The organism is Ruminiclostridium cellobioparum subsp. termitidis CT1112, from assembly GCF_000350485.1.
In the GTDB taxonomy this organism is placed as follows: domain Bacteria; phylum Bacillota; class Clostridia; order Acetivibrionales; family DSM-1351; genus Ruminiclostridium; species Ruminiclostridium termitidis.
Genome location: NZ_AORV01000031.1, coordinates 1 through 57,671 on the forward strand (window position 1 = coordinate 1; position 57,671 = coordinate 57,671).

At 42.0% G+C, this 57,671-nt stretch carries 48 protein-coding genes (1 of these 48 running past the window's edge); 2 read left to right on the plus strand and 46 right to left on the minus strand.

The genetic code is table 11. The features are described 5' to 3' along the window. The 3 genes from CTER_RS10615 to CTER_RS10630 form a co-directional block, all read right to left on the minus strand. A partial coding sequence (locus tag CTER_RS10615) for an ABC transporter permease (RefSeq protein WP_004625503.1) occupies positions 1-457 on the minus strand: 457 nt, incomplete at its 3' end. A gap of 3 nt (positions 458-460) precedes the next feature. Then, positions 461-1,408 (minus strand): ABC transporter ATP-binding protein, encoded by a 948-nt coding sequence (locus tag CTER_RS10620; protein WP_004625520.1) that lies wholly within the window; start codon positions 1,406-1,408, stop codon positions 461-463. Between the two features lie 1,163 nt (positions 1,409-2,571). Further along, the gene (locus CTER_RS10630) at positions 2,572-3,360 is read right to left on the minus strand and encodes an IS5 family transposase (RefSeq protein ID WP_004625494.1); all 789 of its coding nucleotides are present in this window, start codon (positions 3,358-3,360) and stop codon (positions 2,572-2,574) included. 374 nt (positions 3,361-3,734) lie between these two features. On the opposite strand from CTER_RS10630, the gene CTER_RS10635 reads away from it, so the two are divergent. After that, positions 3,735-4,277 (plus strand): hypothetical protein, encoded by a 543-nt coding sequence (locus CTER_RS10635; RefSeq protein WP_004625628.1) that lies wholly within the window; start codon positions 3,735-3,737, stop codon positions 4,275-4,277. A gap of 325 nt (positions 4,278-4,602) precedes the next feature. Here the strand turns inward: CTER_RS10635 and CTER_RS26955 are convergent, their stop codons facing one another. The 38 genes from CTER_RS26955 to CTER_RS26965 form a co-directional block, all read right to left on the minus strand. Further along, positions 4,603-6,060: a M56 family metallopeptidase gene (locus CTER_RS26955; protein WP_004625592.1), complete on the minus strand. Its 1,458-nt coding sequence runs from the start codon at positions 6,058-6,060 to the stop codon at positions 4,603-4,605. A 10-nt stretch (positions 6,061-6,070) separates the two neighbouring features. Further along, positions 6,071-6,430, minus strand: coding sequence for a BlaI/MecI/CopY family transcriptional regulator (locus CTER_RS10645; protein WP_004625512.1), 360 nt, complete (start codon positions 6,428-6,430; stop codon positions 6,071-6,073). A gap of 1,360 nt (positions 6,431-7,790) precedes the next feature. Further along, positions 7,791-8,645, minus strand: a complete 855-nt coding sequence (locus tag CTER_RS10660) for a carbohydrate ABC transporter permease (protein ID WP_004625629.1) — start codon at positions 8,643-8,645, stop codon at positions 7,791-7,793. 36 nt (positions 8,646-8,681) lie between these two features. After that, positions 8,682-9,563: a carbohydrate ABC transporter permease gene (locus tag CTER_RS10665; protein WP_004625485.1), complete on the minus strand. Its 882-nt coding sequence runs from the start codon at positions 9,561-9,563 to the stop codon at positions 8,682-8,684. Positions 9,564-9,685: 122 nt separating this feature from the next. Then, positions 9,686-11,038 carry an extracellular solute-binding protein gene (locus tag CTER_RS10670; protein WP_004625624.1) on the minus strand — a complete coding sequence of 451 codons (1,353 nt, stop codon included), beginning with the start codon at positions 11,036-11,038 and terminating at the stop codon, positions 9,686-9,688. A gap of 428 nt (positions 11,039-11,466) precedes the next feature. After that, on the minus strand, positions 11,467-13,068 hold the full coding sequence (locus CTER_RS10675; RefSeq protein ID WP_040760860.1) for a response regulator: 1,602 nt from the start codon (positions 13,066-13,068) through the stop codon (positions 11,467-11,469). A gap of 143 nt (positions 13,069-13,211) precedes the next feature. Further along, positions 13,212-15,047 carry a sensor histidine kinase gene (locus tag CTER_RS10680; RefSeq protein ID WP_004625667.1) on the minus strand — a complete coding sequence of 612 codons (1,836 nt, stop codon included), beginning with the start codon at positions 15,045-15,047 and terminating at the stop codon, positions 13,212-13,214. 206 nt (positions 15,048-15,253) lie between these two features. Then, entirely contained in the window at positions 15,254-17,977 is a 2,724-nt protein-coding gene (locus CTER_RS10685) for a calcium-translocating P-type ATPase, SERCA-type (protein ID WP_004625507.1), read from the minus strand. 973 nt (positions 17,978-18,950) lie between these two features. Further along, on the minus strand, positions 18,951-19,643 hold the full coding sequence (locus CTER_RS10690) for an MgtC/SapB family protein (RefSeq protein ID WP_004625621.1): 693 nt from the start codon (positions 19,641-19,643) through the stop codon (positions 18,951-18,953). 168 nt (positions 19,644-19,811) lie between these two features. After that, positions 19,812-20,531 (minus strand): stage II sporulation protein R, encoded by a 720-nt coding sequence (gene spoIIR, locus CTER_RS10695; protein ID WP_004625521.1) that lies wholly within the window; start codon positions 20,529-20,531, stop codon positions 19,812-19,814. A gap of 319 nt (positions 20,532-20,850) precedes the next feature. Then, positions 20,851-22,455 carry a CTP synthase gene (locus tag CTER_RS10700; RefSeq protein WP_004625653.1) on the minus strand — a complete coding sequence of 535 codons (1,605 nt, stop codon included), beginning with the start codon at positions 22,453-22,455 and terminating at the stop codon, positions 20,851-20,853. 372 nt (positions 22,456-22,827) lie between these two features. Continuing rightward, entirely contained in the window at positions 22,828-23,304 is a 477-nt protein-coding gene (locus CTER_RS10705) for a VanZ family protein (protein WP_040760863.1), read from the minus strand. 106 nt (positions 23,305-23,410) lie between these two features. Further along, entirely contained in the window at positions 23,411-23,893 is a 483-nt protein-coding gene (locus CTER_RS10710) for a hypothetical protein (protein ID WP_004625602.1), read from the minus strand. Positions 23,894-24,027: 134 nt separating this feature from the next. Further along, on the minus strand, positions 24,028-24,696 hold the full coding sequence (locus tag CTER_RS10715) for a sugar transferase (protein WP_004625551.1): 669 nt from the start codon (positions 24,694-24,696) through the stop codon (positions 24,028-24,030). A gap of 41 nt (positions 24,697-24,737) precedes the next feature. Beyond that, positions 24,738-25,532, minus strand: coding sequence for a tyrosine-protein phosphatase (locus CTER_RS10720; protein ID WP_131469414.1), 795 nt, complete (start codon positions 25,530-25,532; stop codon positions 24,738-24,740). A 75-nt stretch (positions 25,533-25,607) separates the two neighbouring features. After that, complete coding sequence (locus CTER_RS10725) at positions 25,608-27,299, minus strand: ABC transporter ATP-binding protein (protein ID WP_004625639.1); 1,692 nt, start codon at positions 27,297-27,299, stop codon at positions 25,608-25,610. A gap of 40 nt (positions 27,300-27,339) precedes the next feature. After that, a complete protein-coding gene (locus tag CTER_RS10730; protein WP_004625559.1) occupies positions 27,340-27,816 on the minus strand; it encodes a S24/S26 family peptidase in 477 nt (158 codons plus the stop codon). After that, a complete protein-coding gene (locus CTER_RS10735) occupies positions 27,801-28,694 on the minus strand; it encodes a hypothetical protein (protein ID WP_004625515.1) in 894 nt (297 codons plus the stop codon). The genes CTER_RS10730 and CTER_RS10735 overlap by 16 nt, the downstream gene beginning before the upstream one ends. 83 nt (positions 28,695-28,777) lie before the next feature. Then, positions 28,778-28,909 carry a hypothetical protein gene (locus CTER_RS29060; RefSeq protein WP_004625618.1) on the minus strand — a complete coding sequence of 44 codons (132 nt, stop codon included), beginning with the start codon at positions 28,907-28,909 and terminating at the stop codon, positions 28,778-28,780. A gap of 42 nt (positions 28,910-28,951) precedes the next feature. Then, positions 28,952-29,122: a hypothetical protein gene (locus tag CTER_RS28300; RefSeq protein WP_004625587.1), complete on the minus strand. Its 171-nt coding sequence runs from the start codon at positions 29,120-29,122 to the stop codon at positions 28,952-28,954. Between the two features lie 84 nt (positions 29,123-29,206). Then, positions 29,207-30,325 carry a radical SAM protein gene (locus CTER_RS10740; protein WP_040760865.1) on the minus strand — a complete coding sequence of 373 codons (1,119 nt, stop codon included), beginning with the start codon at positions 30,323-30,325 and terminating at the stop codon, positions 29,207-29,209. 17 nt (positions 30,326-30,342) lie between these two features. Further along, positions 30,343-30,606 carry a PqqD family protein gene (locus CTER_RS10745; protein ID WP_004625498.1) on the minus strand — a complete coding sequence of 88 codons (264 nt, stop codon included), beginning with the start codon at positions 30,604-30,606 and terminating at the stop codon, positions 30,343-30,345. A 28-nt stretch (positions 30,607-30,634) separates the two neighbouring features. Next, the gene (locus CTER_RS10750; RefSeq protein WP_004625586.1) at positions 30,635-30,838 is read right to left on the minus strand and encodes a hypothetical protein; all 204 of its coding nucleotides are present in this window, start codon (positions 30,836-30,838) and stop codon (positions 30,635-30,637) included. Between the two features lie 33 nt (positions 30,839-30,871). After that, entirely contained in the window at positions 30,872-32,128 is a 1,257-nt protein-coding gene (locus CTER_RS10755) for a nucleotidyltransferase domain-containing protein (protein ID WP_004625487.1), read from the minus strand. Beyond that, positions 32,100-33,266 carry a glycosyltransferase family 4 protein gene (locus CTER_RS10760; RefSeq protein WP_004625477.1) on the minus strand — a complete coding sequence of 389 codons (1,167 nt, stop codon included), beginning with the start codon at positions 33,264-33,266 and terminating at the stop codon, positions 32,100-32,102. Before CTER_RS10760 ends, CTER_RS10755 begins: the two co-directional genes overlap by 29 nt. A gap of 58 nt (positions 33,267-33,324) precedes the next feature. Then, the gene (locus CTER_RS10765; RefSeq protein ID WP_131469416.1) at positions 33,325-34,821 is read right to left on the minus strand and encodes a lipopolysaccharide biosynthesis protein; all 1,497 of its coding nucleotides are present in this window, start codon (positions 34,819-34,821) and stop codon (positions 33,325-33,327) included. Between the two features lie 83 nt (positions 34,822-34,904). Continuing rightward, a complete protein-coding gene (locus tag CTER_RS10770; RefSeq protein WP_165585961.1) occupies positions 34,905-35,954 on the minus strand; it encodes a polysaccharide pyruvyl transferase family protein in 1,050 nt (349 codons plus the stop codon). Positions 35,955-36,056: 102 nt separating this feature from the next. Then, the gene (locus CTER_RS10775) at positions 36,057-37,289 is read right to left on the minus strand and encodes a glycosyltransferase family 4 protein (RefSeq protein WP_004625481.1); all 1,233 of its coding nucleotides are present in this window, start codon (positions 37,287-37,289) and stop codon (positions 36,057-36,059) included. 96 nt (positions 37,290-37,385) lie between these two features. Beyond that, on the minus strand, positions 37,386-38,435 hold the full coding sequence (locus CTER_RS10780; protein WP_004625605.1) for a radical SAM protein: 1,050 nt from the start codon (positions 38,433-38,435) through the stop codon (positions 37,386-37,388). A 40-nt stretch (positions 38,436-38,475) separates the two neighbouring features. Beyond that, positions 38,476-39,528, minus strand: a complete 1,053-nt coding sequence (locus CTER_RS26960) for a glycosyltransferase family 2 protein (RefSeq protein ID WP_004625585.1) — start codon at positions 39,526-39,528, stop codon at positions 38,476-38,478. Continuing rightward, the gene (locus CTER_RS10790) at positions 39,516-40,799 is read right to left on the minus strand and encodes a hypothetical protein (RefSeq protein ID WP_004625474.1); all 1,284 of its coding nucleotides are present in this window, start codon (positions 40,797-40,799) and stop codon (positions 39,516-39,518) included. Before CTER_RS10790 ends, CTER_RS26960 begins: the two co-directional genes overlap by 13 nt. Further along, the gene (locus CTER_RS10795; RefSeq protein ID WP_004625543.1) at positions 40,792-42,096 is read right to left on the minus strand and encodes a right-handed parallel beta-helix repeat-containing protein; all 1,305 of its coding nucleotides are present in this window, start codon (positions 42,094-42,096) and stop codon (positions 40,792-40,794) included. The genes CTER_RS10790 and CTER_RS10795 overlap by 8 nt, the downstream gene beginning before the upstream one ends. A gap of 30 nt (positions 42,097-42,126) precedes the next feature. Beyond that, positions 42,127-42,834: a CpsD/CapB family tyrosine-protein kinase gene (locus CTER_RS10800; RefSeq protein WP_004625589.1), complete on the minus strand. Its 708-nt coding sequence runs from the start codon at positions 42,832-42,834 to the stop codon at positions 42,127-42,129. A 35-nt stretch (positions 42,835-42,869) separates the two neighbouring features. After that, positions 42,870-43,553, minus strand: a complete 684-nt coding sequence (locus CTER_RS10805; protein ID WP_165585962.1) for a YveK family protein — start codon at positions 43,551-43,553, stop codon at positions 42,870-42,872. 137 nt (positions 43,554-43,690) lie between these two features. Then, positions 43,691-44,212 carry an antiterminator LoaP gene (gene loaP / locus CTER_RS10810; RefSeq protein ID WP_004625637.1) on the minus strand — a complete coding sequence of 174 codons (522 nt, stop codon included), beginning with the start codon at positions 44,210-44,212 and terminating at the stop codon, positions 43,691-43,693. A 319-nt stretch (positions 44,213-44,531) separates the two neighbouring features. After that, positions 44,532-46,019 (minus strand): S41 family peptidase, encoded by a 1,488-nt coding sequence (locus CTER_RS10815; RefSeq protein ID WP_004625509.1) that lies wholly within the window; start codon positions 46,017-46,019, stop codon positions 44,532-44,534. Positions 46,020-46,077: 58 nt separating this feature from the next. After that, complete coding sequence (locus CTER_RS10820) at positions 46,078-47,691, minus strand: S-layer homology domain-containing protein (RefSeq protein WP_004625572.1); 1,614 nt, start codon at positions 47,689-47,691, stop codon at positions 46,078-46,080. A gap of 27 nt (positions 47,692-47,718) precedes the next feature. Then, positions 47,719-50,745, minus strand: coding sequence for an S-layer homology domain-containing protein (locus CTER_RS26965; RefSeq protein ID WP_004625652.1), 3,027 nt, complete (start codon positions 50,743-50,745; stop codon positions 47,719-47,721). Between the two features lie 245 nt (positions 50,746-50,990). On the opposite strand from CTER_RS26965, the gene CTER_RS10835 reads away from it, so the two are divergent. Continuing rightward, positions 50,991-52,685, plus strand: a complete 1,695-nt coding sequence (locus CTER_RS10835) for a methyl-accepting chemotaxis protein (protein WP_004625552.1) — start codon at positions 50,991-50,993, stop codon at positions 52,683-52,685. On the opposite strand, the gene CTER_RS10840 is transcribed toward CTER_RS10835, so the two are convergent. The 5 genes from CTER_RS10840 to CTER_RS10860 form a co-directional block, all read right to left on the minus strand. Further along, entirely contained in the window at positions 52,682-52,927 is a 246-nt protein-coding gene (locus CTER_RS10840; RefSeq protein ID WP_027628996.1) for a type 1 glutamine amidotransferase family protein, read from the minus strand. The genes CTER_RS10835 and CTER_RS10840 overlap by 4 nt on opposite strands. Positions 52,928-53,031: 104 nt before the next feature. Further along, complete coding sequence (locus tag CTER_RS10845) at positions 53,032-54,402, minus strand: peptidylprolyl isomerase (protein WP_004625604.1); 1,371 nt, start codon at positions 54,400-54,402, stop codon at positions 53,032-53,034. 225 nt (positions 54,403-54,627) lie between these two features. Next, positions 54,628-56,322 carry an arginine--tRNA ligase gene (gene argS / locus CTER_RS10850; RefSeq protein WP_004625646.1) on the minus strand — a complete coding sequence of 565 codons (1,695 nt, stop codon included), beginning with the start codon at positions 56,320-56,322 and terminating at the stop codon, positions 54,628-54,630. Beyond that, the gene (locus tag CTER_RS10855) at positions 56,285-56,752 is read right to left on the minus strand and encodes a YwiB family protein (RefSeq protein WP_004625596.1); all 468 of its coding nucleotides are present in this window, start codon (positions 56,750-56,752) and stop codon (positions 56,285-56,287) included. The genes argS and CTER_RS10855 overlap by 38 nt, the downstream gene beginning before the upstream one ends. A 121-nt stretch (positions 56,753-56,873) precedes the next feature. Beyond that, positions 56,874-57,671, minus strand: the 3' portion of a protein-coding gene (locus CTER_RS10860) for a D-alanine--D-alanine ligase family protein (RefSeq protein ID WP_004625522.1). 366 nt of this gene lie beyond the right edge of the window; 798 of the gene's 1,164 nt are visible here — the last part of the coding sequence; its start codon lies beyond the right edge, outside the window; it ends in the stop codon at positions 56,874-56,876.

A 57,671-nucleotide genomic window follows, 5' to 3' on the forward strand; every position in this document is an offset into this window, starting at 1 on the left:
TTTCAGTCAGAGAGGAAGCAAAAACTCCGAAGGCTATAAATGAAGCTCCCAAAAGAATAAAGCCTATATACCCGCCAATTATTTCCGAAACAGCAGGTTCACCAAGCACTGCAAGTATTATAGGATAAATCAGGGTTATGCCTGTCATAACAAGAAATACTGAAAAAGCGGCCAGGTATTTGCCCACGACAATACTTGTAAGTGATGCAGGCGAGGTTATAAGCAATACCTCTGTTCCGCTCTTTCTTTCATCGGCAAGTACCTTCATTGTCAATATGGGAACGATCAGCACCAGTATAAGCGCCATATAATTCAGATTGAAATTGTATTCGGCTGTTGCCGATGCAAGGTTCATATAAAAAAGCATTGATGAAATAAATATGAACAATCCGATCATTACATAAGCTGTAGGTGAATTAAAATAGGATTTGAACTCTTTTTTAAAAATTGAATACATGACTTATATAACCTCCTTTTCCTGCGTGGTCAACTGTAAGAATATATCTTCGAGTGTAAGGTCAAGGGACTTCAATTCTATGATTGGATATCCAGCCTTGGCCATTGCAAAGAATAGAGGTCGTCTGATATCAATTTCCTTATCTGATTCAATAATAAATTCCGTTAAATCCTTTTCTTTTTCAATGTGGGGTTCTACATATTTTATTCCGTATATCTCCTCAATTGCATTACTGATCGAGCCCTTGGGTCCGGCGATGGTAGCCGACAGCTTGCTGACAGTATTCATGCCCTTTGACAGATTGTCGGGCGTGTCGATTGCTGCAATTTTACCTTTGTTAATAATGACTACTCTCTCGCAGACAGCACTTACCTCAGGCAGGATATGGGAACTCAATATGATAGTATGCTGTTTTCCAAGTGCCTTGATAAGTTTGCGGATTTCAATTATTTGCTTGGGGTCAAGGCCAACTGTAGGTTCATCAAGTATAAGAACCTCGGGGTTGCCCAAAAGTGATTGAGCCAAGCCAACTCTTTGCTTGTAGCCTTTCGAAAGATTCTTCACCAATCTGCCTCTGACATCGGTTAATTTTACAAGCTCCATGATGTCTGCCATCTGACTCTTTTTCTGCTTCTTGCTCACATCTTTCAGGTCAGCAACGAAACTGAGATACTCTGATACTGTCATGTCCATATATAATGGCGGCAGTTCAGGCAGATAGCCTATTCTTTTTTTAACCTCTGCGGGATTTTCCATGATGTCATATCCGCAAACCTTAACCGAACCCTCGGTAGAAGGAATGAAACCGGTTATAATATTCATGGTTGTTGATTTTCCGGCACCATTAGGCCCAAGGAAACCAAGCACTTCACCTTTTTCAACTGTAAAGCTGATATTGTCTACAGCCTTTATCTGACCATAGCTTTTGGTCAAACTTTGAATCTCAATCATTCTTTTCCCCCCTATTTATTTCGTGCATTCAGGAACATACCGGTCAATTGTATAAATATAACTGTATGTTCAGGAGTATTACCGGAATTAGCTTTGTTGATACACCCAAAAGAATGGCTCGTCCATCCCGGAAGAGAATAGTCGTGCTGTTTCCAGAGACTTGAACATGCCATTCCAAAGAATGGCTGGCCATCCTTTATTAATTATCCATAATTATTTTTAATAAACTATGAACGAAATGTAACATTTGTACAAAGCAATAACTGGGATTTCACAATAATCCAATAAAAAAATGGAATATATTGTTTAGTCATTTTAAGATTATATAGTTTTTTCGACACGTTTTCAAGTGGAAATGATCTCATGTCATTAATATACATGGCTCTTCTTCTAGTATATAATACTATTATGTAATTTTATTACGTATTAGCAAACTCAGCAGCTAACCAATTGCACGTACCCGAGTGAGTGTAAGTGTTAATAAGAATTACTCCGACATCACCAATTCCATAATAAGCAACTACTACTGCCGACCAACTCATAAGTATCTTTGTTTTATCAGTAGATACATTTGTAGTGATTTTGGGATTATCTTTAAAGGCCACGACCATAGCCTCCGAACCCACTGTAACGCTTCCTCCACTGCAGCTTTTCCAACCGGAACGCCTAATTCAAAAATTCCTGTGCATGACTGCGTTATAGTATTCTCCCTTATATGTGTTTTTTTGTAATATCAACACTATTGTTACAATTAGTCAATGTTTTTAATTCTGTACATAAATGTTATAAATAATTATAGTTGGTCGGATATAGCTTATTGTGGAAGCATCAGCAAACTAGGAAGAAATATTGATGAAATGGAAAGAGAAATTATTCAATCAAATGAAATATAAAAGAGTATGAAAAATAAGCGATGGAAAGCAGTATATGAAAACAACCGACTGAAGAACGAAATCTAAGGAAACGCTGATTAATAACTCTTTTAATGTATCCCCTCAGAATTCAAGTTGCTTTTTTAGTAAATAACCCTTTTTGGGGTTCAAATTTGCTATATTTGTGCCACTTTGGGTACATTACCCCAAAAAAGGCGCAGTTATCCCAGACAAAAGTCCTTACTCCAACCGGCTCTGACTACGCGTTGATGATTTACGGTGTTCTATCTGCTAGTTGATTCCCTTATATTTCTCTGTAACTTTTATACTTGATGGGCGCACATTTACTCGCATTTCAATTGATGATAAGTGCTCATCTTCCTTGAATTCGTTGCGTTTTTGGGCTCCACTGTATCCTGAGTCGCCATATACTACCTCGTCATCTTCACGTATGAGTTTAGAGGTTTCAACAATATCATGGACATTTGCTGATGTTCCTGTAATAGTATGAACATATCCGCTTCCTGCATCAACTCCTGAATGAACTTTCATTCCAAAATACCACTCATTCCCTTTTTTGGTTTGATGCATTTCCGGATCACGTTTACCATCAATATTTTTAGTAGATATAGGTGCCGCAATCAGTGTTGCATCAACAACCGTTCCGCCATGCATTATTAACCCTGATTTATCCAACCGTTCCCTGACATCGTCAAATATTTTTTTACCAATTTTATTGGTTTCCATCAGATGTCTAAAATGCAATAAAGTTGTGGCATCTGGAACCTGCTCAGTCAAAAAATCTATATGCATAAAAGTCCTCATTGCAAAACTGTCATAGATTGTATCTTCAACACCCACATCTGACAGGTTGAACCAGTTTTGCATAAGATACATACGAAGCATCATTTCAATATCCTTCGGCGGACAGCCTCGCTTTCCGGATGGATAATAAGGGCGAATAATATCTGTCCAATATGACCATGGAATAATATTGTCCATTGCTTCAAGGAATTCTTCGCGTTTTGTTTTTCTTTTACGGTTGGAATATTCTACATCTGTAAAGGTTTGCTGTTTCATGAAATCGACACCTTTCAGTTAATACCTTTATTATACTATACCCATAAGTGTCTGGCTTAATTAAATCAGCGTTTCCCTAGAAGTACTTCCCCTAACCCTTTTATCAATAGTAAAAACTGCAAAATGGAAATACCTGTTATATATTGAAACAATAATATTTATGCATAGTTGATTCTACATCTTTAGCTAAATCATTTTTACCCAAAACTAGTTACTATTTGTAATGATTATTATTTTATTAATTTGACTTATGCATATATATTTGACATACAAATATGTTTATGATATTCTATTTATTATTACAATATTTGCAAATATATGTAAAATTTGTTAAATTTTAGTATTTAAATCATCATAATAGGAGGTTCATGAAAATGACCAAAAAATCAGTTTTAAAAGGTATTTCAAAAATATGTGCAATACTAATGGCAATCTCGATTTTTCCTTTAAATTCGTTTGCAGCAAACGAAAAAGATGTTACTCCATTTTCTCAAACAACCCAGATGACATCTGTAAAGTCTGCTACTTCTTCAAATGAAGTTGTAATTCCTATGTCGACTAGTAAGCCAACTAGCGGAACAGACTTACCTTACTCTGGTTCTTTCAGTGGAGTCAACGGCGAAATATATTCAAATTACTATTTTTTCACAAATGGTGCGTCAAAGTTTTATGTTGATTGGAATGTAACATGTGCTGCTAAGCAGACGAAGTATTTCCACATTAATTTATATCAAGCTGGCACGAATAAACTTGTTTTAAGCACTGAAAAATTTGCCACCACTTCCTATACTGGCTCGTATACAACAACTTTTTCAAACTTAAGCACCGCATATAATTATTACATATCTTTTGTAAATGATGGCCCAATAGACGTTATTGGTACGATATCCGGCGACTTCACCGTAAGGCTGAACTAAATCTTTTATCAGCAGTGAGACAATTGGTCCACATATGACAAAGTAGTAATCCGTGTAGTTTAGTATTTTTTAGAATGCAATAATTGAGATCCTGTTATAACTCAACAAATAAACAGACCGTTCATTTGAGTGGTCTGTTTATTTGTGTGCTTGTCATAAGTGACAAACTTGGTGATCAATCTATACTGCATCCGGATGCGGACATGCTGTCCCTTTCTAAACGCTGATATGTTCGGAGTCTGCGTTCGTTGGTAACTCATTCTTATTTAGTTCTCGGACCTAATATCAGGAATACGTCGACCTGAAATTAAAATAGAGAATGTGATTACGGCAATTTATTACTAGTATCAAGTGCCTCTTTGAAGAGCTGAGCGGACATGTATACGGTATCTTTCTGCAATATAATATTGGTTGCTTTATCATGTGTATTTAAGAAGATTCCATCAATCATATATGTTACCACCTTACCATTAGAAATATCAATGCTGGCAATACCAAGAGATTTTCCGTCTTTCACTAACTCATAGTTATATTCAACAGTGTTTGGATACTCAGCAGAGTCTATATTTTTAGTGTCCACATTTACCGTATATCCTAAGTTTTTTGCCGTATCAACAAGTGGCAAATAAGGCACTCCGTCAACGTTCAATGCCCCCATTTTCCAATATTCCTGTAGAGCTTTCTCATCAATCGGTTTGGCGGAAGGAGTATCAGCTTCAATCTTTGCTAACCTGTCAGGAGATATGGTTGAATTGGACGAAGATGGAACTGCTACTGTTGAAGTTGAGCTTTCAGTTGTGGATACTCTATCACTATTTCTTGTATCATTTTTAGCTATAGTAGCGAATACCGTGGATAAACCTGCGACTATTAAAACAGTCGCTAAAAAAGTTATAATTGTGATTTTCTTCATTTTCATAATTGAAACGATCCTTTCTTCGATAGCATTTTTGCTAAAATTGCTTATAAGCGGAATCATGCTGCTTCTCTTTTCCTCAAGCTTAATAAGAGTAAGGGCATAAGCGGATTTCATTGTTCCCCCAACTGCCCTCAGAACGGCTTCATCACAGGATAATTCAATATCCCGGTTTGCTAGTATGTACATTATCCATACTAATGGATTGAACCAATGTACACATACAGCAGCAATAAGTAAAAGTTTCATTATTATGTCAAACCGTCGAATATGCACATATTCATGCATGAGAATGTATTCCAAATGCTTTTCATTTGCCCATTCTGTCCCTTTTGGAAGGAGAATCACTGGCCGAAATATTCCATAAGCTAACGGACTGGTTATTTTATCCGATTGCCTAATTTCTACCTTTCGCCTTATCAAATGGATCTGCTGCCAGGCCCTAATAAATTCGTTGTCAATAGGCAGAGCTGTCTTATATTCGCTGCGCCATCGAAAATGTGTAATGAGGAAAAACAAGGCGCATGCCAAAAAGCCAATAAACCATACAGCAATAAGGGGAGAGATGTTTTCGGAGGCCGTTTTTGGCAATGAAATGTTTATCGTGTCTACCGCTGCTCCAACATTTATTGAAGCCATACCTATGATAGTCGCATCTGTTGTTGAAAAGTGTGTTCTCAGCATATTAATTAGAGTATAAAGGCTGAAGGGTGAGTGAACAGAAAAAGGAATAATCAAGCGACACAGTGCCACAATCCAAAGCGCGAAAAACGTCATTTTCGGAAGTGAGTACAGTGCAAGTGCCCGGATTATTATAATTGCTAGAATGAAAACAGAAGCCGAAAGGCTCATTGTTAATATATTCATAAACATCCCCTCATTCCAGTTTATTGACGATTTCTTTTAGTCTTTTGATTTCCTCCAGCGATAAATTCTTCCGGCCCAAAATGGAAGCGACGAGCTGATCGGCTGCTCCATCATACATTTTATTGATAAACTCTGTGATTTCTAATTCTCGTGTCTGTTCCCTTGTTACAAGGGGATGACAAACAAAATTGGGGTCATATCGCCTTATGGCCCCCTTTTCAATGCACTTTTTAATAACCGTATAAGTAGTAGTTTTACTCCATCCTACCTGCCGTGTTAAGATTTCTGCAATTCTCTTAGCTGTTGTATCACCCTCTTTCCAGAGAATGTCCATTACTTTTAGTTCTGAATCAAAAAATTTGATTTCCATAAGCACCTTTCACCATCCGTTCTACTGCAATAGAAAGTCTACATTTTCATTCTATTACGATAGAATGAAAATGTCAAGAGTTTTACATTGTTAAATTGGTATATAATTACATTAAAGAATTAAAGATTATCGTATCCAGTTCCAATAGCGTCCATATAAAAACTTTAACTTAAATAAATATTAATTTATTTTACTCCTGAATGCTGTCATTACGCCATATAATTAATAATTTATTGCCATTACTAGCATAAAGGCCAAAGATGGGCAATTTCCGGTTACAGCAAAAAAGAAAAACCTTCAGAGTTTTTACTCTCAAGGTTTTTTTATGTTTTAGGAAAGCTTTTAACTATTTGCAGTTTATTGTTGACTGCGAGTCCTTTCATATTGCCTTATCAGCGACAGCCATAGCTTGTGATCATTGCAATTGCAGTCATTTTATTAATATTTTGAGGCTAATAGGCGAAGTACTATATTGGTAATAATGTCATTGTTTACGATCACTAGTAGGCTGTAACATCTAACTTATATTGTCCGGCGAGGAAAATTTTTTCGGAACAAGGCGGAGGATGGCGGAATAATCACTTTATTCCTAAACTCGCTATTGCACACGAAAAGAATATTGACATGCTTAATAAAGTTCTAAGAGATATAAAAAAGCCTAATATTGCTCTATTTTTTGTGAAATTTAACAATCTAAAATATTATTTCCTTTTTACTAAAAAATATCTGATTGCTCCAGTAAGTAATAGTATTATTACAACAGACATAATAATACTAAGAATCTTTGGCAAAATTATAAATATACTCCTTTGTTTAATCTATTTAGATTATTATACAGAATCTACCAGTAAGCAATAAAAATATCAGGAGTATAATGGGTATCAGCAGATTTTTAATAATTTTGTACGTTAATGTATTTAAACTTATTTTGGACAGCCCTTTGGGAGCTCCTGTCACTTGGACGGCTGCAAAAAAATGCCTGAAATTTTACCGGTATCTTTATTTTCTTTTTGCTTTACAGATATATTTAATCAGAGTCAACTGGTACGCGAGTACAACTTCATGAAATAAGATGCACAGTTAAAAACAATTGCGGTAAATTGTCGACGAAGGTAAAGCGGTTTTGCCGGCAAAGCAACAGGACGTTGCTTTGAGCTTCAAATCGAGACAGGAGGTCGAGTTTGAGCGACGACAAAACCGCTTAAAATGAGGCGATACAATTTTCGCAATTGTTTTGGGTGCATCTTTATTTTATGAAGTTAGTACGGAAGTTACCAGTTGATATAAAAATTACGCAGGTAAAGCAAAATATAAAATAAATAGCCCAACGCGTTAAATCAAATGCCTGTCGGCAGCCGGACTATCCCTTTACCGCTCCGGATATAAGACTCTTCTGGACCTGGTTGCTGAGCAGGCAATATATCAGCAGGGTCGGAATAGTTGCTATTACCAGACCGGCTCCTATGGGGCCCCAGCTGGTGGTATACTGGCCAACCATCTGCTGAATTCCGACGGTAAGTGTTCTGTATTGCCACTTGCTTATAAAGGTTACCGCAAACATCAGCTCATTCCAGGAAGACAGGAAGGTGAATATTGAAACGGTTGCTATTGCAGGCTTTATCAAAGGAAGAATTATTCTGAAAAAGCTGTTGTAAATGCTGCAGCCATCCAGAAGCGCCGACTCTTCCATTTCTTTGGGAATGTCCCTGAGAAAGCCTGAGAATATATAAATGGCCATTGGAATTGCAAATCCCACATATGGGAAAATCAAACTCCAATATGAGTTAAGCTGCTTCAGTTTTGAAAAAAACATGAAAAGCGGCAGCAGTGCTGCATGGATGGGTATCATCAGACCCATAAGAAAGAATATAAGTGTAACTCCGCTGAGCTTCCACTTCATTCTTACAATTCCATAGGAAGCCATTGCCGCCACTACCGATGATATCATAATAGTAACAACCGTCACCAGGGCACTGTTTATAAAGTATATTCCAACCCTTCCATTTGTCAGAGCCTGCTGATAGTTTTCCCATAGCAGCTTATTCGGAAATCCCACCACATTGGAGCCGAATATCTCCCCGTTGCTCTTAAAGGAAAACAGAAGCAGCCATATAAACGGATATATCTGTATAAAAGCAATTATGAGCAATACTATTTGCAGGACTATGCCGCCTATGGTAACAGGCTTTTTATTACTGTTTTTTATTTTCTTCATATAATCCCTCAACCCCTCATTTATTTAATCTGCTTATTATGCCTTTTTCATTCTGAAAAGCTTTTGTATCACAACTGTAAGCAAAAGACACTCCCCTATTATGAATATGGCCATTGAACTGCCGTAACCATATTGATACTTATGGAAAATAGTATTAAACATAAGGGTACTCGGAACCTCGGTTGCATGTACCGGACCTCCTCCGGTAAGGACGTAAATGAGGTCAAAGGTTTTCAATGAACCTATTACGGCAAATGTCACGCAAACTTCCAATATGGGCTTAATCAACGGAATGGTTATTCTGAACGCAGTTTGTACCGAAGACGCTCCATCTATTTTAGCCGCTTCCATAATATCGGAAGAAATGGATTTAATGGCTGCGTACATCAGAAGCATGTGATAACCGATGTATTGCCACACAACAGGGACAAATACCGCTCCAAGTGCGGTATCAGTGCTTCCTATCCACTCTTTGGCCAATGAATCCAGACCGATATTTCTTAAAAATGTATTCAGCAAACCATAGCCCGGGTGGTATATTTTCATCCACAGCTGTCCTATTACAACCGTTGAAACTATGACAGGTATAAAATATACCGACCTGTAGAAATTCTCTCCTCTGACTTTGTTGGATAATACCAGAGCCAGCACTAAAGATATTGGAAGCTGTATGAATACTGACAAAAACGCCAATATGACCGAATTTTTTATTGACTCGATAAAGCCATCTTCGTGATTTGTAAATAAAGTAATATAGTTATCAATACCAATAAATTTGCTTTTTCCTATTCCATCCCACTGAAGCGTACTGTAATACCCCGACATGAATATAGGAAAAATAATTATCGCAATGAATATAATCAGAGCAGGAAGAATAAAAAAACATATAGCTTTTTTGTTGCTCAGTACTCTCTCCATTTTTCCACCTCACAATTATTAACGGCAAAGGTGTCCGCTGAGAAAATGCTGACTCGCATGTAGTTTCCGAGCGGACACCCTGGATTATTCCCTGACCGTTAATAATTCCACTGTTTTAGTATTTATTTCTTTTCATTCAATTTCTGCATTTCCTTGGCAAATTCTTCAGGAGTTTTCTTTCCTGCATATATTTCTGCTACAAGGTTCTTGTGAGTTTCGGCATCAGCACCTTCAAGGAAGGTATCCCATGCAAGAACATATGATTTTGCATTTGCTGTCAAATCTTTTATCTGTTTGGCCAATGCATTGATCTTTGACTCATCAACGCCGTCAACCTTCCATGTGGCAAGACCGCCGTCATCAGCTGTGAGCTTTGCCATTGTCTCCGACAGATATCCTGCTGTCTTGCAGGCAGCATCCTTGTCGGCAGCGTTGGCACTTACACAGAAACCTTCTATGGAACCGCCGAAGAATTCATCAGAAGTACCTTTTCCGTCATTAACCATCGGGAATGCAACAGCCTGAACCTTATCGGCAACCTTGCTGTCTTTGCCCATTATATTTCCTACAAACCAGTTACCCATGTAATACATTGGAATCTGACCCTCTGTAAACGGAACTGCCGATTCATCGTTTGTCAAACCGAGACAGCCATCGTTAAATGCCTTTGCATCAACAAGTTCTTTCAGCTTTGCGGCCGATTCGACAAATGCCGGCTGATCATAGGAAGCAGTCTTATTTAATGCATCAACACATGCCTGAGCACCTGCCGTACGAAGAGCAAGAGCATTCTGGAAGAACATTGCGGGCCATCTGTCTTTACCACCAACGGTGATAGGAGTGATATTCTTGGCTCTGAAAGCTTTTACAGCTGTGAGAAGTTCGTCGTAAGTAGCCGGTATCTTAACACCGTTCTGATCGAATAAATCCTTGTTGCAGTAGAGTACGGCAACCCATTTTGAATAAGGAATTCCGTATGTTTTATTGTCAAATTTGAAGAAGTCTGTTGCACCCGGAAGAATTTTATCACCTGCTCCTGATGAAGCAATATATTCATCCAATGGAAGAACTTTACCTGCATCTACAAAAGGTTTGGTGAAACCTGCACCCCAGCTGTAGAATACGTCTGGAGCTTCATTTGCAGCAACAGCAGTCTTTAGCTTTGTCTTATAGGATTCGTTTTCTGTTGCATCATGTTCGATAGTAATATTGGCCAGCTCAGTTTTTGCGGATTCCAATACCTTATAGAAATATGCGGCATTTGAGTCCTTGGTCGGATCTGTCCACAGCGTCCAAACCCTGACAGTTGCACTTTTTGTTTCTGATGGCTTTGCAGATGTCTCGGTTGTTGTAGAACCGGCAGCTGAAGTATCAGGTGAATTTGATCCAGCGGAATTACTTCCACATGCTGCAAGGCTGGTTGCAATAGCAACTGAAAGAGCAGCAGTCATAACTCTTAATGCAAATCTCTTCATTTTAATTTCCTCCTAAAAGTTATTTATATTTTTTACTGCAAGTTAATAATAAGCTAAGATGCTGCATATATAAATTCATTAGTTTTACTGAAAAGTATAAAATTTTTTCTGTGTGAAATTATTAAACGTATTGTGCTAGTGGTCTGTAACATCTAAAACGTATATTGCCGTCGAGGAAAATTTTCGCAGCATAAGGCGGAGGACGAAGGCAATACTGTATGTATTGACAAGGACGACAACGAAATTCTGCGGGGATTTAACCGTCGGCAATATGTGACTTTTAGGTGTTACAGACCACTAGATTAAAAGCACAGATATTTTCCGGAATAAATAGCTGCTGCCTCACCGGGAACAACTTTGCAGAGCTTGTGCTTCAAATAGTGCGCGAGAACGTATACACCAATGAGAAGCCTGAAAGGAAATAAACTTTATTTGGATTTTCTGTAGTCATTTGCACTTAAGCCGGTGTACTTTTTGAAGCATATGCTGAAATAGTGAGGATCGTTTATCCCCACCTGCCCGGCTATTTCATATACCATTAAGTCTGTGTCTCCCAACAGCTTAAAGGCTTTTTCCATTCTCAATTTCATGAGGTAATCCACAAAGGTCTGTCCGGTTTCTTCCTTGAAAATACGGCTGAGATAGCTTAAATTCAGGAAAAATTTCTTTGCAACTTCTGAAAGTGACAAATTTGAATCGGTATAATTATCATGAATATATTCTTTTACATCCTGCAAAATCTTTCTGGCCTTTTTCCCCTGCTGACTGCTGACCGACAGAGTTGCTGCCGAAGCCGTATTCTTGAGATACTCTTTGATATCGGGCAATGTATCCAGCTTGAAGATCTTTTCAAAGGGCTGCAGATTGTTTTTAAATATATCCTTCTGGTTTATGTCGGACATTATAATAACATTCATAATTACCGATATTAAATTACAGGCAATTACACGGGCCTGTTCCAATGATTTACAGGCATTCTCCTCCTCGCCGAAAAACAGATCGATGGTTTCCCCCACTTTTTCCAAAAGCCCTGATTTTACATAGAAACCGAAACGGCCCATACTGTCATTGTCTACCCTCATGTTTGCACCGGTGGAGGACCAGATATCCGAGAAGCTGACAACCTGGTTTTTACCCACAACAAACTTGTAGCTGACGGCATCACATGCCTCTTTATAAGAGAGATACACTTTATCGATCCCGCTGTGGATATTTCCTATTCCAATAGCTATTGAACATTTGAGCCTGTTAAGCAGCATGGATTTTATGGTTTCACAGCATTCTTCAAGATCAAGAGCCGTTTCGTTGGACATGACAACAATCCTCTGGCTGTTATCAAAAAAAACATTTACATAATCATCTTTTTCAAAAGACCGGCGGATATAATCAATACATCTCATCTTGTTTATTAATTTATGCTCCTCATCTCCGGAATTTTCTTCTATTATATCCTCCACCTCTACAACAGCAATCCGGAAGTCTGCCGCGCCGAACTTTATGTCAAAGTATGAAAGCCTCTCATCAATTGACGCCAGGTCAAAGCCTCCCTGAATCAATTCATTGAAAAGTTTTTCCCTTAAAAATGGGAGATTCTGCTCCAGCTGTTTTTTCAGCTTTTCATAACCTTTGGAAAGAGTTCTTTCCTTAATTATTTTTTCTCTTATGGATATTAAAGCCCTGGTGATTTCATCGTCATTAATGGGTTTCAGGAGAAAATCCGAGACTCCCACCTTTATACCCTTTTTGGCAAACTCAAATTCCTCATGGCCTGTCAATACGATGATCTTTATATGCGGATGTTTCTCACTGACTGTTTTGCTGAATTCCAGCCCGTCCATTACAGGCATGCAGATATCGGTAATTATGACATCGGGAAGCAGAGTGTCCACGAGCTCCAGCGCCGCCATGGCACTTGAGCATTCACCCGCTATGTTGAAACCTATCTCCTCCCAGTTTATACAAGCCTTGAGCAGCTCAAGTACAAGGCGTTCATCCTCTACAAGCATTACTTTCATCAAATCTTCCGACATTTAAAACACCGTTGCCTTTCCGGTTCACAAATATTAAAATTAACCGCTGACTCCACATACCCATCGTGAACCGGATAAGCCGTGAAGGTGTACTTCAATAATTAACAGTCACTGAGCTGTAAAAGAACCTGTTGCTGATATGTCTATGCCTCCCCGGTTTTCAGCTCGGGGAGTTCATTCTGGGGATGCTCCGCAGGTATTTTTATAATGACCCTGGTGCCGTTTCCGGGACTGCTTTCAATAGTGACGATCTCTTCTATTCCATAAAGGATTTTCAGCCGCTCTATTGTTCCCCATATACCAAAGCTGTTTTTCTCCCGGGCAGTTTTACCAGAGGTCAGTTTCTGTACATCTTCCCCGGTCATGCCCATACCATTGTCCGCAATAATCAGTTCGATGGAATCTCCGTGATATTTTGCACCTATATATATGGAACCGCTTTTTTGCATGGGTCTGATCCCATGGTACAGAGCATTCTCCACAAAAGGCTGTAAAACAAGCTTCAGTATCTTATACTTTTTAACCTCCTCATCGATGTCATATTCCACCGAGAACATATCCTCATAACGGTATTTCTGAATCTTCAAATAGTTGCTCACCACATCAAGTTCCTCTCCAATGGTAATGAGCTCCTTCCCCTTGCTCAGGCTTGTCCTGTAATAGTTTCCAAGTGCCTTCATTATATTGTAGACATCCTGGTTTTTTCCCGAGAGTGCAAGTGAGCTTATGGAATCGAAGGTATTATACAAAAAGTGAGGCTTTATCTGCGCCTGCAGCACTTCCAGCTCTGTTTTCCGCTTCAGCTTCTGCTCCTCAACTATCCTGTAAATCAGTTTTTGTATCTCCTCCACCATTGTGTTGTAGCCGTCTCTGAGCCTGCCTATTTCATCCTTGCCTGCCTTCAGCTGCACCTTTTTGAATTCGCCCTTTTCTATTCCCTTCATGGCTTCGCAAAACTTCTTTATAGGCACGGTTATGGTCCTCGAGATAAAAATCGAGCCCACAAATAAAAGCAAGCTGTTTACCGCCACCAGTAAAAATGTTACCAGCCCTATGAACCCCGACTCCTTGGAAAGCTCTCTGTAGGGTATTATGCTGGCTACCTTCCAGCCCGTTTCATCAATCCTCAGATAAGATACCATGTACTCGGTTTGGTCGGACTTCCACAGTGTATATTTCTTATTTAATTTTTCATTGTCATATATGAATTTTGTAAGATCAAAACCCGAGGTATTATCCGAATCTATCAGTATGTTGTCCTGGCCATCCATGAGCAGTATCTCGGCATCGGGATTGTTTGTCATATCATAGCAGGATTTTTCAAGCACCGCCTCAGGGATATTTAAAACCAATATACCAAGCGGGGTTTGCGTATGCAGATCATTTATAACCCTTATAAGAGATATAAAACTTCCTTCGAAACTCACAGGGTTGAATATTCCCCCTGCATTATAGGCCAGAATATAGCTCCCTTTCTTTTTCATAACCTCGTTATACCAGGGAGCCTGAGTTATATTCGTAATCTTTACCGTTCTGGCAATACCTTTTTCTGCGCTGTACTTATGGCCTCTCAAGTCGAATATGTGAATCGACGAGGCATACGAACTTCCCCCTACCAGCCTGTCCACCGCCACATCAGCCTGATGCTGGTATGCAAAGCTGTAGTTTGTCAAAGTGTTCCGAAGAGAATCCTGTATTTCATCATTTGATACGATAAGTTTGGAAAATTCGGCTACATTTCCTATAACCGTATTTGTGCTTGTACTGACTGTATGCAGCAGCTGAAAGGATATGTTGCTTACGGGACCCAGAGCGATTGCAGAGTTGACCCTTGAATACAGTACTGCACTTATCCCTATGGAAATTGCCAGAAGTATAAGATAGTAGGCCACGATTTTTGCACTTATGGAAAGGTTCATCAGTCTTTGCTGCATATTCCCATGGATTTTATGCTTAAATACCTTCGTCACCTTCTGCATTTTCCGCCCTCCGATAAACTTCCGAAAACATGAAATATGGCGTAGACATGATCACCCTACCCGGATTTTTAATACTTTGATTATATTAAATAGTCCCTGTATTGTAAACACGCCTGCGCCTGTTCTGCAGTCAAACAACAGCCGTTTATTCAATTAGGCTTTAATTTACATAAATATAATACTTTATATAAATATTTTTTATTTTGTTAATTATGTCTTTTCCTGTTAACTCCCAGCAGGCTTGATAATACAGGTCCCATCAAGGTAAAGCCCATGATGAGCAGCCATTCATTAAGGCCGAGAGGCACTGTTTCAAAAATTGTCTGAAGTGCAGGTATATATACCACTCCAAGTATCATTACCAACGAGCACAGAACTGCAAGTATCAAGGGAATGTTATTAAATATGGGTATTTCGAATATGTTTTTTGTTTCAGATTTGCACTCAAACACGTGGATCAGCTGTGTCATTACCAATGTCATAAATGCTCCTGTGCGGGCCAGCTCGACACTATCTACGAAATACAATATGCTGACGAATACACCCAGTGTGCTCAAACCGATGAATATCCCTCTTGATACTATTAATTTCAGCAGGCCGTGGGAGAAGATATGATCCTTTGCTCCCCGGGGTTTTCTCATCATGATGTCATTTTCTGCGGGATCCAGTCCGAGGGCTATGGCCGGCAATCCGTCGGTAACAAGGTTTACCCATAATATCTGAATAGGCAGCAGCGGTATGGGAAGCCACATAATCATACCCAAAAACATGGTCAATACTTCACCCAGATTACATGCCAGCATGTATCTTATAAATTTTCTGATATTGTTGTAAATAACCCTTCCCTCTTCTACCGCCGCAACTATGGTTGCAAAATTGTCATCCAGCAGTACCATGGAGGAGGCCTCCTTTGTCACATCAGTGCCGGTTATACCCATGGATACTCCGATATCGGCCTCTTTTACGGCAGGAGCATCATTTACTCCGTCTCCTGTCATGGCAACTATGTGACCCAATTTCTTAAGCACCCTGACAATCATCAGCTTGTGCTTGGGAGAGACTCTTGCATACACTGACACAGAAGGAGCCATATTTTCGAGCTGTGACTCATTCATTTTGTCAAGCTCGGCACCTGTCAATACATTATCCCCCTCACAGTAAATGTTTAATTCTCTGGCTATAGCTGTGGCTGTGAGCTTATGGTCCCCGGTTATCATTATGGGCTTTATACCTGCAAGCCTGCATTTTTGAACAGCTTCTATGGCTTCTTTTCTCGGAGGGTCGATCATTCCCATCAATCCCACAAATATAAGGTCATTTTCCACATTTTTGGTATTTGGATTGTAAGTGCCGGTCTCCAGTTTTCTAAAGGCCAGACCCATTACTCTCAGGGCATTGTTGGCCATACTGTCGTTTATCCTGGTTATCGACCTTCTTGTCAATTCGTCCAGCTTGATAATTCCCCTGACCGACATTATTCTGTTGCACTTGTCAATAATCATATCGGGGGCGCCTTTTGTGAATACATACACCTCTCCCTTGTTGCTTTTACAGACTATTGACATGCACTTTCTATCCGAATCAAAGGGGAGCTCATCTATTCTCTGATAAGTTCCGTTCAAACTGTTCTGAGTTATCCCCGCCTTTGCGGCAGCAATGGTCAAGGCTATTTCGGTGGGATCCCCCGAGATTCTCAGGGTATCCTGTTTGGAGAAAATGGATTTGATTTTACCCATAGCGGTATTTTCGGAAGCGGGCCTGGTTATGACTGAGTTGTTGCACAGAGCTCCGATCTCCAGTGCCAGTTTTACTCCTTCCACTTTCAGGGGGTCGGAAGATCTGTTGTCAGCAAGAAAGTCCCCCTCCAGATTGTAACCGTTGCCTGTAACCGAAAGCTGGTAGCCTGCCGCATATATTTTTCTCACTGTCATCTTGTTCTCTGTGAGTGTCCCTGTTTTATCCGAACAAATTATGCTGGCGCAGCCCAGGGTTTCAACTGCCGGCAGCTTTCTGATCAGGGCATTTCTTTTCAACATTCTCTGGACACCCAAAGCCAGGGATATGGTGACTATTGCCGGAAGTCCTTCAGGGACGGCGGCCACGGCCAGGCTGATCCCCGAGAGCAGCATGTTGAAGAGCTTTTCACCGCGGATGACGCCTGCTATGGAGACGATTGCACATATCAGCAGACATCCCACGGCAATAAACTTACCCAGGTGTGCAAGCCTTCTCTGCAGCGGCGTCTCATCATCTTCAATATTCTGGATCATATCGGCAATATGGCCCATTTCGGTTTTCATACCGGTGGCATAAACTACAGCTTTGGCTCTGCCGCCGGTTACCACGGTTCCCATATAAACGGAGGATTTTTTATCGAAAGGGTCTATGAGCGCTTTGTTGTTTTTAATAGGATTCTTCTCAACGGGAACCGATTCCCCTGTAAGGAGTGACTCGTCGACATGCAGACTGCTGCTTTCCAGAATGGCTGCGTCGGCGGCAATACGGTCTCCTGCCTCTATGACAAGAACATCCCCAGGAACAATTTCTTCTGCCGGAATGCTCACCTGCTGCTCATTCCTGATGACCTTGGCACTTGGTGCTGCCAGGGACTTTAATGCCTCCATGGTTTTCTCGGTTTTGAATTCCTGGACAAAACCCATTATTGCATTTACCACAACAATAGCTATTATGGTGACAGCCTCGGTCATTTCACCCATTAAGCCCGAAATAACGGTTGAGATCATCAGAATTATAACCATCAAATCGGTAAATTGCTGAAACAGTATCTTTAAAGGTGATATTTTCTTTCTCTCGGCCAAAATGTTAAGGCCGTGCTTTTGAAGCTTAGATTTGGCCTCCTTGTCGGTAAGGCCTGTCGTTAGTATATTTTCTGATTTTGCATAATTCAACATAGATTCAATAACACTCATGACATTTTCTCGCCTCTCTGGTATTTAGCATGACTTTCAATAAAAATTGGTACTGTTTTTGAAAGTCATGCTATGAATATTTTTATTCGGGAGGGAGGGAAAATAGTACAAGATTATTGAGATTTAATCAGCTTGAAATGGGGGCTGGAATGTAATATGAAATAATATGAAAATTCAATATTTTTATTTATTAATTTATTATTTGATGCAAATTAATTGTAAATGCTCCTGTGCTGATTTAGGTCAATGGGTTGTACACTGTCGGACTGCAACATTAATACAATTTAAATACATGATATATATAATAGTTAATAGTGCTCCCGTACAAACATCAAAAAATGGATAGCTCACAAAGCACATGCTGAAATTTGTACGGCTCCTCACAAGTATTTTTGCTGTCGCAGCAAACTCAACCTCCTGTTTCGGGTTGCTGCTCAAATCGGCTTCCTGCCGATTTGCCAGCAAAATACTTGTGTTTCGCCTGCAATTTCAAGCATGTGCTTTTAATGGAGCTTCCATTTTTTGATGTTTCTCCTCGCGCACTATTACCAGGAATTCATGATTTTAAATTGTCTCGCTTTTAGGAAGCTACCTCCTATGCATCCCCTACTGACCTATACTTCTCACGCATTTTGTTGTATTATAAAAAATAATGTTGAATTTGTCAGAACCAGCCACATTTGAAGCTGACTAACAAATAATCTTGACCCTTCAAATTCATTTTGAAGCTTGTACCATGTTTCATTTATTTCGCCTGCAATTTCAAGCATGTGCTTTTAATGGAGCTTCCATTTTTTGATGTTTGTCCTCGCGCACTATTATCAGAAATTCATGATTTTAAATTGTCTCGCTTTGGGCAGCTACTCCTACGCATCCCTACTGACCTAAACTTCTCAAGCATTTTGTTGAATTATAAAAAGAATATTGAATTCGTCTCAGAACCAGCCGCATTTTAAGCTGATTAACACATATGCTATTCCTCGTAGACGCGCCTTACATGCTCATGGCACAGGATGGCTTCTATCAATTCAGCCATTGATACTTGACCCGAGATGTCAAGCGTGAAGCGGATTACCATTTCGCCGTCTATCTCACTGCTTACAAAATCGGTCCTTTTAATTTTGACACCCATTTCCTGGATTAAACCGGATAGTTCATTCACTTCTCCCTTTTTTATCCGGGTGTGAATAAACAGTCTGGCGTTTTTCTGCATTGTAATTTTCCCCTGGGTTTTCTTGATTACAACAAGTATCAGGAAGATTATTACAGTAGCGATTATGGCTCCTGAATAAAAACCTATACCTACGGCTATTCCCACACAGGATACAGCCCATAGACTGGCTGCGGTTGTCAGACCTTTGACACTTATACCTTCTTTTATGATTGTGCCGGCACCAAGAAAGCCTATTCCGCTTATAACCTGGGCGCCAAGCCTGGCAGGGTCCACATTTACATGGGAGGAATAACGGTAATATATAAATTCAGAGGTTACCATCACAAGAGCAGAGCCCACACATACCAGTATGTGGGTTCTGAGTCCGGCAGGCCTATGTACGTGTTCACGCTCAAAACCTATAATTCCGCCGAGTACACAGGCAGCTGCAAGCCTTAATATCATTGATATATAAAAATCAGACTGGCTGACAATATAATTTATTAACCACATCGAATACCGCCGTTTCTGCCACAGTTAAAGGCCGATTAATTTTTATGATGTTATTATTATATATCAACCTGGAAAATTAATGTAGTTTTTTAAACGGAAAAAGCTATGTAGTTACTACAGCCTACATAGCTTTTCCGCTTAAGGAAGATTCAATTACATTGCATCAGTTTATTTGAACATTTTATTTACTGCACCTGTTACCTTAACTTTAGATCCCTCAAAAAGTTCCACAACCTTGAACTTTATTTTAACGGGAATATCTTCACTGCTGTCTGACGTTGTAATCAGCTTGAACTCTTCAGCAGACAGAGAAGTCTTTAAATCCTGCTTTACCGAATCGGGTATGGTCCCGTGGGTTGCATCTATAAAACACAGCGGCGGGAACAGCACACACCACCAGTTGGCACCGGCACCGTCTCCTATAACGACTTTCAGTGCCTGGTACTCTCCTGCCGGAAGCGCTATATCACCATATGTCTTTGTCGGAAAAGAATAGTTTCCCATGGATGCCTTGACACCATAGCTGCTATTATTCTCTTTAATAATTTTTGAGGATACCTGTTCAATATTTTCCAGGTTGGCGTTTATTATTGCCCTGGTTTCATTAATATCCTTCGAATTTGCCAGCTTGTCCTTCATAAACTCTATAATGGCATCCCGGACTTTCAGCTTTAAGGCCTGATCCGGAGCGGAATCACTATTGGCAACCACATGAAGTCTGACTAAATTTTGCGAAAGCCCTGCATTTACATCTTCGGCGTAAGTGTATGAAATTATCCATGCCGCAAGAACTACCAAAAGAAGCACGGCTATGGATATTTTAATGATGTTTGCCATCTTCTGGCCGGTGGTAGTTACTGGTTTTAAATATAAAAGTCCCTTACTCATAATTTTCCCCTCCTGTTGCGATTTTCACCGGTGATATTACCGTTGAGCATCGCCGTCCCCAATTCATTGATCAAATATTCGTTTATATTCAATCAGTTTTTATTCCTATCAATATTTAGTAAATAAGGTTTCATGTATAATTATTGTCAGTAATACGATTTTTTATACAATTTATGAACTTTTTAATTCAGGGCCATATCCATGGGATAATTTTGGTGGACCCTACAATTTATGACTGTAATGACGCACATTTTGACATAAAAAACGATCAGGCGGCCCTGGAAGCCGCCTGATCGTTTTTTATTGAAAATTATTAAATTTATCTGCTTTTATACTCGTATGCCGCTCTGATGAAATCCCTGAAAAGAGGATGGGGCTTGTTCGGTCTGGATTTGAATTCCGGATGGAACTGCACTCCCACGAACCAGGGATGATCCTTGAGCTCAATTGTTTCCACAAGCTTTCCGCTCGGCGAAAGTCCCGACAATACCATACCGCCCTCAGTCAATATGTCACGGTATTCATTGTTGAACTCGTACCTGTGCCTGTGTCTTTCATATATCAACTCATCTGCATAAATCCTCTGTATCATGGTGCCATCATTGATTTTGCAGGGATAGACACCAAGTCTCATGGTACCTCCCATTTCGTCGATATCACGCTGTTCAGGCATCAAGTCTATGACTGGATATGGTGTTTCACCGAATTCCGAACTGTTGGCATCATGCAAACCTGCGGCATTCCTTGCAAACTCAACAACTGCCATCTGCATGCCAAGGCATATTCCAAAGAAAGGAATCTTATTTTCCCTTGCGTAGGTTATGGCCAGTATCTTTCCTTCTATACCCCTGTCTCCAAAGCCTCCGGGAACAAGTATCCCGTCAACTCCTCTGAGATAATCGTTGACGTCGGCACTTTCAAGCTCCTCTGAGTTCACCCATTTTATTTCAACTTCCAGATCATTTCCAATTCCGCCATGTCTCAATGATTCTGCCACACTGAGATATGCATCATGCAATTCAACATATTTGCCGACGAGGGCTATTGTCACCGAACCTTTGGGGTTCTTCTGCCTGCTGACCATCTCTTCCCACTCGGAAAGATCAGGTTCATTGCAGTTAAGTCCCAATCTCCTGCAGACTGTTTTGGCAAGTCCTTCTTTTTCGAGCATTAAGGGAACTTCATACAATACCTCGGCATCGAGATTCTGAACGACAGCGCCGCCCGGAAGATTACAGAAAAATGCTATTTTATCCTTCAAATCCTGTGAAAGGAACTTTTCAGTTCTGCAAACTATTACGTCGGGTTGAATTCCCAGGCTGATCAATTCTTTTACACTGTGCTGGGTGGGTTTTGTTTTGAGTTCACCTGACTTACCCAGGAATGGAACCAGGGTAACATGAATGTACATTACATTTTCTCTGCCAATTTCTGTGGATACCTGTCTGATTGCTTCGAGGAACGGGAGACTTTCAATATCACCGACAGTTCCTCCTATTTCGGTGATTACAACATCTGTTCTCTCTGACTTGCCTACTCTATAAATTCTTTCCTTTATTTCATTTGTAATGTGGGGTATTACCTGAACCGTGCCTCCGAGGAAGTCACCTTTTCTCTCTTTGCTGATGACCGACCAATATATTTTTCCGGTAGTCACATTGCTGTTTTTACTGAGATTTTCATCGATAAATCTCTCGTAATGCCCCAGGTCCAGGTCCGTTTCAGCTCCGTCTTCAGTGACGAAAACCTCTCCATGCTGATATGGACTCATTGTGCCAGGGTCAACATTTATATACGGGTCAAATTTTTGAATTGTTACATGCACACCTCTTGCTTTTAAAAGCCTTCCCAACGATGCCGCTGTAATTCCCTTGCCTAATCCGGAAACCACACCACCAGTTACGAAGATATACTTTACTGACATTGTTTTACTCCTCTCGACATGTTCATACGATACAATATATAGAAATGCAAAAAAAATTATATTTTAGGAATGTTGAATTATTCCTTGGTGCTCACCTCGTTATATTTTATATATTGACATACCAAAGGTCAATATATAAGTCAGATTTATTTTGAGCTAATTTCTACAAATTTAAATCACTAATTTAAGACAATTTTTCTAAAATTGCAGTGTGCTTCAACATTAAAAAAGAGGGGACTATCCCCTCTTATAATCAGCTATTGAAACAGGCTTTTTTCTATATTTATCTAATGGCAATTCCTTTAAAATAAATAAGTGATTTTCCATATTTTTATCTCCATAGATTATTATACCTTAAAATATCTGAAAGCATCAAGTACTTTGTTTATTTAACCGTCTACTATTTTTACCCAAACGGCAGTGCTTTACAAGAGTAAAAATTCCTATTCCCACACAGGCTCCAAGGCTGTCTATCAGCACATCCAGAGGCTGTCCGCTCCTGCCGGCCACAAAAAGCTGGTGGATCTCATCACTCGCGGCATACAAGACACATATGCCAAGTGCTGCGGCAAGGCCTTTCACTCCCCTGATACCGCTTTGGCGAACCGCATTGGAGGCCAGAACCGCCAGGAGCATATAAGCACTGAAATGTGCTCCTTTCCTGACCAGATGGTTTAATCTTCCCGAATCCGTTTGCACAATTTTCTCCAGGGTCTTTTGTATCAGACCTGTTATGCCAAGGCTCAGGCCGTTTGAATCCTCGGCCACCTGCGAAGACAGCCTGAATATTATCAGCATCCAGAGGAAAACCAATACCCATGAAATTGTTATTATAAACTTTTTATTCATTATGCCGTATACCCCGTTAAATAAAAAACATATGATAAAAATCATATGTTTTTATTATAGCACATTTAACTGTCAATTAATAAAATAAGTTGCTTTTTAATTCATTCTATTTTTCAAGCATATATTTATTGTACATTTCTTTAAATTTTTCAATATCTTCACTTGTAAACTTATCCAAAGCCATCTTCTGGGCTTTTTCCTTTTCCTCTTCAGTGAAGCCGCCTGCCAGCATATCCTTCAATTCCTTAATGTCACCGGTCGAGAATTTCGACATGACTATTGCAGCCGCAGTCATTTTATCCTGTGCCGTAATTTTTTTCTTTACTTCATTCAGCTTTTCAGCCGATAATGGGTTTTTTTGTTCGTCGTCGGCTTTTGCCGTTCCGGTACCTGAACCCTCTGAAGCAGCGGGAGATTTCGAAACATCTCCATCCATATCTCCCAGTTCCGGACCAATGTCCTCCAGCAGGGAAATACCTTCATCTATGGTCTCATCAACTATTTTATTCCCGATATAGTACAGCCCTGCAAAAATACCCAGAGCTGCTGCAAGCAGAATTACCAGAGTTACCGCAATAATTTTTTTCATACCTTACCTTTTTCTTTTTCTGCGAGATTTTATTTATTAATATTATAGCATATATTCAAAGTCAATTACTATCGGCTTTCAGCCGTAATTGACTTTGGTAATTTATCAGCGTATGCCCGTCAGACTACCTTGTATCAGAACGCCTTGCTGTCTCCCAGCAGTACTGGAATGGTTCTCAATATTATTTTAAGGTCGTACAGAAGACATCTTTCACGTATATATTTCAAGTCCATCCTGCACATGTCCTCAAAGCCTATGCTGTTCCTTCCGCTTACCTGCCACAAGCCTGTGAGTCCGGGTCTTACCGACAACCTCAGATTGTGCCAGCTTTCATACTGCTGCACTTCCTTCTCGATAGGGGGTCTCGGGCCCACAAAGCTCATATCCCCCTTCAATATGTTTATCAGCTGCGGAAGTTCATCTATGCTTGTTTTTCTGATTACCCTGCCCACTCTTGTAACCCTGGGATCATTCCTCACTTTGAATACAAAGCCGCTCACCTGGTTCCTGTCCTCCAGCTCAACTAATTTTGTTTCGGCATCGGCAACCATTGACCTGAATTTATAGATTTCAAACACCCGGCCTTTGAAGCCATTCCTTTTCTGTCTGAATAAAACAGGCCCTCCCGAATCCAGCTTGATAAATACCGCAACAGTGAGGAAAACAGATGAAAGAAGGACAAGTGCCGTAAATGAGACAATAATATCAAAGCTCCGCTTTAAAAGCTCATAATAAAAGGGCACATTATCAAACAATGCCCTTTTCTCAACAATATTTTCAATTGTAAACTTATTATTTTTCATATTTTGTTTTTCCTTTCAAACAGAAGTGCCTGTTCCAGCTGCTAGTTTTGAAGCAAAGCTGCGCCGGAATTTCTCCAGTCGTAAGGCTTGCTCATATTTGGAATAAAAACATTATCGTGGTTTTCATCCAAAATCTTTTCCGCATTGCTGTGAAACAGCATAACTGCAGTCTCCTTGCCTGCCCAGCGCACCACGGTACTGTACGCCTCCAGATACCACTTTGAATAATCCTCGGCACAGTGGGCATTTGAGGCAACCATATCAACCAGCCTCATCCGGATAAGCTTCTTTGTGTATTCCTTTACTTTTCTCCCGTAAACACCGAGGATGCTGGCCGCATCCACCTGTATATACGAACCTGCCTTAATGAGAGAAACAACACTTCCAAAGTCCCTCAAAAGACTTCTGTTCCTTTCGATATGCGCAATTACCGGAACAATTTTATGTAAATTCAACTCATAAACACTTTCTACACACTTCTCAGGTGATACCCGGTACGGAAATTCAAAGAGCATTAGTCCTGATTTGTTCAGGCCGGACTTTACCCGGTTTATAAAATGGAAATTTTCCCCCTGTTCAACATATATTTCGTAAGCAAGTTTGATATCCACATCATAAGCCTTTGCCCTGTACAGGAGCTCCTGATAATTATTTTCAACCCGCTCAAGCTCGTATACTGTTTCATGGAAATGAGGAGTTGCAACAATTGTCCGTATTCCTATACTATCGGCTTCCTTAAGCATTTCCACCGACTGTTCCAGGCTTGAAGGGCCATCATCAACACCAAAAATTATATGACTATGCACGTCAATCATTAATACCATATCCTTTCGCATTTAACATATCTCAAAATTGATTTTTACAGATAAATTTTATAAATCCGGGCATTTAAGCACTCACACTGCGGCTGTTCAATCAGGCTTTCTAAATTCTTCAGCCAGTCTGCCGTCCTTCAGCTTAAAGATCCGTGAGCAGATACTTAATGCACCCGGCCTGTGGGTTATAACTATACAGGTTCTCCCCGGCTGCATATCACGTATACTTTGAAGCACCTTCCTCTCGGAATTTATATCCAGTGAGGAGGTGGCTTCATCCAGTATCAAAACGGGGCTCTTTTTCAGCATTGCACGGGCTATGGCAATCCTTTGGGCCTGCCCCTCCGACAACCCCAAACCCTTCTCTCCTATTACGGTAGCCAGCCCTTCGGGCAGCTCACTTATGAAATCCAGAGCACAGGAGGCTTGCAGGGCACATTCCATCTGTTCCCTTGTGGCTCCGGGCCAACCTGCCGTCAAATTTTCGGCAATAGTCCCGCTGAAAAGTGTATTGCCCTGCGGAACATATGACACATACTCCCGGGCAGCCGCGGAAATGCTTATCCTCTGCCCGTTCAAGTCCACAAACGCAGCCTCTCCCGCATCCGGCCTTACCAGTGACAATATCACTCTTATAAAAGTCGTCTTGCCCTCTCCGGAGGGTCCCACCAGTCCCACTATCTCCCCGGGATTAATACTGACCGATACATTTTTTAATACGGGTTTATTCCCCTGATAGGAATAAGTGACATCCTTAAAGACAATCCCCAACGCGGTACAGCCCGGCAGCTTTTTAACCTCTGCAGCTTCCATGGGAAGCTCCTCAAGCTCCATGAGCCTGGAAGCCGAGCCTATGGCCGCAATAACCTGCGGAAGTGTGCCCGACAGTCCGATGAACGGTCCCTGGACCTGTTGAACCAGCTGTAAAAAAGCAGTTAAAGTACCAAAGGTAGCTGCTCCGATACTTAATTTATATGCCCCCCAGCAAAAAGCAGAAAAGTAGCCTGCCCAGTACCCGAAGCCCAGCACCGTTCCTGCCGCCACACCGGTGCGGTTCCGCCGGATGACCCAATGCATTCTGTTTGTATGAAGATCACCTATTTTCTCTAGGCTTTTATTCTCCATACAGAATGTCTTTACAACCAGAATATTTTCAATTGCTTCCTGAATAAAAGATTTGTAGGCGCTTTCGGTCTCCTGAACTTTTATATGAATGTCCTTCAGCTTCTTGCCCAAAATTTTGCTGAGGAGGACTGTAACCGGCCCCAGTATGAAGGCTAAAAAGGCCAGGGCAGGTTCATATACAAGCAATGTTGCAAATGCGGCCGCCAATTGGAATCCCAGCGAGATTATGCCCGGAAGAGTGCTTATTACGCAGACCGCAACATTGCCCACGTCACTCGACAATCTGGTCAATACATCTCCGCTGTGATATCTGGTCAGCTCAAGCCACCGTGTGGAAACCACCCTGCTGAAAAGCGCCTGCCTCATACTGTTTGACAGCTGTTCCTGGGTCCTGGCGGTTATCATGGATGTAAAGGCTCTGACTGCCAGGTTTGCAATTACAATACCTCCAAAAAGTGCGGCAAAAAGAACTGTTCTGGATAAAATCCCGGCTACGGCAGTATCAATTACATTTTTTGAGAGTATTGCAACCAGTACGCCACTGAGAGCACTGATTGTATTAAGAAAAATTATTAATATTATACTGCCGGTAAAATTTTTTGATTTTCGCACAATCCATGCGATATACTCCAATAATTTTGTAAATTCCTTATGTATTCTCAATTTTACACCTTCTGCTTTTTACCTTCTTTTTACCTTCTTTTTACCTTCTTTTTACCTTCTTTTTTATATTTCCTAAAATTCTTATAACCCTGAGAATATACCGGCGGACAGGTATGATATTCAGCCAGGCCAATGCTAAAAGCTTAAATACCGGCTGATCACAGCTGATATCACGCCCATTCCGCCTCACCGACCCGGCCTTTGCCAGCAGCTGTTCCGGGAATACCGGTCCTTCAATCCAGCTCTGGGCATCGCCTATCATAAAGAAGGTATTAGCTTTTTTTCGCTGCACCCTGTGTAAAACATATTCTCCCGTAACCCGGCGAACCAGCACTATATCGCCTTTTTCAACAGCCTTGAAGTTGGTTCCCACAAGTTCCACACAGTCCCTTTCTTCCCGCAGAAATGGGTACATGCTCATTCCGGTTACTGTTATCCGGACTTTACTGCCCATTTGAATGAGCTCCTGTACAACAGGGAATATTTCTCCGGCTTTGACTTTCAGTGTTTCACACATTCATAAACCAACTCCATAGCTTTCTTTTCAGGCGTACACGTGAGTAAATATACAGGCACCTTTTGCAGGATCATATCCAGTACCGAATAAGCCTTTTCCATAAGTTCTCTGTCAAAATAAGGCAGAAAAGCCCTTGGCATTAAGCAGGGCAGAGCCTCAAGGGGGGATAATTTTGAAATACTGTTTTGGGGAGCCTGTCTCAAAACCACTATTGCTCCCACAGGTACCTGAAGGTTTGCAAATTTATCGGAGGACCCACTCCACGGAGTACCGCAAAGTGTGGGAATTCCATCAAAAAACCGGACAGCCGGTGTATCGTCATTGACAACAGTTACCTCATCCCCAAGGTACTTTTCCCACAGGCGGACATGTGTTGATTTCCCCGTCCCGGACGGTGCGGTAAATAAAATGCCCCTGTCCCTCCAGGCTATGGATGAGGCATGTATAACTATTCCGCCCATGTTTATAAGCCTGTTCCTGAAAATTATACCCATGAGCATGAATGAATAATATTCCATCCAATCTCCGAATTCTGCTTGATTCCCGGATTTATCAAATTTGATATCAAGGCACCTGATTATATTACGGCTCCAATCCTTATTTATATCCATATGGGCCATAATATCCCTGCCGGCCGTATCCAGCCTGAATACATGAAAACCGCCATTATCATCCTTTTTCATCCATTTGACAAATTCATCAATAACAATTTGTCCCTCGGGTTTTTCAATATGATGGCATCTCCGGATTTCGGCAAATAAATCTATACGGTTGGGATTGCTGTCCTCAAATATTTTTAACCTGTTGAGCAGGTATTTGTTGTCACCACGTATATCCAGATTGATACCTGCAATTTTGTATGTATTACCAGTTTTCATATGCTTCCTCGTCTTTACGGTTTATGGGTAAAACAAATCGGAGGGGGGTCCCGTTTTTGGACAGCCCCTCCTTAACAGCAGTATCAGGGATGCAGGCCGGTCCATACAGGGTTTGAACACTGTCCGGTCTCATAGCATTTACTCCCCGGATTGGCCAAAAGTTCTTCGGTATGGAGATCAAAAAACTTGATAACCGGTTTCTGGTAGCTTTTCATCACTTCACCTCCATTTCATAAATGTCTGTACGTAACCGGTTGTCAATTGGAGGAATTAAGTGCAACAAGATCGGTACGGTGCTCCCACTCTCCTGTTACCGGGTTCAAAACCCAACCCTCGTTGGTAGGGCAGCTGCCGGTACAGCTGTTGGCCAATCTCTCCTCGATTTTATAACTTATGCACTCTAAAAAGGGCTTAACATATTTTCCCATGACTTCACCTCCCGGATATATTTTTATTGGCTTATCAATAATATGCAGATTGCAGGGCCTGCATGCTTAAAACCCAATACCTGCTTACTGCCTCACAAGTCCGGTCTTTAGCCGCAGCCTGTTTCTGGCAGTATCACACAGATAGGCTGCAGGTTTATCAAAGGCACCCGTTTCTGTCATCAATCTGGCCGGGCAGGACATGCAGTACTCCCTGATATCGCACTGCTGACATTCCCTGCAGGCCGGAATCTCCAGGCAGTCCTTTTTCAGTCTTTCCCAGGCCGCCGCGAAACCTTCCTCGCCTATCCTCTCACAGGGTATATCCAGCAGTCCGCAGGGCGTCAGATACCCCTTCCAGTTTATCCAGAAGCCGCATTTACCGGCCTGGCATTTAAATGCCGACTTTACGGTTTCACCGCTGCTTTTCCGGCCTTCATCCGCCTTTGCCGGCCCCTGCTCCGGGGTCTCGGGATTTACTTCAATATTTATTTCCCCATTCTGTTGTTCTATTTCCAGTTCATATTGAGCGGTCTGTTCGGGAGTCAGCCTTGTTTCCAACGGGTTATTGCCGCACCCCGGTCTTGCAGGTGATACATAGTTCACCACTCCCAGGCCGCTTCCGAAGCTTTCGGCAAGTGCCTTCAGCTGTCCGAATTCCCTGAAATTGTCCTGTGTAACCGTTGTTCTGACGCTCACAATGATATTTTCATTCTTTAATGCCTCTATCCCCCTTATGGTTTTTTCATAGCCTTCCCCATGCCCCGTCACTTTCTCATAGGTTTCGGGAGATGCTCCGTAAATTGATACACATACCTTTGAAGGTGGAATCATCCCAAGCCATTTTGCCTTCTCGGCAGTTATGAGGCTGGCATTGCTGTATATGGTCATATTAAAGCCCATCCGGGAATACGCCTCATATATCTCCTGAAAATCGTTTCTTAAAAACACCTCCCCGCCCGTTAAAGTCAACAAAAATAGCCCGGCATCCCTGCTTTGCTCACCTATCCTTATCCATTCCCCTGCGTCAAGCTCGGTGGCAATTGCAGCTTTATTGCCGGGAGAGTGGCAAACATAACACATTTTACAGTTGAAGTTGCATCTCGAGGTCAGTTCGAAAGCCGCAGAAACGGGTATTCCTCCTGCGGCTGCATTTATTGAAATTCTGTTGTTTATCTCAGCCCAACCGGCACACAATCTTTTCATCCCCCCAGTTTAATTTATTAATCAATTAAATCCCTGAATCTCATGCTGTCTATAAATTCCCGTATATCCTTTCTGGCAGTCTCAGGATCAATGTCATATTCACCGGTTATATGCTCCACAAGCTCGTTTTCCGACACCTCCTCCTCCATTTTGTTCCACAGGAAAGCTCCGCTTTCGCTCAAGGTTATAATTCCGTTGAACTCAACCACTCTTTCCCCCAGAGGAACAACCACCGCCTGGCCTGCTATCTCACGCAGCATGAATCCGCTTTTAACCTTCATACCATAACCTCCCTTTGCTGAAAATTTCCTATCTCCTGTTTCCTCTGCCCAGGAAACCTCCAAACCAATTGCCCAGTCCCCCCCAGAAGAAGCCCCCATGCGAATTTCCCCAACCTACAGGCGGTTTATAATCAAAACCACCCCCGTGTGAATCGTCAGATCCGGAACAAGCTATTCCCTCCTCTGTCCGGAGCTTAATAAATGTAAATGCCGGTTTTACATAACTTTTCATAGCTACCTCCACATTTCCATACTAAATAAATTTTTACTTTAAATTGAGCCAGAGCAAAAGCTCATTCCGCTCCCGGGCTGTTTGGGCCAAATCTCCATCCAGAAATATTTCTTTTTTTGTTTTAAAATCAAAATCCCTCCTCAGAAATCCATAGGATATTCTTTGCAACCAGGCCAGGGGCAGAAGATATGGATGTACTTTTAAATAGGAGTAATAGGGCCTTTGGGACAGTTTTGCACGGGATGGGAAAAGAAGCAGGAATGCATTAACGACCCTGTTCTTATAACACTTCTCTTTTTTGCCGGTATTTCTGATGACTGCATTTACAGCAGCCCGGTCCATATCATACTGGCCGAATACGCCGCCCTTGAGGATATCCTTGACAAAGCTGTCAAGCTGTTTGCACCGGGTCATATCATCACCCTTTAAAACTTCAGGCACATCAATCCTGAAAAACCGGCTGCAAACCTGGAAAACAGCAAACAGAAATTGCTTTATGCCGTATTCTTCCGACTTGCGGAGAACCCCTTTCCAATCTATCACAGCTTTCTTTGCCTGATAAACCACAACAAAATCGCAGAGCTGCCTTAAGCCAAAACCTTTATATATCAAATGGGTGGCCATATGTATGCACATATGCAGGATTTGCATATCCCATGACAGTATTTTTGCTTTTGAATTGCCCAGAGATATTTCAAGCAGATTTTCCCAGAGCTCCTGATGGAATAGATCATTGTTTTTAATAAATTCATAGTCCGATAAAAGCCTGTGCAGTTCAATGGGCACAGTATTCCTCCCGGCAAATTCCACATGCCTGGTATTTGTACTGTCGATGATTCTATAGCCCATCAGCAGCAGTACTTCCGACGCCCTTTCCATGTCCTCCTCATGTACCAGGATATCCACATCTCCCATGGTACGCAATTCAGGGTCAGGATAACAATTTTTTATGGCCATGCCCTTCAACAATATGGCTGCGATCCCGGCTTCGCCGAAAGCCCTGCATACTTCTCCGGTCCGCAGTTCATCCACACAGGATTTGATTCCGCAAGCCATGGCTTCAATATGCCATTTTTCAAGGGTATCCAGGCCCGGACCTTTTTCAGGCTCCAGCTCTTTCACAACTGGATATATGAGGGTGTGGACCCCATGTGCCACCGCTTCATGATAGACAGCATTCCAGTCGACATATCCCATTTTGTGCTTTTCAAGACAATCATCAATTTTAAAACCGCCCCCGGTCAGAGCTGCCCAAAGCAGCTCAATTAAGATTTTGTGATTTGCCTCCACCCTGCAACCTCCTCTCTGCTTTTTTGCCGCTTTTACTCAAGCTTTTATAAATATTTTTGGTTTCAACAGCTATCCTGTCCCAGTTGTATTTATGCAGGATATAGGCCGATGCCCTTTTCCTGACATTTTCCACTTTGCTTTTATCCTTTATGAGCAGGTCTATTTTGCTTGAGAGATCTTCAACCTGGGATTTCTCAAAACTGTACCCCATTGTCCCTATCACATCCGTATTTTCGGTAATATCGCTTACAAGGCAGCAGCAGCCGTAGCTCATTGCCTCTAAAAGACTGATGGGAAGCCCTTCCACATCCGAAGGCAGCACATAAAAATAAGCGTTGCTGTATAGCTCGGCCAATTCCCTGTCTCTGACAAAACCCGTGAATATTATATTTTCGTTATCCCTGCTCAACTCTTCCAGCTGCCTGCCATAGTCACTGCTGTGGCTCAGCCCGCCGGCTATGACCAGTTTCTTATCGGTATCCGCTCTTTTGTATGCTTCTATCAGATAATGGGCACCCTTTTCGGGAACTATTCTGGCAAGAAATAAAATATATTCATTATAATCCAACCCATATTTCTCTTTTATTATCAGGGGTTTAAGCATATCGGGCCGTTCAACCCCGTTAGGAATATACACCGCATCCTTCCCGTATTTTTCCTTATAATAATTAGCCAGATTTTTCGAAACGCTGATCAGTTTATGTGAGAATTTGGCTGCCGCATATTCACCGAATTTGAGATAGGCCGAAGCAAGCCTTCCCCATTTCCCCCTCTGCCAGTCCAAACCATGTACGGTGCAGACAACCTTTTTTCCGAAAATCCGCGGAAGGAATGACAGGGTGGAGGGGCCCAAAGCGTGATAGTGAAATATGTCACAGCCCGACAATAATGCATGTATGGTAGCTGTAAAAGTATGTGTAATAGCATCCAGGTGCTTTGTATTGATAAATGGAGTGAATTTCAAGGCAGTTCCGCAATATTTTTTGTTCTTTGGGGCCATATCACAGTAGTTCTTCCTGCAATAGACCTCCACTTCATAACCAAGGCAGGCCAGCCTTTTAGAGATTTCTTCCACATGGATCTCTATCCCGCCGGCTCTTGACGGAATCCCCTTTTGTCCTATCATTGCTATTTTCATTTCCCTGTTCTCCCTCTGCTCCTGCTTTTTGTTATAAATTTCTGCTATCTCTTCTGAATCAGTTCAGCCGCAGCTTGCTGATTTTTTTAACAATCCTGCTTATATAGTTTTGTTTTATATAGCTGAATTCGGCTGTTTTTCTCAAAAAGGCGCAGAACAAAATGTTCGGAACCAGACCGCAAACCAGGACTTTTACAATAAATCCTGCCAGGGTGACCTGGGTATTCCATTTTGTAAGCATATATACCGCTGCCCCCGAGACAGCCATGATCAGGAGGTACATAAACTGCTTTTTAAAATAATCCGCAGATTTCTTTTTAAAATATATTTTATAAAGCATCAAAGGCTCATACCAGAAGTTGGTACACAGCCTGGATACAGGAGCAGCCAGCAATATTCCCCCCAGACCTGCCAGCCTGCCGAGTATTACCGATATTACAATGTTTAATGCCGCTGTTACCATGAATACATATTTTGTGTGTTTGAAAAGCCCCACACTGTCCCTGAATATCCAAACGGGATTGATTATCCCCATTATATAGAAATTAAGTATTATGGCCCCCACCGTTAGCCTGTCAAGTATATATTCACTGCCTATCCACACCGTAATAAAATCGTTGAACAGTATGAAAAGTGCTATTGCCGAAAAGCCGGTTATCCAGAAGGCAATGAAGTTGAGAACATTGAAAATACTGCATTTGTGTTCAGGCTCTGCTGATATATTCAGGTTTCCTATGCTGGCATTCATTGATGAAAATATTATATTGATAAATAATAACAGTGCGGTGATATACATACCGTAGTTTGAGTAATATCCCACCCAAACCGTTCCTATCATTATGGAAATCATTATGTTGGTTGAATTGTTAAGCAGTACCCCGCCCAGCTTATAGAGAAAAAGGGATTTGATATTATCGAAAACGACCCGCCTTTCATCTTTATCGAGAACATCCCTGCCGGTAATATATGGATACAGCTTCACTGCCTTCCTTGAAAGAAAATAATTATTGCCGAATGTGCACAGTATCTGCGCCGCCAGATAATATAAAAAGCTGTGAGTGGCAACAAGCAATACCGACTGCAGGATGAACTGCACTACGTAAAAGGCAAAGTAATAAATCTTTGTAATATACATTTTCTGGTCGGCATTGACAATCGATGCCCTGTAGGAGAATAGATACGAGAATACCGAATTACACAAATATAGAACATAATATATTGTTATATCCGCTATTGCCTTTTCAGTATTGACCAATAAGGGCAGGAAGGGCACCAGTATAAGCCCGGCAGCCGCAACTACCCCCGCGACAATGAGATACAGCTTCCTATAGTACTGCATTATGGCTGCAACCTTTGGCCTGTCCTCCCGGCTAAGGGGCTTGTAGAGCGCATACATTATGGCATTTCCGATGCCCAGCTCAGCCAGTGAAAGCACAGTCAGTATATTGTTGAACAGTCCGTTTATTCCAAGGTACTCCACTCCCATGGTTTTGATGAATATTGTCCTTGAAATAAAATTGAGGAGGGTTATCAATACCTGGTTGACAAGCCCCACCGAAATATTCCTCATTGAATTAAAGGTTCTTGTCTCTCCCGACGTATTGCTGCCGTATTTTATCTTATTCCGGATAAAGCTGTTTATACAACCACCTTCCCATCCTCCAGCAGCATGGCAATCTGAGCGAACCTGGATTTAACCTGCTGATTATCATAACTGCAGTTTTGAAGTGAATACAATTCAGGAATATACTTTTTTACATCCCGGCAGTCGTCTAAAAAACGGATGTAATTCAAATCCCTGATCCACTCATAAACACCCTTTACCTTATGGTTATAATTGCTGAGGGCAATACAGGGCGTTTCGGTAATGGCACAAAAAATCATTCCGTGCAGCCGGTCTGTGATAACAAGCCGGGAACTTCTGAATTCACTTAATTTCATTTCAAGTTCGGTGTTCCGGCGGGTCAGGGGTATATGCTCACAACTGCTGATGGTATCGGTATATCTGATTGAACCGGTATACTGCCTGCAGCTCTCAATGAGTTCTGCACACTGGGCCTGGGTGAGACTTTTTTCAACATCATTTCTCAGGCAGATCAAAATACCGTCCCGTTTAAGCCGGGGACCGGCTCTGTTTAAATAAAGTACGGCATCCGGTTTTAAATAAACCCTGTTGTTGGGATATGCATTTTTCATTATTTCATAGGAATACTTTTCCCGTGCAATGATATGCAGGTCCTCATGAGCGGAATATATCCCCCTGGATCTCTCGAACTCACGCCTTCCGTATTCACTGTCACCATAGAATATGGTCTGGGGCATTATGACTATCCTGTTATGAGGGAACTGTTTTATGATAAGACGGATCAGTTCTTCATAAAAGAACCATTCCACCCCCATGCTCCCCCCGCCGTTAATTAAAATAACGTCCTTCTTATTTATAAATTTTTTAATGCACCTGCAATGCTTGTTGTACATGTCAAATGAAATCTCGTATATCTGATAATCCGGCAGCTCCCTTTCCAGAAACTCCAGGATGGCGGCTGCAATTGCATGATCTCCGAGGTTGGAGTGTTCCGGAGTCCCAATTAAGTATATTTTTTTACCGGCTTCTCTGCTTTTATAAGCCGGATAATTTTTAAAATAGCCATACAGGCCTATCAAACCCCTGAATATTTTTTTTGCCATGGGCCGAAATGCTTCCGGAATGAATTTTCGCACTATTTTTGTCATATTCAAGACAGTCACCCCTGTTCAATATATAATGTTTCCCTTATGCTTTGAAAAGTGTCAGACTGCTTGTACCGACCTCTTTACACGGGTTTGAATAGACATGTCGTATATTCCGGTGAGGGTGTCTATGTATTTATCTATGGAAAATTTGTCAATCTTGTCAAAACACCGGCTTGAAAACTTTTGGAGCAGCTCTTCATTGCAATACAAATAGTTGATTTTCTCGGCCAGATCCTCCGCATCTGCCGGATTGAACAGCAACCCGTCGGAACCGTCGTCGATCAGCTCGGGTATCCCGCCTATCCTGGCCCCGATGACAGGAGTACCGTACATCTGTGATTCCAATATGGACAGCGGACAGTTTTCATACCATTCCGAGGGGCAGACCGAAAACAGCGCCTCTTTTATGTATTTTTTCAGTTCTTCTCCCTGTTTAAAGCCCAAAAACTCAATATTTTTAATTCCCGCCAATTTATATTCCAGTTCTCCGCAGCCCACAAAAACAAATTTTATGTGAGGAAGCCTGGAACAGGCCTCCGCCAATGTGCTTATGCCCTTTTCATTTGCTATTCTTCCAAAGTATAAAACATAGGGTTTCTTTGTCCCCCCTGCCATTCCCACTTTCTCATCCACAAAATTGTGCAGGACAACGATCTTGTCGGCCGGAAGGCCTGCCTGCATTTCAGAAATTTTGTCCTTTAAAAAATTGCTGGGCGATATAAAGCAGTCAATGAGCCGGTAAGCCCTCAATTTCCGGTATATAAAGCTTTCTGCGGCCCCCATGGCACTCTTGGCAAGTGAGTTGTCAATGCATTTTTGTACGATGCAATTCAGGAACTTCCCATCCCGGCACTTTTCACATGTTCTATTGTTCATATCGTTAAAAAGCTTATGATTGGGACAGACTATCTGCGGGTCGTGAAGGGTCTGAACCACCGGAAGGTTGTATTTCCTTATGGAATACAGTATGGAAGGTGTGATCTGATAATTGTAATTGTTGAGGTGAACTATGTTTGGCCTGAAGTTGCGTATGACTTTATCAATTTTCTTTTTTGCCTCAACCGAGTAAATGATCCTCAGGGGATACAGGCCTTTCTTCAGAACGCTGCCTTTAAAGTCAAGCTTCCTTGTACACAGCCCCAGGCTGTTCCCCACAATATTCCTCGAATCCTGCATACCAAAGAATTCGACTTCATGTCCCAATTCCTTCATCCGTTTAAAAAGCTTGAATATGTATGTCTCACTTCCGCCGCGGTTAAACAGGAACTTGTTGACCACCAGTATTCTCATTAATTTGTCTCCTGTAATTTAAAATTTTTTCCAGCACTTTTCAATGCCTTTCTCTATCTCTCTGATAACCCTGCACACTCTTTATTAAGGATAAGCTCAGGCAGTATGGGATTTTTCGGCATAACCGTCCTTAGTCCGTCCCTCATCCAGGTTTATAAACCCGTTCTCCTTCAAGCTGTAACCGCCGGCCAGTTTATGCTTCAACACCCATAGGGCGGGTATCCAGATTTTCTGTTTCATTGCGGGAGCAGCACTTCCTATCATCCAGCAATTTCTGGGACATTTTTTCACCATATTCCTCACTTCTTCGGCCTCCGGTGAATTCCATATTTCATCCCATTCCTTATTATGGAGGTTCCCCATTGACATTTTTTCAGCACTTCCGTTACAGGGCAGCACATCCCCGAAGGGATCGACAAAAAAGCCGTTGCTTCCCATATTGCAGGGCAGATATCTTTTATTTCCGTAGATGTAATTTATTAATCCGTGATTAAAGTACGCCCTGAACCACTTTTTGGGCGATCCGGATTTAAGCAGTTTATTTATAAGCTCCTCGAAGGCCTTTGAAACCTTGAGTTTATCCTCTATTTTGTTATCTGTTTTTCTGAAATAAAAAGAGTTATGTAAAGCAGCCGTTGCAAACTCCATCCCCAGCTCGTCGGATAATTCATATAAAGGCAGCAGGTCCTGAGCGTTCATTTCCTGTACCGTACACCCGAAGCCCACATCCCTGTGTCCCTCGGCTACAAGCTTTTTCAGGGTGCCGTATCCCCTTTTGAACCCTTCCGGTATCCCCCGTATACGGTCATTTGACTCCTCAAGTCCCTCAATACTTATCCTGATTCCAACCCTGGGGTATTCCCGGCACAATTGCAGTATCCTGTCGGTGAAATAGCCGTTTGTGGAAATAACAATCCTTTTGGTTTTTTTATAAAGTTCACCTACAATTTCACTTATGTCATTTCTAATAAAGGGCTCACCACCTGTAATATTCACAAAGGACATTGCAGGAAGCTTTTTTATTATATCCGTTCCAAGTTCTTCCCCGGGTTTGCTCGGGTCCTTGAAGCAGTCGCACATGTTGCACCTGGCGTTGCAGCGGTAGGTTATTATTACTGATCCGTATAATAATGTGGATTTACTCATACCAGACTCCCCCAACTTTCATATTTTTTTAAGTCAGTTACTATCGGCTGAAAGCCGACGGCTTTGAACAGTAATTGACTTTGGTAAGGTTCTCAATTTTATAGCAGAAAACTTTTAAACCGGTAAGCAATTTTTTTGAAATCCAATGCAGTCCGCATAAGACATTGATGCTCATTCCGCTTTTCAGAAGATATAGGGCCAGCCTCTCGGTTTTCTTTAAATCACGGCTTTGCATGGCGGTATGATAATTATTTAAAACATTATTCTTCAAATCGGTAAGTATCCGGGAGTATTTGCTTTTATGCATGCCTGCTTCATACATAAGCCACAGGCTGGCCAGTGCAAAAAAGGTTTGAGCCTCCATATCATATATGCCTCCCCTGCTTTTTGAAAAATCCACAAGCTTCCGGCACTGTTCCACAAACTGGAGCTTCTTTACACTAAAACCTGAGTTTACAATGCTTCCCGGTCTCTGGACATAATAATATTTGGGTTCACTCCTATATATTACGGTTTGGGAACTGTCCAAAAGCTTGTACGTTACGGCGATGTCCTCATATAACTCGTTTTCAGGAAACCTTATCCGGTCAAAAAGTACTCTTTTATAGAGCTTGTCACAAACATAATTTTCAAAATGTTTTCTGCCCAACAGAGTTCTGATGGCCTCCTCATTGTTCATGCATCTGCATACGCCGCCGGGCTTGGTATGACAAATGCGTCCATCTTCATATACAAAATAAAATGAGCATATGGATATATCAGCCCCATATTTTACAAGGTTTTCATACAAAAATTTGTACATGTCTTGAGCAATATAGTCATCTGAATCTACAAACCCCACATATTCACCTTTTGCAGCATCCAGGCCGGTATTTCTGGCAGAGGAAAGCCCTCCGTTTTCTTTTTCGATAAAAACAATACGGTGGTCCTTTCGGGCATATTCCCGGCAGATTTGTCCTGAATTATCAGTTGATCCATCATTTACAAGCACCACCTCAAAGTCCTGAAATGTCTGGGACAATATACTGTCCAGACACCGTCTTAAAAATTGTTCCACATTATAAACAGGGACAATTATGCTTATCTTTGGCATTCCAAATCACCTTTTTTTATTATTTTACTTGCGTCATTATGCAAGTGATTTACCGGCCTTGTCTGGCTTACAGCCATACCTATGATCATAAAAAGATTTACGCTGTAGTAATTGGCAAAACTGGATTCCGAAGTACTGGATACCAGCAGATAAATAAAAGGGATCAGACAAAAAAGCAGTATATTTGAATCAAATTCCCTCAGTTTTTTTATTAACAAGGTAAACTGCAGGATTACAAGTATAAACAGAAACAGGCCCATATACCCGAATTGACCCAATATCATAGGCCAAAAAGTATCGGATATGAAAAACGGATTATTTTTTGTCAGCCCCCAGGTGCTGCTCAAATTATACATATAATACAGCGGAGAATAAGCGGCCCCTGATATGTAAGACCCGAATGTACCCAAGCCCGAACCCATAGGAAAATAATCATTTGCTATTTTAATACCGGTTGAAGTGAGCAAATTCCTCGGACTGTCATCACTGTCGAAATAATAGGCATTGATCTGGGGTATTATACACAAAATTATAACTATTGCAGCCGCTATAACAGTTACGACTTTTATATATTTAAGCTTTCTCAAGGGAGTCAGGAACAGCAGATAGATTATTACCATACCAATGGCTTTCATTCTGAAGGTGCTGACACATACAAGTATTATCTGCAATAAATATATATAATCAGTCAGCCTGTTTTCAAAAACCAGAGTTAAATATGTAAGCGTAACTACACAGAATAAGGCTAAATACGTGGGGTGGCTGAAAAAAAGTTTTTCGGAATGCATGAAAAATCTTTTATCCCCTTTTGGGAATACATTAAATATAATATCCAGTAATGTAAGCAGGAATGTAACAGCTGTTATTGTCCTGAAGGTCGCACGTATGTATTTCCTGTAGTCCATCAATATAACGCCGCCGAAACATATCCTTGCAAAAAAATATCCTCCAAGAAATTTGGAGACTATTACCAGATCGGATATTGCCGCACTCAGGCTTTGGAACTTGTTAACCAGGGAAGATATTATGCCGGTCAATATAAAAAGTATATATAGAAAAATTATGATTTGTTCTTCCCTGTATAATTTTTCGTTCTTATAAATATATAAGATGAACACCACCGGCAGAAATACAAATCCGATAAATTCGTCAACCGATTTGAACACCGGCACATACTGTTGCAGCAAATCCTGATACAGGAGGAGCAGCGTTATGCCCAGGAATAGAAAGAAGGACTTGTTTCTGTTCCGTTCATAGTATAAACTATCCATATTTTGCCCCTTTGTTGATTACTGAGTCCTTATCCTGTTTCTTGCTGTCAGTGTACAGGCTGAAATCTCCCGGATAGTATTTTTCTTCTTTCCAAAAGCAAAATAGTTTTTGACTGTCCTGATAATAGCTGTTCCTTGAAAGCATCAAGGCGTCTGTTCCGTTGAATCGGGCATCAATATATAAAATTGTAAAACCGGCCTCCTTCATTATATTGTTTGTAATAATTAGTTTTTCCAGCTGAGCGGCGTTTGGATACAGGCAAATATGTATACCCGAAGGGTCCGGTCTTTGCGTGTGCCCCCAGCCGCCGCCGGCGTTACTGCAGGTGTTTCCGGCAAACAGGATATTTCCTGTATAGGATTCCGCAGGTGAATTCCAGTATTCAAAACTATATTCACAGTTCCAAATCTTATTGTTTTTGTATGTAATATTATACTGTTTTTTTATCTCTCCGCTGTTCTGATTGGTAACCCCTGCATCATATATCTCCCATATATTGCAGCCTTCAACAAGATTATCATAAGCCTCTCCCCAGAACTCAATACCGTTTCCGTATCTGGTCCGTCTCTCATCGGTATATAAGCCGCCTCCCCCAATATAGCTGATATCACAGTTCCTGATGGTAATGTCATGTGTGCTATACCCTCCAATGCCATGTGCCGCCCCGTATTTCAGTGCCAGGCCATCATATTCAACATAGCTCTTGTTGGATTGATTGATGATGTATCTGTTTACCGCACACTCAATACTATTATATTTTTGGGAAGGATTTTCATATGAAAACAACAGGACATTACCTGTTTGGGGATCATAGTAAAACCGTCCCTGGCTGTTCAGCCCGTTTTCATTCCAGACCTTTTGTCCGCATTCGGAATTATCGAATATGATGTTTCCTATGTCCAGCTCCCCTGCGGACGTTCTCCAAATATTCAAAGCAGACTGCTCCCAGCTGCCCGTATCACTTTTATCAATTGACCCCAATATGACCGGCTTGTCTTCGCCCGGTCCATAGCCGGTATATTTTATGTCAAACCTGGCATTCCCGATCTGCGGAACCAGCTGACCCCTCCATACGTCGCCTCTTTTGAAGCAGATAATATCTCCGGGTTTAAATTTATAACTGTTGACCTTTTCCAGGCTCCTCCACGGAGCTCTCTTGCTCAGGCCGGAATTATCATCATTCCCGCTGCTGCTCACATAGTAATGGGTGGAGCCTGCTCCTTTATACCTATATAATAAAATTACAATAATAACTATAATGATAATTATTACAGCTGCAGCCAATTTTTTAGACAAATGAATATCCTCCTGTCAGCCTTTATTGTATTAAACAGATTTATACAAGGCAGGCTTTCCATATTTAAAGTAGTCCGGTGCTGAAAATAATTTTTTGTAAAATCTCTTGCTGGATTTATTGAGTATTACTCCCAGAATATGTGCATCTATTGCGTATAACTGCGTCTGGGCTTTTCTGATATCCTTGATTGTGGTACTGCCCATTTTTGCCACAAGAATTGTGGCATCGGTATTACCTGAAATGAGAAGCGCATCGGTATTACATTCCAGGGCAGGAGTATCTGTTATTACATAATCGTACTCGCTGCCGGCAACTTGCATAAAGGTGCCCAACCTGTCTGAACACAGCAGTGATACCGGGTCCCCCAAATATTTTCCCGAATCCAGAAAATACATGTTTTCGATATTTGTCTTGCATATGGCATCATTTAGCTCCACATCCCCTTCCAGGTAGCTGGAAATACCGTACGCTGTTGAATGATATGACACTTTACCGGGCTTATATTTTTTTCTCAAGTCCAGGTTGACCAATAAAGTGCGTTTACCGGCTCCGGCAAGAACTTTTGCAAGGGATGCCGAGAAAGAGGTTTTTCCTTCTCCGGGGTTGCAGCTGGTGACGGTCAAGGTTTTAAAACTCCTGTTTTTTTCAAGCATGTACAGTTTACTTATAAGGGTGGAGTAGGCGTGCTGAAGTACATTATCATCCTGGACCGTCTCAGTGAAAACCTTTGTCTGCATAAATCAATCTCCTTTTTACTAAAACCCAAGTTAAATTATTTGGCGGATTTAATATTGTACTTTGGTATGACTGCCAGCATGGGAAGTTTTGTATAATGTTCTATGTCCTCCTTGAACCTGATTCTGGTATCAAAGAAATCTGCAATGTAGATTATAATAATTGCCGTACCAATACCAATGAGCAATCCCATCAATATCTGCTTTAAATTATCCGGCTGAACCGGAGATGAGGGAAGCCCGGGTTCATCTATAACACCCACTATATCCGTCTTTGTCAGTTCCTCAAGAGTTGAAATAAAGCTGTTGGAAACAGCCAGGGAAACCCTTCCGGCTTCCTCAGCATCAGCCGAAACAGCTCTTATGACCACTATGCTGGAATTGTCCTGTGAGCTCACGCTTATCATACTTTTAAGCCGGTCCGGGTCTATTTTCATGCCGCTTAATTGTCCCTGCGACATTTCAATGACCTTTTTGCTTTTGATAATATCCTGGTAGTCGTTTGACAATTGCCTGTTGGTGAGGATATCCTGGTAATCGATTTTATTCCGGCTGCTGTCGGCGCTGCCTTTTGCCAGTGTGAATATTTTTGTGTCGGCGGCATATACCGGCACTGCCCCATAACCATATAAATATATGGTTACTCCCAGTCCTACAGCACCCAGCAAAATAATCAGCCAAAACATCCTCAAAAAAGTATATAAAAACCTTTTTAGCTCCATATTAACCTCCGTAAATCCCATAAAATTGCGTGCTTCGCCATCCTGAACAGCCAAAGTCCGTTCCGTTTCATTATCTGCTGCATATATCTCCCATATTTCCCTTTTGCGCCGAAACAGCAAGAGGGGCCTCCGGAATCCTAAGCCGGCTGAACCAATGCCACACTAAGTTCTACAAGTCTCGGTTCATTCATTATATTGAGCAGTACTTTAGCCCGGCCTTTTCTTTTATCAATGGACTTGATGCAGCCCTCCATTCCATACAGCGGCCCATCAATAACCATTACTTTTTCGCCGGTAACATATACCCTGGAATATCCAATGATTTCACAGTCGGCAGTCAGCTTGCCTATAACTTCAATTTCACTTTTATGTATCTGCAGCGGGCCGTCCTTATCCCTCAGAAATCTGATAACTCCGGGTATATCCCTGACCAAATCGTAGGTTTCATTGCCTATCATTCCATTCAAAAGAATATAGCCCGGAAACAATGTCCTGATCTTATCCTCCCATTTGCCCTCTCTGCGCTCCTTCAGCCTCCTCTTGGGGACTATCGCTCTCATCCGGCCCTGCATTCTGAAATTTATTCTGGCTTTGACCTTATCCTCTTCTCCGGTAGCTACAAAGACCGCATACCAACCCGCTCCATTTTTGTACATCATAGTTTAAACGCCGCACCTCATAAAGATATTGAAGGATTTGTTAATTTATTCCTGCTAATTTGAAATTATACTCCTCTCGGGGATTTTGTAAAATTAATACCTTCGCCATTTCCCGTTCCAAAGGGCAAATATTTTACATAATATAATAAATTAATGTATTAATCCTTGTTATAATTGGTTATCCGCTGTAATTTATTGAAATAAAAATAATCAATATCCTTTTTTGTATTTTTATACATTTCCAGGATAATATTTTGCAGCACCAAAAAAAACCTTTCAGACCCGGTAAAAGTCTGAAAGGTTTTTTATAATTTGTTTTTTATTTTATGAGCTGCGCCGCTTTTGAATAAACAGGGTCCTTGACCACCTTCATAGCCGCAAGCCTGTCGTTCAAAAGCTTTTGAGTGCAATAATCCAATACTCCGTAGCTGTAAACTTTATTATCCTTCTGGAATTTCTTGATAGCTTGGACAGTCTTATTGTCAAGAATCATATCCGGCTCATCCACCTCATATTTCAAAAGCTTCAGGATATGTTCCGCGATATATACGTCAAAATACTTCGCTCCCAGGTTGGGTTTTACCGTCAGGGATAACGGCTCCATCAGGTTCACCTGTACACTGCTTCCTGCCGGTTCCTGAGCTGTCACCTTCACATTTGGTTCTATGCCCTTAAGGTCTATGCAATCCCCGTTAGGAGTGTAATACAAACCGGTAGTCATCTTCCCCCAGCCTGCAAGCTGCGTATCATCAATCATATAGATAAAATTGCTGGCATCGGCCGATTTGATCTCATTATCTCTGTTCAGGCTTTCAAATGCTTCAAAGCTTAAAATAGGGGTAAAGGTCTGTACTTTTGCCTTGCCGAAAGTCTTTGTCCCCACTACCACCCCGGCTTTGGTATCCTTTACGGCGCCGGTCAAAATTTCCGAGGCACTTGCAGAATACTCGTTTACCAGTACGGCCAGCTTATACTTGGGCTTTTTCAGAGAGGAATAGTATGTCTCGTCTTTTACTCCCTCGTCCTTGTAATCCAGTGTTGTGATAAGCCCTTCGGGTACAAATCGCCGTGCCACCTTAACGGCCTGATCCACATATCCTCCGCCGTTATTTCTCAGGTCCAGTACCACCCTGGTAATATTTTTTTCGTCAAAATATCCGAGTGCTTCATCCACTCCGCTGTATGTATTTTCACCAAAAAGATCAATTTGTATATATCCTATATCCCCTCTTATTTCATAGTGTACTGAAGGAATATCTATTTCGGCTCTCGTCACCTCTACTCTTACAAGGTCTTTAAGACCCTGGCGTATCAAACCCAGCTTTACCCGGGTGCCAGGAATGCCTTGAATCCTGTTTGTCACGTCCTCAGCCGGCTGTCCTTCCACAGATTCCCCGTCAACCTCAGCAATCTGGTCTCCGGTAAGTATTCCGGCCTCCCAGGCCGGCGTATTCCTGAAAACCTTAATTACTGTTGCATACTTATCCTTGTCCAGGATAGCAGGCTGAATTCCTATACCTTCTATGGAACCCGAAAGACTTGAAACAAATGTATCAAATTCCTCCGAAGTCATGAATTCCGAATAATCATCCAGAGTATCAAATATACCCTTTAATGTTGTGGCTTTTTCCATTTCTTCTTCCGGAATTTGACCGTTGTACTTTTGCCTGATAATCTCCCTGACGCTTTCCAGGTATTCGGTTTGATCGTTTATCTGTGTTCCGGCGGCAAAAGTGCTCGTTGTAAAAGCAGTAAATATAATGACCAGCGTCAGTATGACCGCTGTAATTCTTCTGGTTTTGTTCATTGGCTTCAGTCCTTCCCATGCTGTTAAATTGTTGATTGCTGCTGATAATTGCTGCCGGTTAATAGCTTATGAGCTTTTCCACATACTCTTTTCTCAGATCCTTGCCCATGTAGTCGATATATGTTCTCATCATATCTGAAAACCCGGCCTTGGTTATTTTATTATCTGGGTATATGTAACCCTTCGTATCTCCTGAAATCAAACCCAGTCTCTCTGCTACATACATGGGTCCTCTCGCATAGGAGGGTATCTTGTCGTTATCCCTGAAGCCTGTCACAGGAACAGGATTTGGGGCCAGGCCGTTGAGTCCCAGGGCATTGACCATGATTGCCACGGCTTCGGCAACGGTAATAAGCTCGTCAGGCCTGAATTTACTTTTTCCGTTGCCCGAGATAATAGCTCTCTTTGTTGCATCCTCAATACTTGTAAAATAAGGGTTGCTGACTGCAACATCTGAAAATGGTGAGACTATTACCACATTTTTGGATGTCCTGGTCGAAGTTTTCTTGGGTTTGAAGGCAGGATCCAGGGGAACTGCCGGTGCCACCTTTAAGAAAGCGTCCACAAACTCCGACCTGCTGATATATTCCTGGGGATCAAAGGCTGCCGGATTTTTGAAGGCTTCAAGCCCGAACAATAAAGCGATATTTTCCTCCGAAGCATGGCCTCTTATCTGGTTCAGGTTGGGAGAAACCATTCTTGTGGAAGTCGGAAAGCTTTCAAGCTTGAGACTGTCAGTGTGTTTTACAACCTTGGTTGTGGGATTTCTTTTGCTGTCCAGCTCGCTGAGATCGGCAGTATACTTTAATATGTTTTCATTTGCCTGTGTCTGGACATATCCCCCTGCTATACTTGACTGCTCAGGGAGGTTCTCATAGTATTCCAGCTCTTTTTTTGTGGTAGTTGAAACCTCCATTGATATATCACCAACCTGAACAGGAGCTTTTCCGGCTCTTTGCTGTTCTATGGTCTGTTTGATTATCTGAGTCTCGGCCGAACTCCAGTATTGGTCGTAACCGGTGTAGCCGGTGGTGGAGTTGACAACAACATAATCGGAGCCGGTGGTTCCCATCCTGTACCGTTTTTTGCTCATTATTTCACCTGAATAGTAATTTACGGCAGGTTTATTATCGTTAAGAATCGACTTTGTAAGTTCATAATCATCTTTTGAACCGATTGTATAAACCGCATTTCCTATCTTTATGTTCTCTTTGGCCGCGGTCAGCTGGGTCGCTTCAACCTTCTGGCCGTTGTCCTTGGGAGTTATTACGGTGACAAAGGTCAGCGTTCTGGATAAGGTATTCTGTGTTCCATTTCTAAGTGAATAGGCATATGTACTGGTCAATGTCTGCGTTTTAGTTTTTGTATCCTCTTTAAGCTTTTTGGACAGTGTCAGAGTACCGCTCATAATTACAGGTACTCCTGTTAGAAAGCAGGGCTCCTGATACTGAAACTCGTACTTGCTGGCAGAGGACAGGCTGGTCATACTGGGTGTTTCCCCCGAGGAGATCCCGCCTTCATAACCGCTGTCTCCCTGCCTCGCATATATGTTACCGGGGCTCAGTGACAATAAAATGGCTGCTGACAGCATCACACTTATTGCAGTCCGCTTTCCGGTTTTCCCCCGTCTCTTGTATTTTTCAGTTTTTGATCTCTCAAATAATTTATGCAAAATACCTGACCTCCGCCTGATTATTATCTATTCTTCAACTATTACGATATATGCATCGCCGGTAACAGCAGTATCTTTCTTCAACACTCTGACTTTATCGCCCTTCTTAAGCTCTGAAGACTGAATTCTTACATTATTCTTTATTATGAATGAATTAGCCAGCAAATTGAACTTACTGTCAGCCATATTCACATAAAGCTTTGTAGAAGTATTATAGTACTTGACGTTTCTGAGCTCTAATGCCGTCGGCTGGGTCAGGAGCTTTCCTTCATCATCATAGGTGGCTCCCGAAGCGGTTATAACAGTACCGGTGATATTTACATTTCCATACGGAGCGGTACTTATTTCAACAGCGTTGGTTCCGTCACTGAGCACATAAACAGTCCTGTTCTTGAAGGTCGTGGCGCCGTTATAGCTGTTAAAGTCTCCCTGGCCCACAATACCGTCGGTATCTGTGATCCTTGTATTGGAGTTCAATGTAAAGGTTACCGGGGTGTTGGCAAAATCCCAGTTTACACCGTTAAGCTTTGAGTAGGACTGCAGCGTAACGCTCTTGTACTCATCTATACCGGAAATTCTTCCTCTGAAGAGCTGCAAAGTATCCGTTCCCGCTCTCTTCTCTATGGCTACCACTCCCGCCACAAGAGTTCCGCTGTCGGCATCCCTGTTTGCAACAACATAGGTGTAATCGTCGGCAGTGACACTGCTTCCCTGTACAAGTCTTCCGTCCTTGACTACAATAGTACCGTTGTCATATGAAATACTTGTCTGGGCCTGCTGCAGTGTAAACTTGTTGGCACCGGCAGTATATACTCTGTCATTATATGGAACTTCAAGGTCGTTTGTAAAGTTTGCCATTACAACATTTTCATTGTTTCCGTAATCGCTCTGGCTTACAAGGTATACCACCGACCCGTTCAGGTATTTGTTTAAATTCTTCACAGGCTGGGCGTTACCGCCAAAATACGCGGTGAAATCCTCATCAAGCTTGAGAGTCTTCATAGGTTCTGCTTCATCCTTGACCCAGGTGCCTCTTCGGAATACCCATGGATCGCTCAGAACAATCTGGTTTGACAGGTTGTTGTAGCTTTTGAAATTACCCTTGTATATATTTGCAACAAGCTTGTCTCCGCTCTCAATAATTATCTCTTTCAGCCTTGTCAGATTGGGTGCCTCATTTACAAGCAGCTTTACCCTGTCGCCGTCTTTCAGCTGGGTCAGCTTGGACAGCTTTCCGCTTTTGATGACATTGACTCCGTCGGTATTGTACTGCAGCACACCTTTATCGGTTTCAACGGTAATTGAATTGATTTTCCTGGAAATGACCTTTCCATACCGCACCGAATAATTGTCAACACTGCTTATTGAAGAAACAGCTCCGGTGTCATCTATTCTCACAAACACCGTATCTCCCGGTTCAATATCCTCCAGGTCTGCCGGTTGGTGGTTTTTATACACTTCAACATTATTGGGATCGTCATAGTTGAAAATTCTCAGTGCAGAGAGCTCCAGCGGGCCCGAACCGTCGGCCTTATACATGGACAGATAGCCCAGCTGGGGATTGTTTTCCTCAACAATGCCCGAGGTCAGACCTGCCTCACGTGCTTTCTTGACTGTGACCGGCGCTATCTCTTTTACCACATTCTGCTGTATGCCCACTACCACTACCATTTCAGGTTTAATAGAAGTCATATCCACAGGAGCTTTTGTTATTGCATTTAAAATATTATTGGAATAGGAATGGTTTTCGTACACTATATTTCCATTTGCCGTTTTTTTGACAGGATTGGAGATGGCCTGATCAGGGTACTTGATAGTCTGCGTAAGCGGGGTGTAGTTTATGGTTCTGCCGGCAGTGCCGACGCTGTTGACAATAGCTGCCACGTAACTCATTTCACCGCTGTTCGACAGAACTCTGGCATACCTGATGATTTTGTCCTCCGAACCTACTATATATTCCAGGCGGTCACCCTTTTTCAAACTCAGGGAATTTGTAATGGTTCCGTCCTTAAAGACCGGAATTTCAGTCTTGAGAGAGGCCTGTACCTTGCCGGTCTGCTCATTGGAGGTAGTGGTGGGAGACTGGTAACGTGTCTCGGTTATCAGTTCATCCAATAACCCGTCGGAATTTCTCACAATAAATGAGGTGTAATCTATTCTGTAACCCTTTGAGGTATCATTGGTTTTCTGAATATCCTCTATGGTGGCTGTTCTCTTTTCCATACTCTTCAGAGGCAATATGATATCTTCGGCGTTCTTAAGAACCCTGGCTGCCTCTTCCCTGGTTACGGCCCTGGTTGGATTGAATTTTCCATTTCCGTCGCCGCTCATTATATTGTTTTGCAAAATGGCTTCTATGTAAGGTACGTTTTCGGCAACCGTACTGTTCCAGTCGGTGAAGTTATTGAACAGTTCCTGCTCCTCATATGCAGGCGGCAGCATCAGTGCTTTTGCAAGCCAGGTGGCGAATTCCTGTCTTTGTGCTGCCGAACCTCTTCTGAAATCACCTGCTGCCAGAGTGCTCTGGTCTGCATTCAGGGCATTTGCCAGATCCTGTGGAGTTATCAGGCCTTCATTTGCAGCCAGCTGAAGACTTCCGTCATACAGCACGGCCTGGAGATTTGTTTTTTTCTGTCCTGCAGGTCTTACGGCATTGAGGGCCTGTCCCAGAGCAGTGATATCCTGCACCCGGTTGGCTGCCATATATGCCAGGTATAAAGCCATTTCCTTGGACACAGTTCCATTGGGGTTGAACTGCGTGTTTCCAAAACCCTTTAACAAATCGAGTGCACCGTTCTGGTAAACCGCATCCTTCAAATCATATGCAGCTTTACTCATGTCGGTATATTTAAGGTTATTTATCACAGCCTGCCCGTTTTGAGTGGCTGAATAAGAATTTACCGTGGGTTCATTGCCAACAGCCGCATATACGTAACCTGACTGGATTAAGACTGCAGCGCTGACGGTTAAGGCTATCAATTTACTGATTGATCCTGAAACGGATCCTGATTTCTTTTTGTATTTTAATGATTTTAGTGATTGAAAAAGATTCATCTATTTGACCTCTGCGTTAATCAAATTTTATGTATATGCATATTATATCGGTTTTTTTTGGATATTTATTATTAAAGTTTCATTACAATATTGCGAAATTTTCAAAAAGTCTTATACAAATTAGGACTAAAGTCCTATAAAAATTTCAGGTTTCAGGACGATAAATTTATATCAACAAAACCTCATTTCATAGCTGTAAATGCCCCCCAAATAAGGAAAGTATACTAATACAAGGAGATGATTTTATGAAAATAAAGGCAAAACTGATTGTGTCTTTTACAGGTATCTTATTGCTTTTCGCCCTTACAGTTTTTTTCCTTGTTTATTTCAAAGTGTCAGGGATAATTACCGGAAACTATCAAACCAACATTGAAAAAAATGCCAATCTGTCCCTGGCTTTCTTTAACGAAAGATTTACCGGAGACTGGAATATTAAAGACGGCATGCTCTACAAGGGGAATGAAAAAATCAATGACTCTGTGGAGTTTGTCGATACCATCCAAAAGGAGAGCGGATATCTGGCAACCATATTTATGAATGATACAAGGGTTGCAACAAACGTACTCCTGGATAACGGTTCAAGGGCAACGGGAACAAAAGCCTCCGAAGAAGTTGCCAATACCGTTTTGAAAGAGGGAAAGGATTTTCACGGTACCGCTCTGGTTGCAAATAAGAATGTATTTACGTATTACACTCCTCTTAAGGATTCCAACGGAAAAATAATAGGTATGTGGTTTGTGGGGGTTGAAAAAAGCGTTGTAGACAAACAGATATTTAATATTGTGGGAACAATAGCAATTATCATAGTCCTTGTTCTTTTCATTGGATCAGCTCTCGCTTTTAATATAGGTCATGTGTTGAGCAAGTCAATAGGGAAAATAAATGTTCAGCTGAATAAGTTTTCAGACGGGGATTTCAGCCACAGGCTTGATGACAGCAGCTTGAAGTTAAAGGGCGAGCTCGGTGAAATATCCAGGGCGGCCAACCGGATGCAGCAATCGATACAGGGAATAATCAAATCGGTTATGGACGAATCCTCCAGAATAGATCAAGCCATGCTCCATACCGTAAGCAGGATTTCAGACCTTAATGGGAATATTGAGGATGTCTCAGCCACGACAGAGCAGCTTTCAGCCGGAATGCAGCAGACTGCCGCAACAATGGAGGAAATGAACGCCACCTCCCACGAAATAGAGTCTGCGGTGGAGAATATAGCCAAAAAGGCACAGGACACCTCTTCTGCCGCCCAGGAAATCAACTCCAGAGCACTTGCACTCAAGACAGGAGCCAAAGAATCCAAGGATTACGCATATGATATCTATAAATCAACCAATATCGAGCTTACACAGGCTATAGAGCAAAGTAAATCAATTGAGCAGATCCGCAGGCTTTCTGATTCCATCATGCAGATCACCAGCCAGACCAACCTGCTGGCTCTGAATGCTGCCATTGAAGCCTCCAGAGCCGGTGAAGCAGGCCGTGGTTTTGCCGTGGTGGCAGATGAGATAAGGAAACTGGCCGAGGATTCCAAAAAGGCCGTCGCTGAAATACAGGGTGTCACCACCAGCGTACTCAGCGCCGTAGAAAATCTGGTAAACAGCTCCAAAAACATTTTATCCTTTATTGAAAATACTGTCATCACAGACTATAACAGTCAGGTGGACACCAGTGAACAATACAGCAGGGATGCCGCACATATCGATGAATTGGTGCTGGATTTCAGCTCTACCTCGGAAGAACTTCTGGTTTCCATAAACAATATGATTAAAGCCATAAACGAAATCACCATCTCCACGGGTGAAGCGGCTGAAGGTACGACGAATATCGCTGTCAAAGCCTCCGGAATCCTTGAAAAGGGAAATGAAGTCGTACAGATATCCCGGGATTCAAAAGCCGCGTCCGATAATTTGAAAGTGTATGTTTCAAAATTCAGGATTTAGGAACAATAGAGTATCGCAAAACCAGAACAATTGAAATAAATGTGAAAAGTATTGTATAGTGCTCCCATACAAACTTCAATAAATGGATTGCTCCCAAAGTACATGCTGAAATTTGCACGGCTCATCACAGGTGTTTTTGCTGTCGCACAATACTCGACCTCCTGTCTCGGATTGCTGCTCAAATCGGCCTCCTGCCGATTTGCCAGCAAAAACACCTGTGCTTCACCTGCAATTTCGGGCATATACTTTTAATTGAGCACCATTTATTGAAGTTGTACTCGCGCACTATAAACATAATTCACGTATTTCAGTTGTTTTAATTTGTGACACTCCACTGTAATTTGTTTTATTTTTCGTATAAAGTCTTGTCCAGTTCATCCATGATGCTTTTATTCACGATAATCTCATACTGGGGCTGCAGTTTCCAGGAAGTCAGATTTTTAGTATAGGTTTCATTAAAGCTGTTGTTGATAAGTGTGGTCTGGATCATATCTTTTAAAGCCTCAAAGGATTCTTCCTCCCTGTTGTCCATTTTCATCACATGATATCCGTAATCGGTCTCAACTATGCCGGTATCTCCCGGAGCGTGAGTGAAGGCCCAATTTTCAAATGGCTCCACCATTTCCCCTTTTCCGAAGGTATACTGTCCTCCATTTTCTTTTACTCCAGGGTCGTCGGAATATTCCTCAGCCAATTTTTTAAAATCCTCCCCTGCCTCGATCCTGGTCAGCAGCTCCTCAGCCTTTTTCCCGGCAGCCAGCTTTTCCTGACTGCTGATTTGCCCGCCGTCCTCCGAAACTGTGGATATGAGGATATGAGTTACGGTAACACTGTCATAATCCTCCTTGTGGGTATTATAATAATCTTCTGTTTCTTTTTCCGACACCTTAACTTTATCGTACTCGGCTTCAGCATACTTCTGTGTCAGTATTAAATCTTTACAAACCTGCTTGTACTCCTGCAGTGAAATGCCATAAGCCTGCCTGACTTCCCCTTCGGCTGCTTCAAGTCCTCCCATGTCGGCGATAAGCTGCTGTATCTGGGAATCCAACATCTTTTCATCGTTTTCGTCAAATTTAATACCAGCTTCCTGAGCCTTTTTATATTGGATCTTGAACTCCTGGATCTTTTCAAGTGCCTGTTTTTGAACCTGTTCCTTCAGCGGCAATCCCTCAAATTGGGACGACCAGTCAACCTTACCGGTGGAAAAATCCGGATTCTGTGCCAGCAGGGTATTCATAATAAATTTTGTGAACATGGTGTACTCCGGTTTTGAAACAACCGAATTTCCAATAACCGACACACAGTTTTCCGCCTCCTTTGCCGACATGATTGTGACATAGCAGTAGGCTTTAACTTTTCCGTCAGGGCTTTTTGCGGTTATCACAGCTTTTGACCCTGGTTTTGCAGCTGTTATATTACCTTTTGAATCCACCTTTACGGAATTCGGCTTGTCCGATATCCATAAAAACTTTGTATCACCCTGTACCGTCTTTCCGTTGGTCTGCATAACCGCTTTCAATTGCACCGTCTGACCGGCTGCCATACTTAACTCATGGCGGCTTAGTATAATTTTACCCGGGTTCTCATTGCCGGCCGTATTGCTCACTGCAGCAGACGGTCCGTCTGCCTGTGTTGAAAAAGCAGAGATATTTGTGAAGGATACACCCACAAACACTGCCAGTAACAAAGCTGATAACCTTATCCTTGTGAACATATTGTACCCCCTTTTACTTTTTTGGATTTGTATGTAATATTCTACCATATATTATATTTTATAACAACTCTTATCTCTCATTTTTGTACACAAAATGATAAATTTCGTGCTCTCAAAGTAAAATCCCCTGTAACATAAGGTATAAATCTTAAGTTGCAGGGGATTCTTATATCTGTTTATTTTTTTGATTTCACTTGAAATAATACTGCTATCCGCAACCGGCGGTTACATCCTCTCAGGTGCGCTGATACTCAGCAGGTCAAGTACGTTTCTGATTACGATTCTTGTACAGTCAACCAGTACCAGCCTTGCCTTCATAAGTCCCTCTTCCTCGCCCCTCACTCTGCAGGCATTATAGAAGCTGTGGAAGGAGGCCGCAACTTCCTGTACATATCTTGTGAGCCGGCTTGGTTCAAGAGTTTCTGCCGATATCCTCACCTCGTCGGGATATTCGGAAAGCTTCTTTATAAGGTCAAGCTCCTCCTGCCTTTCAAGCAGTTCCAGCTTTACGGCATTGACATCGGGTATCATGATACCTTCACTCTCCAGCAGCTTCAGCATGCTGCAGATTCTTGCATGTGCATATTGCACATAGAATACAGGGTTTTCATTTGACTGCTTGACAGCAAGGTCGAGATCAAAATCCAGATGGCTGCCCGATGCCTTTGTATTAAAGAAGAATCTGACCCCATCCCTGCCTACTTCCTCTACAAGGTCCATCAGGGAAATGGATTTGCCTGTTCTCTTGGACATTCTGGCTATTTCACCGTTTCTGTACAGGCGCACCAGCTGGAACAGCACAACGTCAAGCCTGTCAGGATTGATCCCTATAGCCGCCATGGCTGCTTTCATCCTTGCCACATGGCCGTGGTGGTCGGCTCCCCATAAATTTATTACCCATTCAAAGCCTCTTGTCTCAAATTTATTGCGGTGGTAGGCTATGTCTGCTGCAAAGTAGGTTGGTATGCCGTTATTCCTTACAAGCACTTCATCCTTTTCACTGCCTATTACCGAGCCCTTAAGCCATAGAGCTCCGTCATTCTCAACAGTACAGTTGTTTTTCTTTAACAGCTCAATAGTTTCTGCCACCTCCCCGCCTTTGTGGAGAGTCTGTTCGGAGAACCACATGTCAAAATGAATCCCGTAGCTCTCAAGGCCTTCTCTGATTCTCTGGATATTCCTGGGAAGCGCAAAATCCACAAATACCTTTTTTCTTTCCTCCGAAGGAACATCAATATATTTATCCCCGTGAACGGCAATAAAATCCTTCATATGTTCGGTTATATCCTCGCCATGATAGCCGTCCTCGGGAAACTCCACCGCATCTGCTCCCTTTATGAGCTGGATGTACCTGGCTTCAAGGGAGATTCCGAACTTCTCGATCTGGTTTCCCGCATCATTTATCAGAAACTCCCTGGTCACATCATACCCGGCGGCATCCAGCACGCTTGCTATGCAGTCGCCCAGTGCGCCGCCGCGGGCATTGCCCATATGCAGAGGTCCCGTAGGGTTTGCACTGACAAACTCAACCATGACCTTTTTACCGTTGCCTATATTTATGCGTCCGTATTGTTCTTTTTCTTCCTTTATTATTCTGACTGCATCGTAGAGGTATTTGCTGTCCAGCGTAAAGTTTATAAACCCGGGACCGGCACAGGTTGCCTCTACGATATAGGTGTTGCTGAAATCAATGTTCTTGATAATGGTTTCAGCTATCAGGCGCGGTGCCTTTTTTGCTGTCTTTGTCAGCTGCATGGCGATATTGGTTGAAAAATCTCCATGTCCCTTCTCCCTGGGAATTTCGATTGCCACATCATTGACCTCAAGTTCGGGAAGCTCTCCTGCTTCTACTGCCTTTTTGACCGAGCCCAGTACGGCATTTTTAATTTGCTGGCGTAATTCCTCTGTTATATTTTTCATTTGAAGCTCCTACCTCTCTAATATGCATGTAAAAATCATTTCTTCCTGTATTGTAACTGTCTATCTCTATCTGATAACCCACACGGATCTCGCCGCCAGTATCATCTATATTTATGTCAACATTATTGGCGTAAACACCTATTGTAAAAACCCCATACTCAGTCTCATAGGATGAGATATGCTTCTGTCCTTTCTGGAAAACGAACTGCGAGTTTACCTTGCCAAATCTCATGAGAGTAACGACACCATCGCAGATTTTTAAAGTGGTGGTGGTACCGAGCATTCCGGTAACTTCGCTCTCCTTATAGCTTACATAATAGTTATTGCCCTTTTGATAGTACTTTCCCTCAGTGATAAGTTCAAGAGTGTTCTGATCGTTTTCGGGATCAACTTGTATACCCTTTACATTTATTATCACGTCTTTACTCATTCAGTTTCCTCCTCAGTTGAGTCATACCAAAACTTACTTCCAATATAATAAACATTTGGCAGGATTTTTTCAAGGAAAAATAAATAAAAACAAATCCGGGACCACCAAAAGCAAAGGACAATTATTGATTGGTAAACTCTCTTTTACTGTCCTCATATCTTTCATAGGCAAGCTCGATGAGCCTGTCAATGAGCTCGGTGTAAGGTATGCCGCTTGCCTCCCACAATTTTGGATACATACTTATCTGAGTAAAGCCGGGCAGAGTATTTATTTCGTTTATATATATCTCTCCTGTAACCTTATGTACAAAAAAATCCACTCTTGAGAGCCCGGCGCAGTCGAGGCATTTAAAGGCTCTGACCGCATATTCCCTGATTTTCTGCACCGTATCGGCAGGCAGATTTTCAGCCGGAATGACCACCTTTGAGTCGTCCCCCACCTGATATTTTGCCTCGTAATCATAAAAATCATTGCAGGGAATGACCTCTCCGACAGTTGAAGCTATGGGATTATCATTGCCAAGAACCGCACATTCTATTTCTCTGCCGTCAATAAATTCTTCCACAAGAATCCTTCTGTCATTCCTGGCTGCTATTTCGAGAGCCCTTTTTAATTCTTCCCTGTTTGAAGCTTTGCTAACCCCCACGGAGGAGCCTGCATTCGAGGGTTTAACGAAGCAGGGGTAAGTCAGCCTGCCCTCTATTTCTTCCATGACTTCTTCAGTCCGGAAATTGACCTGCTTCCTGTTGAACACCAGATAGTCACCCTGGGGAAGGCCTTCCTTTTCAAATATTATCTTGGTATAAGCCTTATCCATACCCACAGCCGAGCCCAGTACACCACAGCCCACGTATGGAAGGCCGGCCAGTTCAAACAGGCCCTGGATGGTTCCGTCTTCCCCGTTACAACCGTGCAAAAC

Coding starts and splice junctions, on each gene's coding strand:
- CTER_RS10690 (WP_004625621.1), bottom strand. CDS start 19,643: ATGTGGTTAATAAATTATATTGTCAGCCAGTCTGATTTTTATATATCA.
- CTER_RS10805 (WP_165585962.1), bottom strand. CDS start 43,553: ATGGAGCTAAAAAGGTTTTTATATACTTTTTTGAGGATGTTTTGGCTG.
- CTER_RS28300 (WP_004625587.1), bottom strand. CDS start 29,122: ATGGGAAAATATGTTAAGCCCTTTTTAGAGTGCATAAGTTATAAAATC.
- CTER_RS10660 (WP_004625629.1), bottom strand. CDS start 8,645: ATGAAGAAAATAAAAAACAGTAATAAAAAGCCTGTTACCATAGGCGGC.
- CTER_RS10770 (WP_165585961.1), bottom strand. CDS start 35,954: ATGGCAAAAAAAATATTCAGGGGTTTGATAGGCCTGTATGGCTATTTT.
- CTER_RS10685 (WP_004625507.1), bottom strand. CDS start 17,977: ATGAGTGTTATTGAATCTATGTTGAATTATGCAAAATCAGAAAATATA.
- CTER_RS10750 (WP_004625586.1), bottom strand. CDS start 30,838: ATGAAAAGTTATGTAAAACCGGCATTTACATTTATTAAGCTCCGGACA.
- CTER_RS10800 (WP_004625589.1), bottom strand. CDS start 42,834: ATGCAGACAAAGGTTTTCACTGAGACGGTCCAGGATGATAATGTACTT.
- CTER_RS10700 (WP_004625653.1), bottom strand. CDS start 22,455: ATGTCAGTAAAGTATATCTTCGTAACTGGTGGTGTGGTTTCCGGATTA.
- CTER_RS10760 (WP_004625477.1), bottom strand. CDS start 33,266: ATGAAAATAGCAATGATAGGACAAAAGGGGATTCCGTCAAGAGCCGGC.
- CTER_RS26965 (WP_004625652.1), bottom strand. CDS start 50,745: ATGAATCTTTTTCAATCACTAAAATCATTAAAATACAAAAAGAAATCA.
- CTER_RS10675 (WP_040760860.1), bottom strand. CDS start 13,068: ATGTCGGAAGATTTGATGAAAGTAATGCTTGTAGAGGATGAACGCCTT.
- CTER_RS10840 (WP_027628996.1), bottom strand. CDS start 52,927: ATGCCCGAAATTGCAGGTGAAGCACAGGTGTTTTTGCTGGCAAATCGG.
- CTER_RS10735 (WP_004625515.1), bottom strand. CDS start 28,694: ATGAAAACTGGTAATACATACAAAATTGCAGGTATCAATCTGGATATA.
- CTER_RS10780 (WP_004625605.1), bottom strand. CDS start 38,435: ATGAGTAAATCCACATTATTATACGGATCAGTAATAATAACCTACCGC.
- CTER_RS10740 (WP_040760865.1), bottom strand. CDS start 30,325: ATGAAAAGATTGTGTGCCGGTTGGGCTGAGATAAACAACAGAATTTCA.
- CTER_RS10815 (WP_004625509.1), bottom strand. CDS start 46,019: ATGAACAAAACCAGAAGAATTACAGCGGTCATACTGACGCTGGTCATT.
- CTER_RS10705 (WP_040760863.1), bottom strand. CDS start 23,304: ATGAATAAAAAGTTTATAATAACAATTTCATGGGTATTGGTTTTCCTC.
- CTER_RS10835 (WP_004625552.1), top strand. CDS start 50,991: ATGAAAATAAAGGCAAAACTGATTGTGTCTTTTACAGGTATCTTATTG.
- CTER_RS10775 (WP_004625481.1), bottom strand. CDS start 37,289: ATGAGAATACTGGTGGTCAACAAGTTCCTGTTTAACCGCGGCGGAAGT.
- CTER_RS10620 (WP_004625520.1), bottom strand. CDS start 1,408: ATGATTGAGATTCAAAGTTTGACCAAAAGCTATGGTCAGATAAAGGCT.
- CTER_RS10670 (WP_004625624.1), bottom strand. CDS start 11,038: ATGAAGAGATTTGCATTAAGAGTTATGACTGCTGCTCTTTCAGTTGCT.
- spoIIR (WP_004625521.1), bottom strand. CDS start 20,531: ATGAGTAAGGGACTTTTATATTTAAAACCAGTAACTACCACCGGCCAG.
- CTER_RS10745 (WP_004625498.1), bottom strand. CDS start 30,606: ATGAAGGTTAAAAGCGGATTCATGCTGCGTGAGATAGCAGGCCAGGCG.
- loaP (WP_004625637.1), bottom strand. CDS start 44,212: ATGATGTACAAAAATGGAGCGGGTTGGTATGCGGTCTTTGTAGCTACC.
- CTER_RS26955 (WP_004625592.1), bottom strand. CDS start 6,060: ATGAATATATTAACAATGAGCCTTTCGGCTTCTGTTTTCATTCTAGCA.
- argS (WP_004625646.1), bottom strand. CDS start 56,322: ATGAAAAATATAACAGAGGAATTACGCCAGCAAATTAAAAATGCCGTA.
- CTER_RS10715 (WP_004625551.1), bottom strand. CDS start 24,696: ATGAAAAATAATAAGTTTACAATTGAAAATATTGTTGAGAAAAGGGCA.
- CTER_RS29060 (WP_004625618.1), bottom strand. CDS start 28,909: ATGAAAAGCTACCAGAAACCGGTTATCAAGTTTTTTGATCTCCATACC.
- CTER_RS10645 (WP_004625512.1), bottom strand. CDS start 6,430: ATGGAAATCAAATTTTTTGATTCAGAACTAAAAGTAATGGACATTCTC.
- CTER_RS10630 (WP_004625494.1), bottom strand. CDS start 3,360: ATGAAACAGCAAACCTTTACAGATGTAGAATATTCCAACCGTAAAAGA.
- CTER_RS10665 (WP_004625485.1), bottom strand. CDS start 9,563: ATGGAGAGAGTACTGAGCAACAAAAAAGCTATATGTTTTTTTATTCTT.
- CTER_RS10710 (WP_004625602.1), bottom strand. CDS start 23,893: ATGAAAAAAATTATTGCGGTAACTCTGGTAATTCTGCTTGCAGCAGCT.
- CTER_RS10720 (WP_131469414.1), bottom strand. CDS start 25,532: ATGCGAAAGGATATGGTATTAATGATTGACGTGCATAGTCATATAATT.
- CTER_RS10855 (WP_004625596.1), bottom strand. CDS start 56,752: ATGAGTAAAGACGTGATAATAAATGTAAAGGGTATACAAGTTGATCCC.
- CTER_RS10680 (WP_004625667.1), bottom strand. CDS start 15,047: ATGCAGAAGGTGACGAAGGTATTTAAGCATAAAATCCATGGGAATATG.
- CTER_RS10845 (WP_004625604.1), bottom strand. CDS start 54,402: ATGTTCACAAGGATAAGGTTATCAGCTTTGTTACTGGCAGTGTTTGTG.
- CTER_RS10790 (WP_004625474.1), bottom strand. CDS start 40,799: ATGGATAGTTTATACTATGAACGGAACAGAAACAAGTCCTTCTTTCTA.
- CTER_RS26960 (WP_004625585.1), bottom strand. CDS start 39,528: ATGCCAAAGATAAGCATAATTGTCCCTGTTTATAATGTGGAACAATTT.
- CTER_RS10730 (WP_004625559.1), bottom strand. CDS start 27,816: ATGTGTGAAACACTGAAAGTCAAAGCCGGAGAAATATTCCCTGTTGTA.
- CTER_RS10635 (WP_004625628.1), top strand. CDS start 3,735: ATGACCAAAAAATCAGTTTTAAAAGGTATTTCAAAAATATGTGCAATA.